A 55,542-nucleotide genomic window follows, 5' to 3' on the forward strand; every position below is an offset into this window, starting at 1 on the left:
ACCGCTGCCGGCAGATCGGCGCGCGGAACCATGTCGCCGACCGAAGCCTGCCAAGAGGGGTTGTTCAAGGCCGTGCCGCAGCCGATGAGGAAGGTGAAGGCAAGCAGCAGCCATGGGGTGATGAGGCCAAGATAGGCAGCGACCGTGAGCAGGATCGACACGGTTACCATGAAGCATTGCGCCACCAGCATGACCTGGCGTCGCCCGAAGCTATCGGCGATTGCACCGGAAACGAGCGAGAAAAGCATGATGGGCAAGGCTGTCGACGCCTGCACAAGTGCAACCATGTCGGACGACGTGGTGATCGACGTCATCAGCCAAGCCGCACCGACGCCCTGGATCAGGCCGCCGAAGTTCGATGCCAGGCTGGCAGTCCACACGGCACGGAAAGTGCTATGCCGGAATGGCGCAAGGGTCGATCTTTTTTCAACGTCCGCTTCGTCGTCGATCACGCGTCTTGCTTCACCAGTATGCGGGTTAGCTCTTATTGGTCTCAGGCTCGATCAGACTTTTCCACTGTAGCCGCCACGAAGAATATAGCGAAGGCTGTTTCTGTATAGGACGCGCCCTGTCAACAGGGCAATGGCGGACCGGCCTGGATCGCCGTGCATCCTGACGGATGCATGGTGGCGAACTCTTCTCGTTTGAGCATCGGATTGTCCGAAAACCGGTTTCCACTTTCGGCCCGACGGCTCTAGAATCCCGTTTCAATCCGTTCGAATATGACATTGGTGAAGGCGGAAATCTGGCTGCCGACAAATGGGCCGGTGAGTGCGACCACCAGCATGATCGCCACGATCTTCGGCACGAATGTCAGGGTGATTTCCTGAACCTGGGTCAACGCCTGAACCAGAGCGATGCCGATGCCGACTACCATGGCCACCAAAACGACGGGCGCGGATGCGACGAGGACCGTCCATACCGCGTACTGCATGATGTCGAGTGCGTCGGCTTCGTTCATGGTTCCAAGTCTACGCCCTTATCGAACGCAAGCACATGGGACCGCTGGGCCGGCCCGCGCCATTTGTTTTGGCTAGCTGGCGTTCTTCACTGTGACGCCGGGGCCGACAGCAACCTCCGCGCCACCCTCGAGAATGGCGACCAAGCCACTCGCTGCGAGGCGGACCTCTTTCACGATGCCGCTGGTCACTCCATCGGCAGAGGTGAGCGCGTGGCCGATCAGGCTGTCGGCTTGAGCGAGCGCAGAAGCTTGCAGGATCTGGTCGAGCTTGGTGTTGGTCTGAACCGTTTGCTCGACCTGGGAGAAGGTCGCGAGTTGCGACACATACTGGGTCGAGTCCATCGGCTGGGTCGGGTCCTGGTTCTTCATCTGTGCGATCAGGAGCCGGAGGAAGGAATTGTAGTCGACCGTCGCCTTCGACTTGGCCGATGCCGGATTCGCGGTCGGGGGCAGGGCGGTTGTCATATCCACGTTCATGATCAGCGGGCTCCTACTGCCAGCGGACGGGCCTCGTCCATCTCATCGTCGTCGTTTTCCTGCAGCACTTGGCGCTCGAACGCATAGAGGGAGCGGATCGTCTTCAGCGCTTCGTAGACGTTGTCTTCGCCTACCATGCGATCGACCTGCTTGAGGGCGTTGCAGATGCGTTCGTCCTTGAAACTGGCCAGCAGAAGCGGCAGCGAGCGGCGGAACATGGCGCGTGCCTCCGGCGCGCCTTCCGGGTTCATCAGCATGATCTGCAAGATGAAATAGAGCTGCCTGAGGGGGGTTGAGGCATCTTCCGGTTGCAGGACATGGCTCTCCAGAAGGAATTGGACGTCATTCAACAACTCGAGCGTGACTTTGCGGTCGACGCGGATGACGGCGCCGTTCAGATAGATCTTCTCGTTCGGTTTCAAGGAAAGCTTGAACGTGGTGCTCATTGGATGCCGTCCCGTATGATCTGAGAAACCTCGATGACGCCTTCGAAATTGCTGGTCCGGCCCTGGCGGATATCCTCCGTTTCGCGAAGCACCCACAGGCCGATCGAAATGAGGTTGGCCCGCAATTCCTTCGGCAACGCGTTCTCGCTGGAGCCGAGATCTTCAACGAACGTCGTCCAGACGCGGTTGGTGAAGTGCAGTGCCTCGATCGCTTCCATCGAATCGGGACCGATGGAAGCGGCCGCCGTGAGAAGATCGATCGAGCGGCTTAAAAGTTGACGCTCGCGGTCCCTCGCGTCGGCAACGGAGTCTGTCTGAATGTCGGCATAGGAGAATTGATACATCGCTTGTCCGTCCGATCAGGTCAGGTAGTTCAACAGGCTGAGTTGCTGGATGCGCGCCGTCAGCGCGAAGGAGGTCTGGATATGGGACATGAGGTCGTTGACGCGGTTGGCGGCTTCATAAGGGTCCACGCCTTCCAGATCGATGATGTGCCGTTCGAACAGGTCCACCTGGGTGTTGATGCGTTCGCTGGCGTCCGACACGCGGTTCTGGATGATGCCGGTCTGCGACTGCAACTGGCCAAGGTCGGAGATCGCCTCGCCAGCCAGCGCGAGCGCCTTTGCCGCGGCGGCATTCTTTGCGGCGGCGCTGAGATTGCCGGAAAATGCCTCGGCAACGATGGTGGCGGCCATGGCGATCTTGCGCAGGCCTTCCTGGTTGGCACTGACCGACGTCGCTGTCGTCTCGTTCAGGGCGATCCGGCTGACGATCTGCTGATCGGTCGCGTTCGACCAGTTTGCTTGCCAGCCGGCGCCAAAAAACTGCGGTTCGACGCTGTTGGTCAGGAAATCGTCCATGTCGGCAGTTGAGATGCCGGCAGCGGCGGGGTCGTCCTGATTGAAGCCGAAGCGGGTGAAAAAGGCGGTGTCGAAAGCCGCCTTCGCCGGCGATGGAGCCGCCGAATAGTCATTGATCGGCCTGAAATCCGTATTCGTGCCGGCGAACAGATACTCCCCGTTCAAGCTGGAATTCAGCATCGAGGTCAGCGATTGCAGGGCGGCGCGACCGCTTTCGGCAGCGACGCTGTCCGGCATGTCGCCGGATGCAGCTACCGTCATGCTGGACAGCAGGGATTGTGTGGCGCCAAGAATTTGTCCCAGTGCGTCCTGCGTCGATTTCAGGCGCGCTGCCACCAGGGCGTTTGAAGCGACGATGCTGTTCAGCCTGTCCAGGTCGCGATGAAAATTCACCGATTGGGAGGCGTTGGCTCCCAAGGTCAGCCCGATATCGGCGACTTTGCCAGAGTCCAGTTCCTTCTGCGCCTTGACCAGATCGACCTGCATGCGCGTCTGCGAGTAGCGCATTGCATTCGATACGGCTGCGGAGGAAACGGAGACGGCTTTCATGGTCAGACAGCCTCAAGCAGTGCGTTGAGCATCTGGTCGATCGTACTCATCAGCCGTGCCGACGCTTGATAGGTGTGCTCCAGGTCGAGCATCAGCGACATTTCCATGTCGACATTGACGCCGGTCTCGTTGGACAACGCTTCGGCGGTGCGGCTTGCCAATGCTTCCTTGGTGTCGGCGAGGGCGGTAGCTTGCTGGCGGATACCCTCGAACCAACCGATGGCATTGGCCGAAAATTCCGTCACGCTGGAAGAAGCGGAAATGCCGGCGGCAGGGCTGAAGATCATCGGCGCGTCGAGACGGTCGCCATACTGGATCAGCATTTCGGAAAACGATGCGCCACCGGTGGCGTTCTTGACATAGGCGGCACCATTAATGCCACCGTCGCGCAGCAGATTGATATTGCCGCCGGGTTGAGACGGATCGACCGCGGCGTTGATGGAGATCGTTCCCGCCAGACCGGGCTCCAGTGTCGTCGGTACTGCTGGTCCACCCTGCCAGGTGAAAAGGCCGGCCATGTCGGCCAGCGGCGGGGCCTTTTCGGCAAAGGCATCGATGAGACCTCGGGCGATCTCATCGAGTTGGCTCTGCATGGTGGAAGCGACACCGTCACGGAGTTGCAGGAAACCGGCGAGCTTTCCGGCTGCCTCGCCAAGCCCTCCCATGCCGGGCGATAACGGCACGTTGTCGATATAGACGGTAGCGCCCGTGGTTGTCGGAGAATAACCCGAAGATGGCGTGAAACTTACCGAGCGCGGAATGGTCTCGAACAGCGTCGTGCCGTCGGTGGTCGTGATGACCATGTCGTTGTCGCCGCGCGTGTAGGTCGAGACCGGCACATATTCGGCGATTTTCTTCAGCAGCGCGTCGCGCTTGTCCAATGCGTCGGAAACGTCGGTCCCTGAACGAGTGCCTGAGATGATGGCCTTGTTGGCGCCTTCGAACTGCACAAGCAGGTCGTTCAACTGGCCGACTGCGTTGGCAATCTGGCTGTCCATGTCGGTGCGGAAAGCCTGTATGGCATTCGTTCCCTCCGTCAGGGAACGCACGACCTGCCGAGAGGCATCGATGACGCTTGCGCCGAGGTTCTGGTTGGAGGGCGATGTGGCGTAGAGTTGCAACGCATTCTGAAGATTGCCGATCGCCGTCGAGGCGGAAGCTGCATTGTCTACGCCGTTGACCGCGAGTTGCAGCCTGTCCAATCCATTGGACAGGGTGGCTTGGCCGCTCCAGGCCGAGAGTGCGAACAGGTTCTGGCGAAAAAGCTGCGCGTTGGTGGCGCGCTGGATATCGACCGAGCGCGCGCCGGGCGCCATGCTGACAACCGTGGCAGTACGGCGCGAATAGTCGGGATTGGAGGCATCCGACACGTTGCGCGTGACGACGCTGGTCTGGCGCGACGTCGTCAGAAGCGCAGACTGGGCGATGCTCAATGCGGATGACAGCGACATTCTATGCTTTCACGGCCTTCGTGCCGGTTGCTATCTCTTCAGGTTGACGAGGACATCCATCAGGTCGGAACCGGTCTGGAATACTTTGGAGTTTGCGGTGTAGCTGCGCTGGGCTGCGATCATGTCGGTCAATTCCTCGGCGATGTCGACGTTGGAGCTTTCCAGTGCGCCGGAAACGATCGAGCCGAGCTTGCCTTCGTTGGCAAAGCCTAATCGGACCGCGCCCGAGTCCGTGCCCTGCGCGTAGACGTTGCCGGGCAGCGAGGTCAGCCGGTCGGGACTTTGCACGTCGGCCAGCGGGATCTTGTAGAGTGCACGGGAGGAGCCATCGCCATACATGGCGTAGATGGTTCCGTCCTTGCTGATCTGCACCTTGTCGATCGTGCTGGGTGCGTTGCCATTGGTCGCGCCGCCGGAAACTGTGAAGCCCGCGCCAAGCTGGCTGAGTTCCGACAGGTCGAGATTGAAGGCAGCACCATTGGGAATGGTCAGAGAAACGCTATCAACCGCCCCCGTCAGTTGTCCGGTCGTTGTGTCGAATGTCAGGTTCGCGCTGCCCAGCGCGCCACCTGTGTAGGGGAACGAGGTTCCGGGCGTCGCAGCAGATTGGTCGAATACCGAGACCTGCCAGGTGCCAGTGCCGGTGTTGGTGAAATAGACGTCCATCAGCATGCGATTGCCGAGATTGTCATAGGCAACGAGCGAGGATTTCGAGGTGTATGCGGCAGTCGGGCTGTTGGTAGAAGGCAGATCGCCTGCCGCTACGGCAGTAGCACCGGCAGGCAGGTTGCCTCTGTAGTAGCCATCGGTGCTGGGTGACGCCGTCATCTGACCGTCGGTGATGCGCACTGGCTCCAACCCGTCGAAGCCGTTGACGGTTGCTGCCGGCAAGCCGTTTTCATAGCTGTATGCCATCAACTGGAAGCCGGCGGCGTTGACCAACCTACCTTCACCATCCGGCACGAATGCGCCGGCGCGGGTGAGAAACGGCGTGCCGCTCGGGTCCTGCACCACGAAGAAGCCATTTCCGTCCACGGCAAGGTCGGAGACTGAAGTGGTGTATTGAAGGACGCCCTGGGCGCTGATCGAATTAATGACCGTCGTTGTCACGCCGCCGGAATTGTAACTGCCGCCTGTGCTGGGCATGACAAGCGTCGAGAATTCCGTCGAAGCTCGCTTGTATCCGGTGGTATCGGAGTTGGCGATGTTGTCGGCCGTCGTTGCCAGTCGGTTCGCTTGCGCGGCCATGCCGGAAACGCCGGTTCGCATCATCCCATACAAGCTCATCGAAACGTCTCCTCAGTTCCACCGGGTGTGGCGAAAAGAATACGCTTGTTGTCTTGCGCGAGGCTGGCGCGGAGAAGCGGGCGCAGGCCTGTGGCCCGATCCATCAGAAGACCAGCCGATAGCCGAGGAAGCGTTTTGAATCGATCGGATCGTGGCCGAGCTTCTCGCGCAGTTTCTTGCGCAGCTTGGAGATGTGGCTTTCCACGACGTTTTCTTCGACCTCTTCGTCGAAGATGCCGTAAATGGAGTTGAAGACCTGGGTCTTGGTGACGCGCCGTCCGCGATTTGCGGCGAGAAATTCCAGAATGCGGCGTTCGCGACGCGGCAGTGGCAGCGATTGGCCGTTGATCTCGGGATCGCGGCCATCCATGAAGATGCGCATCGGGCCGATTTCGGTGAAGTTCGCGCTTTCCTCGGCCCGCCTGCGGATCGCCGTGATGCGGGCGAGGATTTCGCGGATGTGGACCGGCTTGCGCACCACGTCGTCGACGCCAGACTCGAAAAGCTTCAGCGTGTTCTCGAGAGAATGATGTTCGCTCAGCGCGATGACCGGAGCACCGGTACGTCCGCGTATCTGGCGCGGCGAAATGCTGCCTTCGCGGCAATCGCCGATCAGGAACGCACTTACCGATTTGAGGTCGTCATCGGCGGCGCTTGCCACCCACTCGTCGAATTCACTTGGCGCGAAACCGGCGCACGCAACGCCTTCCCTGTCGAAAAGTGAATTATAGCCCTCGGTTACGAGTTCGCGCTCGTCAACGACTACGATCATCGGCCCGCCCCCCGAATCATTTCATTTGCCCCGGGGACAAGGGGTAGTCGCTGGCTGGAATCCTGAACAACCGTCAATTCTTGTAACTATTTTCTTGGGAGTCGGGAATCGCTCAGGTTGTATCACCCGTCAAAGTCGGGAAAGCTGGCCGGAGCGGCTGCCTGGCACGGATGCCAAGCCTGCGGCATTGGTCTTTGCAGCGAATTTATAAACTCACTGGTTGCAGAAGGTCCGCGCGTTGCTTGTCCATTTGCCGAAGCCGACCGCCACCATGTTGGCTATGACGCGGCAGACGTAGATCTTCTGCGCCGGGTCGTTATCGGGGCCGGCATGATAGCGTGCGACCGCCATCGACCAGGTTGCGTGACGGGCGTGCAGGTTGGCGAGGAAACGGGCTGCGTAGTCGACGTTCTGGTGCGGGTCCAGCATGTCGCCGATGCTGCGGAAGTGCTGGGCGTGATAGTGATGGTTTACCTGCATGCAGCCGAGATCGATCAACTTCTTGCCCTGTGTGCGAGCATTTTCGACCGTCCGGATTGCTTCTGAACGATTGCGCGGGTAAACAGCTTTTCCTTCTATATTCAATGCGTTGGGCTGAAGGCTGCCTTTCCTTCCCGTTTCAGTGAGACCGACTGCATAGAGGATGCCTGGCGGAATGCCGTAGCGGTCGGCGGCGTGCAGAATTTCGGCTTCGCAAGCATTGGTGGAAGCGCTGGCGCCTGCCGGGGAAAGACTAGATAAACAGCCCGCTGCCAGAGCGGCCGCGAGCAGCCGAGGAAGAGCGCCCGGAATTGTGAGCGTCATTGTCGCGGCTCCTTCCTGAATGATGGTCACCGGGAGCATTGCCATTCCCGCCAGACTGCCCGGATTGAAACGACGACGAATCCCGGTTCGGAGCCGCCGTCGTGGAGCTTGTGGCGTCGGGGCGGGCTGTTGGCATTGCCGCTATCGAGGGTTGCAGGACAGTAACCTTGCCGACATCGAAGCCGAGGTCGCGAAGTGCCCGGGCGATGGTATCGCTATCCGATGACAAGCGATGATAGGCCTCCTGGGTGTCGGGCAGCAACTCAATCGAAAGTTGCTCTCCCGTGAGGCGCAGATGTGCATTGACGACGCCAAGCTCGGCGGGATGAAGCTCGATCTTCAAAATGTGCGCCGCGACCGGTGCCTGATGAGCCGCTCCGGGTGCAAATACGGCGCTGGACGACGGGTGCGGTGAGCCGACGTCGGACGCAATTGCGCTGACCAGCCTGGAAGTGGTCGGATCGAGGGTCGGCATGGCCGGTGCCGGGAAGCTTTGTGCCGAAACGATGGTGACGCGCTCCTGCACTGACGGTCGCGCGGCATGGTCGCCGGGCGTCGTCGTGGACCCCGCGCGCCGCGCTTCGGCGGCGATGCCGAATGGGGACGGCTTGCCGGTATCGCCGTTGGCCGATGTGTCCGGTTCGGCTGCCTGGTCGAGGGACCCTGCGGTCGGCATGAGGGCCTTGGTCGTGGCGTGCTGCGTTTCGATACTGCGCGCGGTGCCGGTTTTCGCTGATTCATCGTCCACTCCCTGTGAGCCGACATCTGCAAGAACGTGCTCCGCCGCGCGGCGGAAGCCGGTCGTTTTGCCTTGGTCACCGGCATCGTTGCCAGAGTCGTTCCCTGCGGCGAGTGCCGCCGCGCGGTTGATCTCCTGCAGGCTCATGAGCAGCGGCAAACTTTCATGAACGGGGTTGCCGGAGGTTGCCTCGACCGGTTTTTCCCTGGTCGCATCTGTGGTGTCGTCATCCGCAAGGATCTCTCTGGCGGGCGCCGACGGGAAGCGACGGACCCTGGAGCCACCGGTCTCCTCAACCGTCTCGTCTTTTCCATCCGGCGCGTCGTGATCGGATTTATTGTCTGCCGCCATGCGATGCGTGGCGTTGTCACGCGAACGATGGGGGTGAGGCGCGGCATGTTTGGAGCCGGCATGCCGGATGTCGTCTCCCAGCACATCCTGGAAAGTGGTGTCGCCATTGTCGGTGGCCGCTTGCGCAACGGTTTTAGTTCCAATCGGGCCGGGCAATGTGGTGCCGATACTGACGGTCATTCGGGCGCTGCTCCAAGCAACTGGTCGATCTTGTCGAGGGTGCGATGGGTGTTTGCGATGGCTTCATCGGTCGGATCGGCCTTGGCCGCGGAAGATGGCGCGGCCTTGGGCGCATCGCTGGAAATGGCGGCTTCGGCCACCGCCGCGGCTGGTTCGGCGGGCGCGAATGCAGGTTGCTCGGGCATGATCCCTTCGACCAGTGGCAGATCGCTATCTGCTTCGGATGCGGCATCCAAGGCTGGAGCTTCCCGGTGTGCTGCGCTCCTCGTTGGAATGTCGGCTTCGGGGTTGCCCGGCACCTTGACGTGAGGGAGCGGCAACGCCTTTGCCGGCGGCGCCACCACCTCGCTGGTGATGGTGCGCGCTGCATCGAGCAGGAAGCGGTCGCTTTCCGACAAGCGGTTGCGATCGATGCTGTGCAACCTGTCGCGCACATCCTCGATGGTTTCCGAAGTCATCGTGGAAAGGCTGGCATAGAGTTCGGCGCGCGGATCGTCGATGTTGTGGATGCCGTTGTGGCCCTGCTCGGCCCTTGCCGACGCGAATGTGGAGAGGTCTATCAACCCCTCGATCGCGGCGCTGCGGGCGATGCGCAGGTAGATGACCTTCTCGCGCTCGGGATCCATCATGGCGGCGATGTCGTCGAGCTTGTCGTGGGCTATCGCCATGTTAAACGATACGACGCCCTCTACGAAAGCGTCCGCGAACTGGCTGGCGTAGGGGGAACGCAGGTAGCGCGCCACGTACTGGGTGGAAGCGCGGGCAAAGCGTGCTGCGTCGCCAGTCGTGGCAGCAATGGCGACCGAACGGCGAAGGGCTGCCTCCTCCACCAGTGTGCCGGGGCTTAGCAAACGCGCCTGGTCGAGCAGGGTGAGCGCACCGGCCGGGTCTTCCCTGACCAGAAGCGATCCCTTGATCAGAGCTACAAATGGACCGAGATCGCGTGGCAGCGACATCGGATCAACCGACCTCAGGGCTTGTAGCGCGCCCCCGGGATCGCCCTGCAGATAGGCGATCACGCCGCTGGCTATTGCCTTGTCCTGCTTGCTCAGTTCAAGGCGCGATGTCGCAACCTCCAGCGTGGCGGGGTTGCCGCCGCTCATGCCGTAGACCAGCAGCGCGCGAAAATTCTTGGCGTCCTTGAGATCTTGCGCGTTTGCGCTGCGCAGGCGTTGATCGGTGATTTCAAGCAATTTGCCCTGCATGGGCAGGGCCGCATGATCGCCGGACGCGATGTGGTCCTGGACGAGTTGCAGCGATCTGACGAGTTGATAGGGCTGCAATCCTTCCTGGCCGCTCGCAGCGGAACCGAAAGCCGCGATGCAAAGTCCCGCGCCGACAAACCGCCAGAAGCCGGCACGGTTCCTCATCCATCCGTCTCCAGAAGGATCGCGATGCGGCGGTTGACGGCGGAAAGCGGATCAGCCTTGTCCTTGGGATCGCGGTCGGCAAATCCGGCGACCTCCCTGATCCGGCCTTCATCGACGCCGCCGCGCACCAGCATGTAGTAGGCAGCATGCGCTCGTGCCGAAGACAGGCGCCAGTTGTCGTAGGTGTCGCTTCGGAATGGGCGGGCGTCCGTATGCCCCTGGATGGAAAGGTTGCCTTTCTGGCCATTAATGACACGGCCGATCTTCTCCATTGCCAGGACCAGGTCGCGGCGTGGCACGGCCGAGCCGATCTCGAACATGCCGAAATCGAGTTGATCGGTGATCGAGATGACGACGCCCTTGTCGGTGGCCTCCACTGTCAGGCCTTCAGCCACCTTGTCGCCGGACAAAGCTGTCGCCAACTCCGTCTTGATACGTTCAGATGCTTCCACGGTCGCGGCGCTGGGATCTCGATTGGCCGGGCTTCGTTCAACAGGTTCCAGCTTGGGCGCCTCGATTTTCGCCAGTTCTCTTTGCAGGTCGCTGTCGCCTTGTTTCGCGGATGGCGCGCCAACGGGTTGCGGCAGTGACTCTGGTGCGGGCTTCGATTCGGCGGCCGTCTCAGCCTTGGTTTTCGGCGCTGCAAATTCTGCAACCTTGTCGTCGGGCTTTGCCGGATCACCTTCGATTTTCGCCCGCGCGGCACTGGCTTCCGCACCCGGCGTGGTCATTTGCTGCGACCAGAAATCAGGTGCGAACGGATCGCGGTAGGACTGGCCACCCGAAGCGCCTGTCGCCGGTCCGGCGGCTTGCGCACCGCCATCGCCTTTTTCACTGATGTTCTGCAGCTTGCCGCTGTTGGCGACGATTTCCGCCAGCACCGCATAAGGGTCGGCAAATAATTTTTCATCGGAGGGGAAGGTCTGCGCAGCCGCCTCTTCTTCCTTGTTCTGCTCCTTGACGGAACCGGCGTTGCCCTCTCCGTCCTGTCCTGTCTTGGTGGCGGCATTTTGCGGGCTGTCCGCGGCCATGCCGGACGAAGCGGACTCGTTGCCGAGATCCTCAAGGCCCTTGCGGTTGGCGTTGCGGTCGACCAACCTGATGGGATTGAAATAGCTGGCGACGGCCGCCCTGGTCTGTTCGTTGGCGGCATTGATCAGCCACATAACCAGGAAAAAGCACATCATCGCCGTCATGAAATCGGCGAAGGCGATTTTCCAGACGCCGCCGTGATGGCCTTCCTCTTCATCGCTATGTCCGCGGCGCACGATGATGATCTCGTGCTTGTCGTTGGCGTTTTCGGCCATGGTCATGACAGTATCTCGGACAGCGCCGTCGACCATTCCGACATGCGGGTTTCAACCACCACATCGTCGACGGTGACGGTAAGATCGAAGCCGGGAGCTTCGGTGAAAACAAGATCGGCCGCCCGCTCCCCCAGCGAGGCGCTCAGCGTTTCGAAAAGGGAAGCCGGTCCCTGAACGCGGACGCGGATGGCTTCATCATCCTTCATGGCGTTCTTGATTGTCTCGGTGAGCGCTTCCAGGGAGCGTTTCTGCAGATGCTCGCTCAATAAGCCGCCGATGATCCGGGCCGCCGTTGTGCTGACCAACCCGGCCATCCGGGCCTGCATGCCATCCATACGAGCGGCAATGGTGGCGCCAACGTCTGCGCCAAGCGTTTCCAGAAATGCCTTGGCTTCATCCGCGTTGGCCTGCCTTATCTCGGCCAGTTCCTTTTGATGGGCTTCGGTCAGACGGGCTTTCAGCGCCGCCTCTGCCTCGGAGACCGCCTCGGCGATGAGCCGGCCGATGTCGGCCTGAGGCGCGCTGGCAGTCGGGCGCGGCGCATCAGCCGGTGCCGGGTTGCTCCGTTCCTTGATCGGTCCGAAGTCCGGCAACAGTTGAAGAAGCGCTGCTGCCGACATCAACCCACCGCCTCGGGAGCGGCCCATTTGCGCAGGATCTGGGCGGTGCGCTCCTCGTTGAGATCAACCATGCGGGCCAGCCGCTCCTGTGGCGCGGGTCGCAACTTGCGGCGCAGATCGTCCAGAGGTGCTGGCGCGGTAAACGAGCCATCGGCCAGGGCGGCTTGTGCCGCGCCCGCCACGCTGGCCGCGTCCGGCGTCGGCAGGGAACGCTGCACCTCGTCGAAGCTGGGTCCGCCGATCGCGGCAACCGCGTTGGTCTGTGCGGTAAGCGCCGCCGCCATCGGCCTCAGGCCGAAGAAGGCGACGAGGAAAACCACGATGATGAAGGCGCCGGCATTGATGAGCGTGCCGGTGTAGTGGCCTATCGATTCCAGGATGCCAGGCTGTTCGATCGCCTGTCCGTCGAGACCGTCGATGAACTCGACCGCCGAGACGTCGATGACGTCGCCGCGCTTTTCGTCGAAACCGGTGGCGGATGCGACCATCTTGCGGATATCGGCCACCCTGGAAGCGATCTGCTCGGGCGTCGCATCCTTGCCGAGAATGGTCGCCAACCGCTGCTGGTTGACGACAACCGCCACCGACATCCTGTTGACCGTGTAGCCGTTCGATACGGTCGCGATGCGCTTGGAGTTTATTTCGTAGTTGGTGATTTCTTCCTTGCGGTCGTTCTGCGAGGTCGATTGCGGGCCATCTGTCGTCACCGGCTGTGTTTCCGGCAGGTTCTGCTCGACGCTCGCTGGCGAGGAAGCCTGCTTCTGGCTGCTCGCTTCGTTGTTGCGAACGGTCTGGACAGAGCGTTCGACGCGGGAGTTGGGATCGAAGATGGTTTCCTCGGTCTGGCGCGAATCCGTATTGACGTCGGTCTTGACGCTGGCGCGGAAGTTGTCCGACCCGAGATAAGGGCTGAGGGCGCGCCGGATATTGTCTTCGATCTGGGCTTCCACCGTCTGCTCGACACCGAGCGTGCGTGCGGCACTTGTATTGGAAGAATCGTCTCCGGCGGCCAGCAGATTGCCGGCGGAATCAAGAACCGTGACCTTTTCCGCTCCCAGTCCGGGTACAGCTGCTGCCACCAGATGGCGGACGGACATTGCCGTTTTTTCCCCGTCGATCCCAGCAAAGCGGATAACGACGGAGGCCGAGGGCTGCTGTTCGTCGCGGCGGAAGTTGGCGCGCTCGGACATGACGATATGGACGCGCGCGGCCTTGATGCCTGAAAGCGACTGGATGGTGCGGGCGATCTCGCCTTCCAGCGCACGTACGCGGGTGATCTGCTGCATGAACGAAGTCAGGCCGAGCGAGCCGACGTTGTCGAACAATTCGTAGCCGGCGTTGGCACTGGTCGGCAGGCCTTTTTCCGCCAGCAGCATACGCGCTTGCGCGGTGGTGCCGGCAGCGACCAGAACGCTGCTGCCATCCGATCCGACATCGAAATTGATACCGGCTTCGCCGAGGACCATGCCGATCTGGTTCACGTCCGACCGCTCCAGCCCGACGTAAAGCGTCTCGTAGGCAGGACGGTTGAGGTAGACGGATGCCACTGCGATGGTCGCCATCACCAGCGCCGCGATACCGGCAAGGATCGCCAGACGTTTGGCGCCGAAGCCCTTGAGGTTGTGGATGATACCCTGGATCTGTTCCGGCACTGCCCTACGGCCCTCGCATAGTTGCCCGCCGCAACACTAGGCTCCGAAGCTTGTGCGAAAATGAAATCGGGCCGCGTGATGGAGCGGCCCGACTGGAAAGTCGATGGCGTCAGACGGGCTCGATCAACCCTTGAACAGCGCCAGGATGTTTTGCGAGTTGGCATTGGCGATCGACAGCGACTGGATGCCGAGCTGTTGTTGAACCTGTAGCGCCTGGAGGCGGGTCGATTCCTTGTTCATGTCGGCATCGACGAGTTGGCCAACACCCTTGTCGATCGAATCCATCAGCTTGGAGACAAAGTCCTTCTGCAGGTCGATCTGCTTCTTGGCCGAGCCAAGAACGGTAGCTGCATCGGTCAGTTCCTTCATGACATCGTCGACCTTGGAGATCATCTGGGTGATGATGTCATTGGTGACGCCCGCCGCCGTGATGTCGAGGTTGTAGACGGAAATACTGTCGATCTTGGCGGGAGCAGGTGCGGTGACAGCCCCTTGGGCGTTTGTGTTGGCGAGGATATCGGTGGCTCCGCCCGCGATGGCTGCCGCGTAGGCCGCATCATACTCCGCCTGCGCCACCGCTGTTGCGTAGACCGAGGTCTGCCGGTCGAGAAGGCCTTGGTTCTTGACATCCGCAGCCAGGCCCCAATCGAAAAGCTTGACGCTTTCGACGTTGATGTCGATCGTGCTCAAGACGACCGAACCGTCGGAGCTGCGGTTGAAGGATGAGACGATCTTGACGTCGGCCTGCACGCCGTCGTTGGCGGCGGCGACCTGGGTGGAGATGGCGGAGAGGAAATTGGAGCCGGAGAAGGTCGCCGCGTCGGCATAGGACTTCATCTGGCCCTGGAGAGCCTTGATCTCGGTCTGGATCTTGGCCTTGTCGGCGTCGCTGGCACCGTAAGCGGCAACAAGCTTCTGCTTGATCTGATCGACTGTTTCCAGCGCCTTGTTCATGCCGGTGTAGGCGGTGTCGACCTTCGAGGCACCGAGGCCCAGCGCGTCCTGCACCGTGGACAGGGATTGGTTGTCGGAGCGCATCGTCGTGGCGATCGACCAATAGGCGGCATTGTCGACGGCTTCGGCGACCCGGTAGCCGGTTGAAATCCTGCTTTGCGTCTGCTCGAGCGCCTTGGTGGTTGCGCTCAGACTTTGAAGTGCGGTCAACGCCGAAGCGTTTGTCATGATGCTGGCCAACGAACTCACCCCTCTTAATCCCGGCTTATGCAGGCCGGATCGACCCTCTTGAATGGCGGTGACGCGGCACCAGCCAAACCTGCCCTAAAGCTATGGTTAACCATAACTAGAGCGATATGGTTAATGGCCGATTAAAGAAGTGTGTTGGTTCGTCAGGCTGGCAGATCAGATGAGCCGCCAGGCAGGTGTTCTTGGAACAAGCAAAAGGGCCGCGCTTTTGGCGCGGCCCTTTCCAGAGGAAGTACTGTTCGTTTAGCGGAACAGCGAGAGAATGCTCTGTGTGTTGGAATTGGCGATGGTCAACGCCTGGATACCGAGCTGCTGCTGGACCTGCAGGGCCTGCAAGCGGGTCGATTCCTTGTTCATGTCGGCATCGACGAGCTGGCCGACGCCGCGATCGATCGAGTCCACCAGGCTCTGCGTGAATTCCTTCTGCAGATCGATGCGGTTCTTGGCAGCACCAAGCTTGGTCGCCGAGTCGGTCATTTCCTTGAGGGCCGTATCGACAGCAGTCATCATGCTCTGGATATCGGTATCGGCAGCGCCATCAGTGCCGTCGTGAACAGCCAGGTCCATGATGCCGAAAGCACCGCCGGTGGCAATAGCGCCGGTGTCGTCACGAGCAGATTCAAGGATGCCGGCGTCTGTGTCGCCGGTGGCACCTGCGTCGAAGAGCTTCATGCCGTCAACATCAACGTCAATGGTCTCGATGCTGACGCTGCCGGCTGCCGAGCGCGTGAAGGAGGAGACGATTTTTACGGTATCGAAGGTGCCCGCCGCAGTGTGGTCGGTTGAGTCGACCGAAAGCCAATTCGCGCCGGAGAAGGTCGCGCCCTTGGTGCTGCTCGTCAAGTGATCCTGGATCGCCTTGATTTCGGTCTGAATCTTGGCCTTGTCGGCACCGCTGGCGCCGTAGGCAGCGACCAGCTTTTCCTTGATCTGGTTGACCGATTCGATGGCTTTGTTCATGCCGGCATAGGCGGTGTCGACTTTCGAGGCGCCGAGGCCGAGGGCGTCGTTGACGACCGAGTTCGCCTTGTTGTCGGAACGCATCGTGGTCGCGATCGACCAATAGGCAGCATTGTCGGAGGCCTCGGCGACGCGGAAGCCGGTGGAAATCCGAGACTGCGTGATCGACAGGTTCTTGTTGGTAGCAGAAAGGCTCTGCAGCGCCGTCATTGCTGACGCGTTGGTATTGATACTGGACATGGATACACGTACCCGTTTTTACACGTACACTTTGGGGAACATACCGGCTCGACCGGTAAGACGGTGCGGCATCATGCCAATGATCTTTGAAACGCGATCACCCGCCATTGCCGTGACAATGACAGGCAGTTCCTGCAAATTGGATAAGCGGTATGGTTAGCGAACCATGAATTTCGCGGTGGCGCGAAGATGCTCAGGTGAAGGAGCGCACCAGCGAGCCGACAAGCAGGTTCCAGCCGTCGATCAGCACGAAGAACATGATCTTGAACGGTAGCGACACGACGGTCGGAGGCAACATCATCATGCCCATCGCCATGGTGATGGTGGCGACGATCAGGTCGATGACCAGAAATGGCAGAACGATCAGGAAGCCGATCTCGAAACCGCGCCTGATCTCCGAGATCATAAAGGCCGGAACGAGGATGCGCAGATCGACCGTCTCTTGCGACACCGTCTGGCCGCGTTCGCGCGCGAGATCGGCGAACAGGTCGAAATCCTTGTCACGCACGTTGCGCAACATGAAGGTGCGGAATGGGTCGGCGATCTTTTCCAACGCCTCGGTCTGGCTGATCTGATTGTCCATCAGCGGCTTGACGCCGCTGTTCCAAGCCTGATCGAAGGTCGGCGCCATGACGTAGAAGGTCATGAAAAGCGAAAGCGAAATAAGGATCAGGTTAGCAGGCGTCGTTTGCAGGCCGATGCCGGCGCGCAGAATCGAGAAGGCGATGATGAAGCGGGTGAAGCTCGTCACCATGATGAGCAGGCCGGGCGCGACCGAAAGCACAGTGAGCAGGCCGAACATCTGGATGATGTAGCCAACGGTCGTGTTGTTCATTTGACCGATGCCGCCAAGGTCGATCTGCTGGGCGGTTGCGGCGGTGGCAGTCGCTACGACGATGGCGAGTGCAGCAAGGAGTGCTTTCATTCGAACAGCAAGGTCCTGATCAGCACGTCCTTGACGTGGCCGTCGCCGCGCATTGCGGCGCGTTCCTGAAGATCGGCCTTCAGGTGAAGGAAGCCGCTGGCGCCTTCGACCTGATGCATCTTCACGGTGCGCATGAAGGTCAGCAGATCCTGATGGATGGCCTGTATCGTTTCATTCGGCAGCGCTGCATCGAGCAGCAACGAGACATCCATGCGCACCCAGGTTTCCACGGGCGCGGCAAGATTGGTCGTGATCGAGGGGAGTTCCGTCACGGTCAATGCGGCTCCGGGGGCCGCCGACGGCGCTGCTGCCTGTTCTCCACCCTCGGCGGCAGGGGCCTTTACCGGCGCTTCCGAGCCTTTCAGGTAGGAGCCCGACATCCAGCCGATGCCGAGCGCGGCCACCGTCATGCCAAGCAGCATGGCGGCCTGGATGATCATGGACGGTCCCTTGGCGACTGGGATCTGCTCGGCGTTCGCCATTCATGCGGTCCTTTCAGTCGTGCCTAGAACGGCAGGACCTGGTCGAGGATTTGCTGGCCATAGGCCGGCTGCTGGATTTCCGTGATACGGCCGCGCCCGCCGTAAGAGATGCGGGCTTCGGCAATGCGCTCGTAGGAAATGGTATTTTCAGCTCCGATATCGGATGGGCGCACGATGCCTGCGATATTCAGCACCCTCAGTTCGGCGTTGACGCGAACTTCCTGCGAGCCCTTGATCATCAGGTTTCCGTTGGGCAACACGTCGGTGACAACGGCTGCGACATTGAGAGCGATGGTCTCCGAACGTTCGGTCGCGCCGTCCGCGGCAGTCTCGGTTTTCGACCGCAAGCTGCCATCGCCCGAACCGCCGGTGGACGCGCTCTCCCAACCAATATCGGCGTCGAAGCCCAGCGATCTGCTGGCGGTGCGGCTGCGGTCGTTCTGGTTCTTGAAGCGGGCCTTGTCGTTGATCTTTATGTTGACGGTAAGGATGTCGCCGGCGCGCAGCGCACGCGGATCGGTGAACAGGCGGCTTTGGCGGTCGTCCCAAAGCGAGAAGCGCTTCACCGGCTTGGCTGGTGCTTCCGGGTACTGGTAGACGGAGGCGCTGCCACCCGCGATGCCTGAGCCGACAGGCGACAAAGCCGGTTCCTTGCCGACTTCCCTCAAATCGCTGGCGCAACCGGCGAGCAAGGTGAAAGCAAGAAGTGTTACAAGCTTGCGGGTCATGACGGGTCCGTTCTGCGGGCTGCGCTCGCCATGATGCCGGTCAATTTGGCGGCGGCCTTCTGATCCATCTCGTTAAGGATGACGCTGGCCTTGCGTGAGTCGATCTTCATCAGGATCGCCGCCGCCAGATTGACATCGACGATGGCCAACCGCTCGGCGGCGGCATCGGGCTTCATGCCGGCATAGATGCCGACCACGCCTTCTTCGGCGCGGGCGAGAAAGACTTCACGGCGTTTCAGCCATGTCTCATATTCACTACGCTTGGCCTCGAGCGCTTTTATTCGGCTGTCGACCTCGGCCTGCAACTGCTTCAATTCGGCTGCCTGCAAGGCGTAGCGGCGGTCGCGGGCGGCGTCAGCGATGTTGGAACAGAAGCGCTCGACCTCGCTCTCGCCACCGGCAATTACTGGCGCTGTTTCACGCGCCAGTTTCTGTGGCTCGGCTGCTGCCGGTGCGCCTGGCAAGACCTGGCGGATGGTCTCGGCCTGTGCAGGGGAAAGGACATCAAAGCCCCCAGCACTCCCGCATCCGATCAGGACGGCGGCAGCGGCAGATAAGGCAAATTGGCGGGGCTTCGACATCGGCATGACCTATTGCAGAACCAGATCGGCCTGAAGGGCTCCGGCCGACTTGATGCCCTGGAGGATGGCGATGATCCCGTCCGGCTTTACGCCGAGCCGATTGAGGCCTGCGACCAGTGTTTCGAGATCGGGACCGTCGAGCACGGCGACACGGGCATCCGGCTGCTGTACGTCGATTGCGGTGTTGGGTTCGACGGCCGTCACGCCTTTTGAGAAAGGCTCGGGCTGGATGACGCGTGGCGCTTCGGTGATGCGCACGGTCAGCGTGCCGTGACTGATCGCCACCCGCGAGATTTTTACCTGATTGCCGATAACGATGGTCCCCGTGCGCTCGTCGATGACGACCTTGGCGGGCGTATCCGATTGGATAACGAGGTTCTCGATTTCGGCGTAGAAGCGGGCGGCCGAGATGTTTTTCGGTCTCTTGATCGAAACAGTGCGAGCGTCGCGCTCGGCGGCAACGCGCACGCCGAAGCGCTGGCGGGTGTAGTCGTTGACGGCATCGGCAATGCGCACGGCGGTGGAGAAGTCCGGGTTGCGCAACTGCAGGGTGAGTATCGACTGGTCGCCGAACTCGGCTTCGACGGCGCGTTCGACGATAGCGCCGTTCGGCACGCGCCCGGATGTAGGCACGCCCTGGGAGACCTGCTCGGCTTGCCCTTGCGCATTGAAGCCGGAGACGATCACCGCACCTTGGCCCACGGCATAGATTTCGCCGTTCGCCGCTTTCAGCGGCGTCATGACAAGGGTGCCGCCAGCCAGCGATGTCGCATCGCCCATCGAAGATACCGTGATGTCGATGCGCGAGCCGGACTGGACAAAGGGCGGCATGTTGGCGGTGACAATGACCGCAGCCACGTTTTTGGCGCGGGCGCTGCCGCCCTCCGTCGCGATGCCGAGGTTTTCCAGCATGGCGCGGATAGACTGCTCGGTGAACGGCGAATTGCGCAAGCTGTCGCCCGAGCCCGAAAGCCCGATCACCAGGCCGTAACCGACGAGCTGGTTGTCGCGCGCGCTTTGCAACTGGGCAACGTCCTTGATGCGTGCGGCGACCTGGCCGGGCGGCAATGAACTCGGTGCAGAGGCCACCTCGAACATGCGCTCGGTCGTGGCCGGATCGTAGTCGATATCGGTAACGCCGCCATTTTTGGCGGCAAGCTCGCGCTTGGCCTTGGCGCTCAGACCATCGGCCAGAGCAGGCTGCAGTGCAACCGCTGTCGTCAACAGCAGGAACAACAGCCGCCTCATGCGCCGACCCTGACGGTGCCGTCCGCCATGACTGTACCGGAGAAAATCTTGCCGCTGTCGATGTTGCGGACCTTGACCAGGTCGCCGGCCGCCCCCGACTGAAGCGTAACGGCGGTCGCCGAGATGGTCAGGCCGCCGGCGGCGAAATAGACCTGAACCGCCGCGCCCTGCTCGACCAGCCAGGTGTCCCTGATTGCGTTGACGGGAATGTAGCGGCCCGGCAGCAACGTGCGCTTGGCAACCTTGCCGTCGAGTTCGCCAAGCTTGGTCGCGACCGCGTCGGGGCTGTGCTTGCCGGGAACGAGCGTGACTTGCCGCAGTGCTCCGGGCACGATGGTCTCGCCCGGATAGATGACGCGGTCGGGAATAAGCACGACTTCCTGGGCGAGCGCCGGCGCGCCGCCTGCAAGCAGCCCCAAGGCAAGGACTGCGTGGCGCCAACCGATGCGGGAAGTCGAAGCAAGCATCCGTGCTACCTGAGGTTCTTCGAGACGACGGCGGCCATCTCGTCTGCCGCCTGAATCACTTTCGAGTTCATCTCATAGGCGCGTTGAGCCGAGATCAGCTCCGTGATTTCCTTGACGGGATCGACGTTGGAGCTTTCGAGGTAGCCCTGCTCGAGAGTAGCGAAGCCCGGATCGCCGGGAACGCCGACAGTCGCCGGACCCGACGCCGCCGTCTCCTGGAACAGATTGTCGCCCAGCGGGGCAAGGCCGGCCTCGTTGGCGAAATTGGCGAGCGTCAACTGGCCGAGATCCTGAAGGTCGACCTGACCGTCGATGCGGGCAAAGACCTGTCCTGATTTGTTGACGATGACTTCCACCGCATCGGGTGGGACGTTGATTGCCGGAATGACGTTGGCGCCATCCACGGTGACGAGCTGGCCCGTCGCATTGGTATTGAAGGCGCCGGCGCGGCTGTAGAGAGTGCCGCCATCGGCGCTTTCGATCTGGAACCAGCCCTTGCCGGTCAAGGCGAGATCAAAGGCGTTGCCGGTGTTGGTGAGAGAACCTTGCGTGTGAACATTGCGCACCGCCGTCGTCTTGACGCCGAGACCGACGGAAATGCCTTCCGGCACGATCGAGGCGTTGGAACGGTTGGGAACACCCTGGGCGCGGTCGACCTGATAGAGGAGGTCGGAGAACTCGGCGCGCGCACGCTTGTAGCCTGTGGTGTTGATGTTGGCGATGTTGTTGGCAATGACTTCCAGGTTGGTCTGCTGGGCGTTCATTCCGGTTGCGGCGATTGCGAGTGCTTTCACGATGCGGCTCCTCAGATACTCATACGGCTGACTTCGAGATAGGCGCTGACGATCTTGTCGCGAATGGCGACGGCAGCCTGAAGGGTTTGCTGCGCGCTCATCACCGCATCCACCACCTGGCGTGTGTCGGCGTTGCCCTTGAGTGCCTCGACCGACAGCATCTCGGCGTTTTCGAGATTGCCCACGGTCTTCGTTGCGGCCTGGGACAGCGCCTCGGAAAATGAGGTGGTGCCCACGTCCTTCGTGCCGGAGGTTGCGCCGCCCTGAAACAGCTCGGTTCCGGGTCCGGCCGTGCCGATCGATGGCTTGAGATGGATTGAACCGATGCCGCCGATCATCGCTAGTTCCTCATCAGGTCGATGGTCATCGAGATCAGGTCGCGAGCCTGCTTGATGACCTGCAGATTGGCTTCGTAGGAACGGTTCGCCTCGGTCATGTCGGCCATTTCGATCAGCACATTGACGTTGGGCGTCTTGACGTAGCCGTTTTCATCGGCCGCCACGTTGCCCGGCTGGAATTCCAGCGGGAAGGCGGTCGGGTCACGGTCGATCGAACTCACCTCGACGAGATTGACGCCGGCGGCGCGGTCGAGTTCGGAAGCAAAGCTTATCGTCTTGCGCTGGTATGGATCGGCGCCTGAAGTGTTGCCGGTGGACTGGGCATTGGCGAGGTTCTCGGAGACGACACGCAGTCGCTCCGACTGGGCGCCGAGGCCCGATGCTGCGACCTTGAGGGCGGCTGTCAGGGCGTCCATCGCGCGTCAGGCCTTCGTCACGGTCATCAGCATTGAATGGAATGCCTTGACGATTGCGGTGTTGAGTTCGAACGAACGCCTGACTTCGCCGGTCTTCATCAACTCGTTTTCCATCACCACCGTGTTCTTCGATGGGAGCGGCGCGCCGTCGTACTCCTGCGGCTTGGTGGCGAAGCCGGCATTGGTGGCTCCGAAGCCGAGGTGGCCCTCCTGAGTGGCGCTCAGCGAAACCGATGTGCGGTCCAGAACCTTCTCGAACGGCTCGACATCACTGGCTGTGTAACCGGGTGTATTGGCGTTGGCGATGTTGCCGGCAATGGCGGTCTGGCGCACGGCCAGCCATTGTGACTGTCGCGTTGCGAGATCGAATAGATTGACGGGCTCCATGAGACTTCTCCGGGCTGGTTTCCAGAGAATAGGCGGCCAGTCTTGCGCGGGCCTTGCGCGAGACGAGGAGCTGGCGGTGCTGGAAAAGTTGGACAGGGCGCGGCGGTTGTCTCCGGCGCGCCCACCCAACTGTCAGTCGATGTCGAAGCTCACGCCCTGAGCGAGGGGCAGGGCCTTGGAATAGTTGATGGTGTTGGTGGCGCGGCGCATATAGGCCTTCCAGGCGTCCGAACCGCTCTCGCGTCCGCCGCCTGTCTCCTTCTCGCCGCCGAACGCGCCGCCGATTTCCGCGCCCGAAGTGCCGATGTTGACATTGGCGATGCCGCAATCGGATCCGTCTGCGGAAAGGAAGCGCTCCGATTCCTGCAGATCGCGCGTGAAGATCGATGACGACAGGCCCGCGCCCACCGCGTTGTGTAGTTCAAGTGCTGTATCGAAGTCGGTGTACTTCATCACGTAGAGGATCGGCGCGAAGGTCTCTTCGGTCACCGGTGCCACCTGCTCAGGCATCTCGATCAGAGCCGGATGGACGTAGTAGGCGTCCGGATGGCCGTTCTCGACCCGCTTGCCGCCGGTCACCTTGCCGCCATGGCTTGCGGCCTGGCTGAGCGCCTTTTGCATGTGGTCGTAGGCGGCCTTGTCGATCAGTGGCCCGACCAGTGCCTTGCCCTCCAGCGGGTTGCCGACCGACACGCTCTCATAAGCCTTTTTGAGACGCGGCACGATCTGGTCGTAGACGCTTTCATGCACGAACAGGCGGCGCAATGTCGTGCAGCGCTGGCCGGCGGTGCCCATCGCGCCGAAGGCAATGGCCCTGAGTGCCATATCGAGGTCGGCCGAGGGGCAAACGATGCCGGCATTGTTGCCGCCAAGCTCCAGTACGGCACGGGCGAAGCGCTTGGCCAGACGCGGACCGACTTCGCGGCCCATGCGGGTAGAGCCGGTGGCCGACACCAGCGCCACCTTGGGATGGTCGACCAGAACCTCGCCGACCGCGCGGTCGCCGATCAGCACCGGGCAGAGCCCGGCCGGCGCGTCGGGGCCGAAGCGCTTGACGGCGCGGGCGAAAATCGCCTCGCAGGCAAGGGCGGTCAGAGGCGTCTTTTCGGAAGGCTTCCACACCACGGAATCGCCGCACACCAGCGCAAGGGCGGCGTTCCACGACCACACGGCAACGGGGAAATTGAAGGCCGAGATGACGCCGACGACGCCCAGCGGATGCCAAGTTTCCATCATGCGGTGGCCGGGCCGCTCGGTGGCGATGGTCAGGCCGTACAGCTGCCGCGAAAGGCCGACGGCGAAGTCGCAGATGTCGATCATCTCCTGCACTTCGCCCAACCCCTCGGACGGGATCTTGCCGACCTCGATCGACACCAGCCGGCCAAGCTCGCTCTTGTGAGCGCGCAGTTCCTCGCCAAGCAGCCGCACCAGTTCGCCGCGGCGCGGCCCCGGCACCAGACGCCAGGCCTGGAATGCGGTATGCGCGGCCTCGATCGCCTTGCCGGCGTCGGCGGGCGAAATCTGCTTCAGCGCGGCGATCTGCTCACCTGTCACCGGGCTGCGAACCGCCAGATCGCCACCCGACAGGGCACCCTTTGCAACGCCAAGCTTCGACAGAAGCTCGACCGTCTCATTCGATATAGACATCAATGTTCCCTTTCGGAATCGAGGCCCACCGGCGGCAGCCTGCGCCGCGCCACGGTCTCGTGCGAGGTTTGCCGATGCCTTATCCTTTTCGGCAGCCGACCGCCACCCCGGCATCGTCCCAGCGAGCCCGAGTCGATTGAACCAGATCTGGTGCTGCGGATAGTGAAATCAGTGTGGAGCCGCTGAGTGCTGGACACGGTGCGCGCCCGCTTCCCTGGTCAGCCGGTCGATGTGCTGGCGAATGTGCGCTGCTTCGGCGGCGGTGTTCGCAAGCGCGATCGCCTGGTCGAATGCGGTGCGGGCCTCTTCGTTACGGCCCAGTTGCATCAGCAGCCCGCCCTTGAGTCCGAAGAAATGGAAATAGCCGCACAGGCGCTCTTCCAGCGGTTCGATCAAGGCAAGGGCCGCTTCCGGTCCCCGCACCTTGGCCACGGCGACGGCCTTGTTCAGCGTCACCACCGGCGAGGGCTGCATCCGTTCGAGCATGCCGTATAGGAGTTCGATTTCCTGCCAGTCCGTGTCTTCTGCTCGTGCCGCGCGGGCGTGCAGGGCGGCGATGGCGGCCTGCACCTGGTAGGGGCCGGGCGTGCGATGCCTCAGCGCCTTGTCGACAAGCGCCAGCCCTTCGTCGATCATCTTGCGGCTCCACAGGTGGCGATCCTGATCGTCCAAAAGGACGATCTCGCCATCGGCGTCGAAGCGGGCCGGAGCCCGGGCATGCTGCAACAACATCAGGGCCGTCAGTCCCATGATCTCCGGTTCGGTCTGGAACAGCCTCAGCAACAGCCTCGCCAACCGTATCGCTTCTTCGCACAGCGGGGCGCGTGCGGCGGCATCGCCGCTAGAGGTCGAGTAGCCCTCGTTGAAGACGAGGTAGAGCATGGCGGCGACCGACGCGAGCCGCTCCGGACGCTCGGTCGGACCGGGCGTTTCGAACGGCATGCCTGAACTGGCGATACGTGCCTTGGCGCGCGTAATGCGCTGTTCCATGGCACTTTCACCGACCAGAAAGGCGCGCGCAATCTGTTTGACGCTGAGGCCTGACACGATGCGCAAGGCGAGCGCTATCTGTTGCGTTGCAGGCAGGTCGGGATGACAGCATACGAACAATAGCCGCAGGATATCATCGCGATAGTGAGCGCCATCAAGCCTGTCGGCGATATCTCTCTCGGCATCTTCGAGGTCGGAGATCTGATCCTCGTCCGGCATCGCCGTCTGGCGGCTGCGCTTGCGCACGGCATCGATGCCACTGTTGCGGCCAACGAGGATCAGCCAGGCTGCCGGATCGCGTGGCGGTCCGTTCTGCGGCCAGCTTTTCAGCGCTCTCAGGCAAGCATCCTGAAATGCCTCCTCGGCGGTGTCGAGGTCGCGGAAATAGCGCAGCATCGCACCCATCGCCTGCGGGCGAGCAGCACTCAGCGCGGAACTGATCCAGGAAGGATCGGTCATATAGTCGCCTTTACTGGGTTGAGGGCACCCACCGGGCGGATTTCATATGAGCCGCCGCTCGGGTTCACATCGGAAAGTTCGCGCGCGAACTGGACGGCCTCCTCCAGATTGGCGCAGTCGACCGTATAGAAGCCGAGGAACTGTTCCTTCGTCTCGGCGAACGGCCCGTCGATGACCAGCGACTCACCCTTGACCCTGCGCAAGGTCGTTGCGGCCGTCGTCGGCAACAGCCGCGCCACCGGGCCGAGCTTGCCCGCCTTGGCGTATTTTTCCTGCACGGCGGCGAGTTTGCCCATTACGGCATCGTCCTGTTCCTTGCTCCAGGACGAGACGACGTCTTCCGAAGCGTAGCAAAGGATAGCGTAGAGCATGGGTACCCTTTCTTGTCTCTTCAAAGGACGAAAAGGGTAGGGCGGCGCCGACAACGCGTCGACAAAATTCTTTGGAGGCCAGCACGACCGAACGGTTGCCCCGAACCTGCCGCCAACGTGCGCGATCCCTGAGTTGCCGGCAGCCGAGAAATAGCCTCGTCCGAGTCGCCGATGGACTCCAAAAGCCGATTTTGTCAATTCGTGTTTGATGTCGGATTCGACTGGGGTTAGATTGTACCCGAATCAGCCGATCCCTTGGGGGGCGAGGCGGGCAATCTTAAAGTCTGACGTTCCGGACCCGTCCGGTGCAGACGCGATGGCTTTCGCGTTCCCCCGGTGGATTCGTCCGATCCGGCGCTTGTCTGCGCTGTGTGAGTTTCAACGTGAAAGTGATGCGTGTCGAACCAGCCGCTGGCCGTGCCAGCGATGGAACGTAGATCGATTCTGACCAAAAAGAACCAAATGACCGCTTCTGCAGCGCTTCTCAAGACCGATACGATCAGCACCAGGCTTGCGTCGCGAGGCGATCTGACCAGCTTTCTGATGGAACTGACGGCCGAGATCGGCGCCGATAGCTATATGCTTGTCGCGATCGTTCATGGCGAAGTGAAGAACGACGCACGCATCGTGGCGTCGAACTGGATATTCGATGCCATCGAACTCACCGGCAGATGCCTTATCGCCGCGCTGGCGCAAGGTCCGCTCACTTCTATCCTCGGTAGCCGCCCGTCGGCGCTGGTTACGGGCCAGGCCCCTTGCGCACGCGACTTGGTCAGTGGCGAAGAAGCCGTGCTGCTCGATGTGCTTGGCCATGCCGAAATCTATTCGCTGGCTTTGAATGTCGGACGGCAACGCTTTTTCCTGTTGGTGTCGGCGGGCCAGGCAGGGCAAATCGACCAATCGGCGCTGATGAAGGCCCAGTTGAAGTGTTGTTATGCCCTTTGTCAGGTCCCGCAACTGCTGGCCGACGCCGCCACGCAGGATCCATTGTCGGATCGGGAGCGCGAATGCTTGTTCTGGGTTTCGGAAGGCAAGACGACCGATGAAGTCGCCGTGATCCTGGGCGTCTCGTCCAACACGGTCAACAGCTACATCACCCATGCGATCCAGAAATTCTCGGCCAGCAATCGCGCCATGGCGATTGCGACCGCGATCAGGAGCGGCATCATTTGACAAGCGCAGCCGCCAGACAAAGCACTGAAACGCCCTTCAACGATCAACGCAATCCGTTCGGACCGTCCACGCCTGCTTTGGAGGCGCATCAGACAGTTTCGATCGCCGATGCCGTGCGTCGCTGTCGATGGATCGCCATCGATGTCAATGCGACATCGTTCGGACTGTTCATGGTCGGGCCGTCATTGGAGCGGGCGCGCCTCGTCCCATGCTTCGATTCCGACTATCCCAATTTCGGCATCGCCAAGACGGTATCGGCACTCGATTGCGAAGAGATCGTCCGCCACGTTCGCGTGTCGACCCAGCCCCGCTGGTGGTCGGACGGGAACAACGCCATCATGCAGGAACGGCTCGCGGATCTTTCCTGGGCATCATCCACGCAACCGCTTGTGCGGGGGACGGCCGGCGTTGCATTCCCGGTCCATGCCGAGCGCGGGCGCTGCGGGCTGGTCGTGTTCACCGGCGACGACATGAGCGTTGAGCAGGGCATGCTTTACGACATCCATGCCCGCTGCTTCTCCCTGTTTTCCGCAGTTTCGCGCATTCGCCCGGGAGACACGGGTCTGTCGCGGGCGATGTCACGGCGCGAACTGGAGTGCCTGAAGCTGACCGCCAACGGCTATACGAGCGAAGAGATCGCCCGATTGCTGAAACTTTCCGTCCACACCGCCAACCAGTATCTCACCCAGTCGGCTCAAAAGCTCAACGCCGTCAGCCGCACGCAAGCCGTTGCCAAGGCTCTGAGGCTGGGGCTTATCGAGTAGCCGCGATTGTCACGGTCCGGCGTATTCTCGCCCGATCGATCGCCACTTGCAGCAAGTCGGTGTTGTGTTGCGGATCATCGTTCGGCTTTTCGAACGAGACGTAGTTCACGACGACCGAGGCTTTATCCTCAACGAGGGTAAGCTGGAAATAGACCGTAACGCCGCGCGGCCTGAGTTCGAGGTCGAGCACGATGCGAGGACTGCCAGCCCAGTCGACGTGCGCTTCCCCGCCGTGGCCGAGCCGCAGCGTGCCCGGCAGAAAATACAACTCAGCCGCTGAATCCACCAGATCGGACAGGCAGGCGAAATGTTCCAGCCGGATGAAGGCGATGTAGTCGGCGACGTCGACAAGCCTCAGTTCGCCGACCACCTCTCCAATGGCATTGGCGACGATGCTTTCGCGTGTATCTGCATGCGGTTGCCTGTTCATGACACCTGCCGGCGCGAGGCCTTGTTGGAGTAGACGATCCGCACCAGTTCGGCGACGGCCTGGTAGAATTGCGATGGGATCACGCTATCGACTGAAACTTGCTTGTACATGGAGCGGGCAAGCGCAATGTCTTCGAAAACGGGAATGTTGTGCTCGCGCGCGATCTCGCGAATCTTGAGCGCGACCAGATCCTGACCCTTGGCCAGCACGACAGGGGCGGAATCCTCGTTGCGCACATATTTGAGCGCGATCGAAAAGTGCGTTGGGTTGGCGATGATCAGTGTCGCGCGCGGAACCGCGGCCATCATGCGGCGGCGCGCCCGGTCGCGCGCCACCGACCGGATGCGGGACTTCACGATCGGGTCGCCTTCCGACTGCTTCATCTCGTCCTTCACCTCCTGCTTGCTCATCCGCAGATCCTGCTTCCAGTGGAAGCGGGACCAGACGATGTCCGCCGCAGCGATGGCACCCATGACGAAGACGATGACGACGAGGATGTCGACGGTGAAGCCGCGAATGACCAGTCCGAACTCCACCGGGCTGGTGATCATGCCTTCGAGGAGTCTTTGGACGCTGTCGGACAGGGCGAGGATGAGGACCAGGATGGCGAACCCGACCTTGGCCACCGATTTGAGGAATTCCACGAAGCCCTGTACGCCGAACAGCCGCTTCCAGCCCTGGCTGAGTGAAATCCGCGACAACTGCGGCCTGATCCGTTCGCCGACGAACTGGGGCATGTTCTGGATGACCGACGTTCCTACCCCGGCAACCACCAGAAGCACCAGCAGGCTGACGACGGCCCGGCTTATCTCCATCATCACGTCCTTGTAGAGCGAAATGACGTCGGCCTCTGTGTTCATCGGCCAGGATTCCGGCTTTTCCAGAAACATCGACAGGAACACGCCCAGATCGACTGCCGCGTCCTTCGCATAGAAGACGGCATAGGCGAGGATGGCGACGAAGGAGCCGAAGATCGCTGTTTCCCTCGAATGAGGCAGTTTGCCTTTCTCGACGGTGTCGCGGATCTTCTTCTCGGTCGCTTCCTCTGTTTTGGATTCCTTGTCGGGGGGATCGGCCATGGTGGCTCAAACGGTCAGGCGGCTTCGGCCGTCTGCGCCCCGGGGAGTTCGAAGGCGCCCTCGCGCGACAGGCGCACCGTCGCCGATGAAATCGACTTGCGCGCCTCGAGGATGTCGGCCAGCGCGATGCCTTCCGAGCCCTGCGAAAGTTCCGACTCGATCATGCGGCGCGCGCGCGCGCCAATGGAAGACAGGATGGATTCGGTGATTTCGGCTGGTGTGCCGCGCAGTGCCAGGGTGATCAATTCGGTCGAAAGGCCATCGAAAACGAGAACGCGAGCCTTTTGTGTCAAAAGCGGAATGTCGTCGAAGGAGAAGACCCGCGCCTTGACGCCGGCGAGGTCCGGCGTGCCGACCTCCTCCAGGTCCTGCATCACTTCGTCGAGCTGGCTCTTGTCCATTTCATTCAGGACGCTGGCGACGCGGGCCTGTCCGGCCGACGTGTCTTTTGTCGACGAACTGTCGAGCAGCCGGTTGCGAAGCTGGGTTTCGATGATCCTTGTCGCGGTTGGCGGCGCATTCGACATGGTCACCATGCGTTTCATGATCTCGCTGCGCTGGGGTTTTTCCAAGGTCAGCAGCACATTTGCCGCCACTTGCGGCGATAGCTTGGCCAATACCATGGCCGATGTCTGGGGATGCTCGCCCGAAAGGAAGGCACCAAGCCGCAACGGCTCCAGTTTCTCAAGCTCTGGCCAGATCGGGGGAGGCGCGTCGTCCGCAACATCCTCCTGCTTGCCGTTCATGATGGCGCTGACTTCTTCCGGCGACAGGGATTCGTTCAGGATAGTGTCCATCTTGTCGGCGGAATCCAGAAGGCCGGCACCCTCGGTGAATTCGGCTTCGAATTCGGCGACGATGTGCTCGAGGTCCGATTGCGGAATGGTGCGCAGAAGGCGCGCGGCCTCGATAAGGGCCTTGAGTTCTTCCTGCTTGAAGAATTTGAGCAGCCGGCTGGCCGACGGCTTGCCCATGGCGACGAGGATCGCGGCTGCCTTCTGCGGGCGCGTCAGCGTCAATGCTGTCATCATGGCCTATCTCCCTTGCCGCAAATCGTGCCGGCGCACGGCTGTAGCCGTCAGGCGCTCTTGGTGGTTGCGATGATTTCGGTGAGACGGATGCCGAAACGCGAAGAATCGCTTTCCAGGACGGTGATTTCGCCCCGCGCGATCTTGCGCCCGTTGACGACCACGTCGACCGGTTCACCGATGCGCCGGTCCAGCGCCACCGTGGAGCCTTTCTGCAGGGCCATGAGCTCGGACACAGGCATCTCCGTCGTGCCGAGCACGATCTGAACGTCCACGGGAATATCCATGATGATGCTGGTGTTGGCGCTACCCGTGTGTGCAGCACCGCCCGGCCGCTCCTCTTCCTGCTGGAGAACGCCGCGCAACTCCTCGATGGCCCGATCGAGTTGCTCGTCCGGCTGATCCGCCTCAACTTCCGCGTTTGCCTGGCTCATTGCTTCGTCTCCCATAGGTCTTGCCGAGTGCCGATGGCGATCAGCCCGGCAAAAGCCCGTCGATGAAATCCTGCCCGGCATCGTAAGCATGATCGATGCGGACCGTGTAGTTGTTGCCCAGCTTGCCGAACTCGCAGACAAACAGCGTCTTGTCGCGCGCCGAAAGGCGCGCGTGTGTTTGCGCAGTTTCCTCGATCTCGAGAACCTCGCCTTCGCGCAGGCCCGTGAGTTGGCCAAGGGTCAGCCGGGCCAAAGGCATCGTTGCCTCCAGGGCGATGGTTGAGCGCATCACCTCGTCGGAGAAATGGGCGTGCCACTCCGAGACATCGCTGGCTTCGGCATCGGCGCCGTTGCGCGCCAGAAGCACGCGCTGCGGAATGACCACGGTCACGTTGCCGGTATCGGTCGGGGTCGACAGGCCAAACACGATCTTGACGGCGGGACCATCGCGCAGCACCCGTCGCTTGGCCTCCGCGCCCGAAATCGCCCGGGGCACGGGAAGCCGCAAATCGAGCGAGCGCCTGCCGGTGCCGTTGAGGATCTGGGCGATTTCCTGGAACACCAGCGTCGCCACGTCTATCTCGACCTGCGAGAGATCCCGTTCGATGGGCGAAACGGATTGGTCGGGGTCCGCTCCGAACAGGGCGCAGACCATGACGGTTACCGCGGAGCCGTCGATGACCATGGTCATCGCGTCGGATGAGATCGACGAGGCGACCACGGTCATGGCGAAAGTTTCCCCGGCGCGGGCGCGCGCCTCGGCTACGCGAGCCACTTCCACTGCCTGAAGGTCCGCGGTGACGTTAACCCCGATCTCGCCGGCCAGTCGCTTGTTGATGAGCGGAAGGGCGCGTTCTGCCATCGAGCGGCCGGCGCCAATGACCTGCGAATTGTCGCCGCTGTCGCCGACAAGGCGTTCGATGATCAGGGAGCGGGCTTCCGCCGGGCTGCCCGGGCTGGTCATGACGCCACCTTGCTCATCGTCATGCCTTGCATCGCTCAGGCTGCCTTCTTGTCCGCCGTACCGGCGTTCATGGTGCTTTGCTCGACTGCATCGATGGAGGGCCGGTCATGCGAGGAGATCGTCTTGCGGCCGAATTCGATGGCCACCTGCGGCAACGAGCCGTTCATGTAGGCCAAAAGCGTCTGCTTGACGATGACGTAGAGGCGGTTCTTCTTGTCGCGCACCGTCTTGATCTTGGTCGCGATCGGCCCGACCACGGCATAGGAAAGAAAGATGCCGAGGAAGGTCCCGACCAGTGCGGCGCCGATGAGGCCGCCGAGAATTTCCGGCGACTGGTCGAGCGCGCCCATCGCCTTGACGACGCCCAGCACCGCCGCCACGATGCCCAGTGCCGGCAGGCCGTCGCCTACCGCCACCAAGGCATGATAGGCCTTCAGCTTGTCGGTGCGGATCGTGTGGATTTCCTCGTCCATCAGCGCCTCGATCTCGTGCGAGCGCGCATTGCCGATGATGATGATGCGGCAGTAGTCGCAGATGAAGTTGGTCAGGTCCTTGTTCTTCAGCACGGACGGGAAGGCCTGGAAGATCGCCGACTCGCCCGGATTGTCGATGTGGGCTTCAACCTCGCTGCGTGACTTCGAGCGCAGCTCGCGCATCAGGCTGTGCAGCACGCCCAGCGTTTCGAGGTAGTCGCGCTCCTTCGGCACGGCCTGCTTGAAAGCTTCGACGATGCCCCTGCCGGTATCCTTGACCGTCTTCATCGGATTGGCGACGAGGAAGGTGCCGAGCGCAGCGCCACCGATGATGACCAGTTCCCAGGGCTGCATCAGGACATGCAGGTGACCGCCCATGGCCATGAAGCCGCCGAGAACGCAGCCCAGCGTGACCACCAATCCGATCAGAATTCCCACGGTCAACCCTTCCGCACGTCACATCAGGCACACCGAATAGCGCGCGTGGCTTGTGTGAGGCTTGAAGCGTGCCGTGTGCTGAAAAAAGCGATTCAGTTTCGCGCAAGGAAGTGCGTCTATCTTGTGGGCTAGCTTCGGCCGGAGGCCTGTCGTGTTAAGCACCTTTGTCAGCTATCAGCTGATTGCGCGAGATCTTCCCAGGGCGATCGATCAGATCGAGCGTCAGCCCGTGGTGGATCGCGAAACCAAGTACTATCTCGACAACATCACCAAGGTGAAATCGATCGACGAGTTCGTGAAAAACGACCGTCTGTTCAAATATGCCATGAAAGCCTTCGGCTTGAAGGACATGGACTACGCCAAGGCCTTCATGGTCAAGGCGCTGAAAGAGGGCGTCACCGACCCGGACAGCTTTGCCAACAAACTGACCGACAAGCGCTACGCCGAATTCGTCAGCGCCTTCAACTTCGCCAAGCTCGGCGATACCGCCACGATCTACAACAAGGCGCAGCAGGCCACTACCGGCAACTACGTGCTTCAAGTCCAGATAGGCCCGGCGCAGGCTGGGTTCAGCCACTACAATGCCGAAACGTCCTACTACCTCGCCAATATTTCGAACGTGAAGTCGGTCGATGACCTGATGGGTGATCAGCGACTGCTGACCTATGCCATGGCCGCTTTCGGGCTCGATGCTAAGACCGAGCCGCCTGAACGCGTGCGTCAAATGCTTGAAGGTGGCGCCGGTGACCCAAACAGCCCTGCCAACCAGTTTCCCAACAAGAAGTATGCCGCCTTCGTGTCGGCGTTCGATTTCGTCGCGCATGGCGACCAGGCAACCGCACGCGATGTGGTCCAGAAAGCCGTGCCGAAACAATATATGGCAGGTACCGGCCTGGCGCTGATCAAACCCAACGCCCAGTACATCGATGCGGAAGTCAAGTATTACGACGCCAACATCTCGAAAGTGAAGTCGATTGACGACCTGTTGGCGAACAAGCGGCTTTTAACTGTCGCCCTCGCCGCATACGGCCTCGACGCCGCTACAGAAAAACCTGCCCGCGTCAGGGAGATGCTGGCAGGCGGGATCAGCGATCCGAACAGTCCTGCAAACAAGCTGACGGATAAAAGCTACGCCGCCTTCGTCTCGGCATTCAATTTTGCCGAATATGGCGACCTCGCCACTTCACGCGTGGAGGCCAAGCAGCAAACGCCGAATTTCTATGCCGCCAAATCGGGGCTGGGGCTCATCCCGCCCACGATCGACTACGTGCGGGGTGAAACCGACTACTATCTCGCCAATATCGGCTCCATCCGCTCCATCGACGATCTGATGGCCAACGCCCGGCTCTACGATTATGCGCTTGCTTCCTACGGGCTCGATCCCTCGACCCAGGACAAGGCCGTGATCCGCAAAGTGCTTGAGAGCGGCGTCAGCGACCCGAAAAGCCTTGCCAACACCATGGAAGACAAGCGCTACGCGGCTTTCGCCACGGCCTTCGATTTCGCGGCCCACGGCGAGAATGCAACGACCTACAACCCGACCCAACAGCCCGTCATCGACAAATACATGCGCCAGTCGCTGGAGGAAGATGCCGGCCGCAGCAATGAAGGCGTGCGGCTGGCGCTCTATTTCCAGCGCAAGGCGCCGACGCTGACCAACTGGTATGAGGTGCTTGCCGACAAGGCCATGGCCAGTGTGGTGCGCACGGCCTTTGCCCTTCCGGATTCATTTGCGTCGGCAGACATCGACAAACAGGTGAAGTTGTTTGAATCCAAATTCGATATCGCGGACTTCGCCGATCCAGCCAAGCTGACCAAGTTCATCACCCGCTTCACAAGCCTTTACGAAATCTCCCATCCGACATCGAGCGCGCAGACTTCGATCGGCGTGCTTTTTGCGCAACCGACCACCATCGGCGTTTCCACCGATCTGCTGATGGCCATGCAAAAGCTGAGGTACTAAAGGCCGTGCAGGACAGCCTCTACGTCGCCCTTTCGTCACAGATTGCGCTCGAGCGGCGCCTAGCCACCATTGCCGACAATGTCGCCAATGCTTCGACCGTGGGCTTTCGGGCCACAGGCGTGAAGTTCGAGGACGTGGTTTCGGGAGCGGGAGCCAAGTCGGTGTCCTTCACCTCGTCGGGCGACACATTTCTGTCGCGCGCTAGCGGTGCGGTGCAACAGACCGGCAATCCGTTCGACTTCGCCGTGCAGGGGGATGCCTGGTTCGGTATCGAAACACCTGCCGGAACGGTGATGACCCGCGATGGCCGTTTCTCGATGAACGATCTGGGCGAATTGGTATCCGTGGAAGGCTATCCGGTTCTGGATGCCGGCGGTGCGCCAATCCAACTCGATCCTCGCGGTGGCCCACCCAAGGCTGGCGCCGACGGTTCGCTGCGCCAGGGTGAACAGCTTGCCGGCGCTATTGGCCTGTTCAGTTTCGACCCGGGTCCCAATTTCGTCCGCTACGGCAATTCCGGCGTGGTACCGCCCGCACCGCCGCAACCGGTGACCGACCGCCGCGATATCGGCGTCGCGCAAGGCTATCTGGAACAGTCCAACGTCAATCCGGTGTTGGAAATGACCCGATTGATCCAGGTCCAGCGCGCTTTCGAGAACATTTCGGCCATGATGCGCCAGACAAGCTCATCGGTCGACGAAGCGATCAAGACGCTCGGCTCGAAATAGCAGGCCCGTGAATGTCGCTTGAGCAAAACGTGATCAGGGTCTCGGATCAACTGCCGGGACCGACCCACGAAACCCCGCTGGTCATGCTCGATCGCATCTGGCAGCGCTTCAGCGACGCGCAGTCGATGCTGAAGCGCGGAGGACGAATCGTCGAGGTTTCCGCGACCCACTACAAGGTACGCGGCCTTTCCGAAACCGCCCGGCTGGGCGATCTCGTGGAACATCGTGGCAGGTCAGGCAACAGTCGTGGCGAGATCGTGCATATCGCACACGAGGAAGTGGTGGTTGCCCCGTTCGACCGCAACGCGGATGCCGGCATCGGCGATGCCGTTTTCCGGCGGGGTCCGCTGACGGTCGTTCCGCATCCATCCTGGCGGGGCAGGGCAATCGATGCGCTGGCGCGGCCGATCGACGGAGGACCTTTTCTCCCGCGCGGCAGCGACGATGCTGCGCGGCAGGACAAGACGCCGGGCGCGATGGCCCGGCAGCGTGTGGGCACCAGCTTTACCACCGGCGTCAAGGTCATCGACATCTTCACCCCGCTCTGCTTCGGCCAGCGCCTCGGCGTCTTTGCCGGATCGGGCGTCGGCAAGTCGACGCTGCTTGCCATGCTGGCCGGTGCCGCCGCGTTCGATACCGTCGTGGTTGCCCTTGTCGGCGAGCGCGGCCGTGAGGTCCGCGAATTCCTCGAAGACACCATCGGTGCGAGCATGGCCAAGACGGTTGCGGTCGTGTCAACCAGCGACGAGAGCGCGATGATGCGCCGCCGAGCCCCCGATACAGCCATGCGGGTCGCCGAGCATTTCCGGGATCAGGGCGACCGGGTCCTGCTCATCCTCGATTCCATAACCCGTTTCGCCCACGCCTTGCGCGAGGTTGCGACGGGAACTGGCGAGCCGCCGGTTGCGCGGGGTTATCCGGCTTCGGTGTTCACCGACCTACCGAAGCTTCTCGAGCGCGCCGGACCGGGGCTGGAAGGCGCGGGATCGATCACCGCCGTCATTTCCGTATTGGTCGATGGAGACGACCACAACGATCCCGTCGCGGATTCGGTGCGCGGTATCCTCGATGGCCATGTCGTGCTCGACCGCACCATTGCCGAGCAAGGGCGTTATCCGCCCGTCAATCCGCTTGCGTCCATCTCACGCCTTGCCGGCAAGGCCTGGAGTTCAGAACAGCGCGCGTTGGTGACGCAACTGAAAGCGATGATTTCGCGCTTCGAGGACACACGCGACATTCGCTTGCTGGGTGCCTACCAGGGCGGAGCCGACGCCGAACTCGACATGGCCGTGCGGCAGGTGCCGCTCATCTATCAGGCGTTGACACAATCGCCGGCAGACCGCGCGTCAGCCGATGCGTTCGCCGATCTCGCCCGCCACCTGAAGGCCAGCCAGAATGCAGAACCAGTCAACTGAGCGGCAGCGAACCGAGGCGATGCTGAACGGCCTCCTGGCCAAGGCGCGCACCGAGGAAGAAGCAGAAGCGACACGCAATTCTTTGCTGTCGGGGCTGTTCAGCAGAGCGCCGGCAAAGCAGGACAAGCGCTCGTCGTCAGGCAGTGTAGAGTGGCCTGTGCCGCGGCAGGCGCCGTTCCCGAAGATCGAAAAGGCGGACCGGCGTAGCGATTTTGTCGTGGCGGCTCTCGGTATCACGCTCAGTCTCATCTGCGCGCTGTTTCCCTGGTACATCTTCTTCAATCAGGAACAGTTCGGCGTGCAGGCGATCAAATTTGGCGGCAAGGGCAACAATGCCGGGCGCATCGTGGTGGAATCACGTCCCGGCACCGACGCAGCGCCGCTTGGGGTTCAGGAGATGTCCAGGAACCTGGACCTTTTCACGACTGGCAATGTTGCGGATGAAAAACAGAACGACGCCCTCGGTGTCCAGCCTTTCCCCGGCGATGCGGTCGCCTTCAGGCTGGTTCATATCGCCAATGGCAGGGCGATGATCGAGGACGACGCCGGCCTCTGGATTGTCCAGAATGGATCGAAACTGCCCGATTCCAGCCGCGTTGCGAAGATCGAGCAGCGCAGCGGCAAGTGGGTTCTGGTGACCAGCACCAACAAGGTCCTCGAGATAGTCAACTAGAAGGAAGCCAGGTCGGCTTCCCCGGATTTGCTGCAGTGCACGCGACGGCTCCTGCCGAGCGTGCCGCGCATTCGGCATGAGAACACCTTCGCCTTGAGGACCAGCGTCAACTGATGTCAGTTCGCACGCCGATGGGTAAGCCCTCGGCCCCCGGCGGTCAAAAAGAACTTGACAGCACCCTGATTTCAATTTGAACTGAACCAATCATTGATTGGTTCGAACCATTATAGGCGATCCAGCGTCATGCCGATGGATGAATCGCGCGGGAATTCCAACTACGCCCTGGAGAAGTTGCGGGAGCTTCTGCACTCGGGCGAGGTCGGCGTGGACGGCAAGTTACCGACCGAGCGGATGCTGTCGGAGCGGCTTGGCATCGGTCGACGCGCCATCCGGCGCGCATTGGAGGTGCTGGAGGCCGAAGGCCGTGTCTGGCGGCGGCAGGGGTCTGGCACCTATGCGGGCCTGCGGCCTGACGGCTGGAGCGAGCATCTCGGCTCGATCGTGGCCGGTACGGACTTCATGGAAATCATGGAGGTTCGCCTGCGCATCGAACCGCAGCTCGCACAACTGGCGGCGCTGCGGGCAAAGGCATCCGACATCGAGCGCATGTACGATCTCGTCGGAAAGACGCATCAGAGTACTGACGCCGATGGTCATGAGCTTTGGGATGGAGCCCTGCACCGTCTGGTTGCGCAATGCGCCGGCAATGCATTCTTCCTGGCACTGTTCGACGTGATCAACCGGGTTCGTCAGGACGCTGCGTGGCAAACGATCCGCGAACGTGCCCGCAATGCAACAAGGAGCAAGCCGCTCAGCCATCGCCAGCACATGGCGATTGTCAATGCCATTGCCGCGCGCGATCCGGCAAAGGCCGGAGAAGCCATGCGCAAGCATCTGCTTACGCTACAGGAAAGTCTTATTCGCATCACTTCGCTCGACCGCCAAGAAACGGAGACCGAACGGGAGCTTACCTAGGTAAGGAACTTCGACACGTCTGACGGGCCGGAGTGAAATTGGGAGGAGAATGAAATGAAAATATCCAAATTTCTGCCATTGCTGGTGGCAGGGGCGCTGTACGCGCTTCCTGCTTCCGCCGTTGAACTGAAAATCGGTCTGCAGGACGATGCGGACATGCTCGACCCGGCACAATCCCAGACTTTCGTCGGCCGCATCGTCTACACGGCGCTATGCGACAAACTCGTCGATCTCTCGCCGGATCTGCAGATCGTTCCGCAGCTTGCCACGGAATGGAGCTGGTCGGATGACGGCAAGGAATTGACGATGAAGCTGCGCGAGGGCGTCAAGTTCCATGATGGGACGCCCTTCAACGCCGATGCTGTGGTGTACGACATCACACGTTCGATGACCTTGCCGGAATCAAAGCGGAAAAGTGAGCTGAAATCCGTCGAAAAGGTCGAGGCGGCGGGAGAATACGAGGTCAAGTTCATCTTGAAGAGCCCGGACGTGACGCTTCTCGCGACGCTCTCCGACCGTGCCGGCATGATGATTTCACCGACGGCAGCCAAGGAAGCCGGCGTGGACTTCGGCAACAAGCCCGTCTGCTCTGGACCCTTCAAGTTCGTCGAGCGGGTCCAGCAGAGCCGCATCGTGCTGGAGAAGTTCCAGGACTACTGGAACAAGGACAACATCTTCATCGACAAACTCACCTATCTGCCGATCCCCGATACCACGGTGCGGCTCGCCAACCTGCGCGCCGGCGATCTCGACATGATCGAGCGACTGGCGGCGAGCGACGCGGCGGCGGTGAAGGCCGACCCCAACCTTACCTATCAGAGCGTCGTCAACCTCGGCTGGCTAGCCATCTATTTCAATGTCGGCGACAACGCCACCACCCCGATCGGCAAGGACAAGCGCCTGCGCCAGGCCTTCTCGCTGGCGATTGACCGTGAGGCCGCTAACCAGATCGTCTACGAGGGCACATCGGTGGCCGGAAACCAGCCGTTCAGTCCGCAAAACCCGTGGTACGACAAAGATATTCCCGTTCCGGCCCGCGATATCGAAAAGGCCAAGGCGCTCGTCAAGGAAGCCGGCTTCGACCGCGTGCCCGTCGAGTTGATCGTCACCAACAATCCCGTCTCGATGCAGATGATGCAGGTCGTCCAGTCGATGGTGGCGGACGCCGGTTTCGACGTTTCGCTGAAGGCCACCGAGTTCACCACGCTGCTCGACGAAATGGAGGCGGGCAACTATCAGGTCGGCCGCTCCGACTGGTCGGGCCGCGCCGACCCGGACGGCAATATCCATCAGTTCCTGACCTGCAAGGCAGCACTCAACCAGTCGAAGTACTGCAACCCGGAAGTCGACAAGCTTCTCAACGAAGCGCGCCAGGCGCCCGACAATGCCGTCCGCAAGCAAAAATACGATGCCGCGGCGGCAATCCTGCAGGACGACCTGCCGATGACCTATATCGGCCATCAGTCGTGGATCTGGGCACTGAACAAGAAGGTGACGGGTTTCGCTGCTTATCCTGACGGCATGATCCGCCTTGTCGGCGTCAAGAAGGCCGACTGAGCATGTGTAGAGGCCGGGCAGGGCTTGCCCTGTCCGGCACTTCTTTTGCACATCGCAGACGCAGGAAGCGCCCATGTATACCTACATAGCAAAGCGGCTCCTGGTCGCCATTCCGACGCTGCTGATCATTTCGATCTTCGTCTTCTCGCTGCAGAAGCTTCTGCCGGGCGATCCGGTGCTGGCCATGGCGGGCGAGGAGCGCGATCCCGAGGTGATCGAGTATCTGCGCGAGAAATACCGTCTTAACGATCCGGTGCCGCTTCAATACGTCCACTGGCTGGGGAATGCTGTTCAAGGGGATCTCGGCATATCGCTGCGCACCAATCTGCCGGTGCTGACGCTTGTGGGGCAAAAACTGCCCGTCACCATCCAGCTTGCCATCATGTCGATGATCTTCGCCTTCGCCATCGGCATCCCGATGGGCATACTGGCTGCCGTCAAGAAGAACACTGCTCTCGACTACATCGCCAACGTGGTTGCGCTGTCCGGGCTGTCGATCCCGAACTTCTGGCTCGGTATCATGCTGATCCTGCTGATCTCGGTGAATCTCGGCTGGCTGCCGGCCTCCGGTTACAGGCCCTTCTTCGAGGATCCGCTCAATTCCATCAAGACCATGCTGATGCCAGCCTTTGTTCTTGGCAATGCGCTTGCGGCCACGCTGATGCGCCACACGCGCTCGGCGATGTTGAGTGTGCTCAGCGCCGACTATATCCGTACCGCCCGCGCCAAGGGTCTTTCGGAGCGATCCGTCGTGCTCGAGCACAGCTTCCGCAACGCCGTGCTGCCGATCGTGACGCTCAGTGCGCTGCTGTTCGGCGAACTTCTCGCCGGGGCGGTGCTTACCGAGCAGATCTTCACCATTCCCGGTTTTGGCAAGCTGATCGTCGATGCCGTCTTCACCCGCGACTATGCCGTCGTGCAGGGGGTGGTTCTGTGCACGGCGTTCGGCTTCATCCTGATGAACCTTCTTGCGGATATCCTCTATGTCGTCCTCAACCCGCGCATGAGGGCCAGCCTATGAGCGCCCTCGAACAGGTCGAGGTTTCGGCACCCTCTGCGCAACGCTCGCAAAGCCGTGCCTGGCGCAAGCTCAAGGCCAACAAGGGTGCGTTGGTCGGACTTGTGATCATCGTCTTTTTCACTGTCCTTGCGGTCACCGCGCCGCTGCTTCCCATCGCCGATCCGAACGGGACAAACTGGTCGGCGATCCGCAAGGCGCCATCGGCGGCCTATTGGCTGGGTACCGACGATATCGGCCGCGATATCCTGGCGCGCATGATCTGGGGCGCGCAGGCCTCGCTGCTGGCTGGCGTGATTTCGGTCGCCATCGCCGTCGTCATCGGTGTGCCGTTCGGGCTGATCTCCGGGTATTTCGGCGGCTGGATCGACCAGGTCATATCGCGCATCACCGAAGCATTCCTCGCGATGCCGTTTCTCATCACCGCTATTGCGCTCGCCGCCTTTCTTGGCCCGAGTTTGATGAATGCGATGATCGCGATCGGCCTGTCGGCAATGCCCGTTTTCATCCGGTTGACCCGTGGCCAAGTACTCGCGGTCAAGACGGAAGACTATGTCGAAGGCGCGCGCTCGATCGGCCTCAGGCACTACAGCATCATCAAGCGCTACATATTGCCGAACGTTTTTGCACCGATCCTCGTGCAGGCAACGCTGACGATCGCTACGGCGATCATTGCCGAAGCCAGCCTCTCCTTTCTCGGGCTCGGCCAGCAGCCGCCGGCCCCAAGCTGGGGGTCGATGCTGAACGTCGCCAAGAATTATCTCTCGCAAGCGCCCTGGATGGCGATGTGGCCGGGCGCCGCAATCTTCCTCGTGGTTATCGGTTTCAATCTTCTGGGCGATGGCCTGCGCGATGCGCTCGATCCGCGCGAAGCATGATTTTCTGAAAGGACATTTCAAAATGAACGCATTCACGACCCGCCCCGAAATTCTGGGAACGTTCGGCGTCGTCACCTCCACGCACTGGATCGCCTCGGCGGTCGGCATGAGCATCCTCGAAAAGGGCGGCAATGCCTTCGACGCCGCCGTCGCGACTGGCTTCATGTTGCAGATCGTAGAGCCACACCTCGTCGGCCCGGGCGGTGATATGCCGGCGCTGGTCTATTCGAAAAAGAAAGGCAAGGTGGAAGTCATCTGCGCGCAGGGGCCGGCACCTGCCGGAGCCACCATCGGGCATTACACGTCGGAGGGATTGAAGATGATCCCTGGCGACGGCCTGCTCGCTACCGTCATCCCTGGATCCTTTGACGGCTGGATGCTGATGCTGCGCGACTATGGCAGCATGAGCGTGCGTGATGTACTGGAGCCGGCGATCTACTACGCCGAGCATGGGCACCCGGTGCTGCCGCGCGTGGCGGCGACCATTGAAGGGATGGTCGATTTCTTTCAAAAGGAGTGGCCGACGTCCTACCGGACGTGGGTGCCAGCCGGCGCGGCGCCAAGCCCGCACTCGAACGTAAAGAACCCGGACCTTGCCGCGACGTGGAAGCGCATCATCGCCGAGGCAGAGGCAAAGAGAGGGCGCGAAGAGCAGGTCGACGCCGCCCGCGACGCCTTCTATCGAGGCTTCGTCGCCGAGGCCATCGGCGCCTATTTCGAGACGGCTGAAGTCATGGACGCCAGCGGCAGCCGCCACAAAGGGGTGCTGAGCGCCGACGACATGGGGGGGTGGTCGGCCACTGTCGAAGAACCGCTGACCTATGACTATCATGGCTGGACCGTTGCCAAGACGGGACCCTGGGGGCAAGGCCCGGTGTTGCTGCAAATGCTGTCGATCCTCAAGGGCTTCGACATCTCTTCACTGGACCCGGTCGGCGCCGATTTCGTCCACATAGTCACTGAGGCGATGAAACTCGCCTTCGCCGACCGCGATGTCTATTACGGTGATCCGAACTTCTCAGACGTGCCGATGGCCCATCTTTTATCGGATACCTATGCGGCCGGGCGCCGGAAACTCATTTCCTCGCAAGCCTCGTTCGACCTTCGCCCGGGCGTGGTCCCGGGTTTAGAGAGTCAACACGACCTGACGATGGCCATGCTGGGCGAAGATTCGGGCACGGGCGCGGTCTACGAGCCGACCATGGCGCATCTTTCCGAAAAGCGCGGCGACACCGTGCATATCGATGTCATCGATCGTGAAGGCAACATGGTCTCGGTGACGCCATCGGGCGGCTGGCTACAATCTTCGCCGACCGTGCCGGGGTTGGGCTTCTGCCTGAATACGCGCGGCCAGATGTTCTGGCTCAAGCCCGGCCTGCCCACCTCGCTGGTGCCTGGCAAGCGGCCGCGCACCACACTCACGCCGTCCATCGCCCTTTATCAAGGTCGCCCAACGCTGGCCTTTGGCACGCCGGGCGGCGACCAGCAGGAGCAGTGGCAACTCTCGTTCTTCCTGCGCCATGTGCACCATGGGCTGAACCTGCAGGCTGCTATCGATCAGCCTCTATTCCATACCGCCCATTTCCCTGCATCCTTCTACCCGCGCACGCGCGATCCCGGCAGCCTGATTGCTGAAGCGAGTTTCGGCACCGATGTCCTCGACGCTCTGCGTGGCAGGGGTCATCGGCTGACCGTCGCCGACGAGTGGACGGTCGGGCGCCTGACCGCGGCGAAGCGCGACGCTGACGGGTTGCTGCGTGCAGCCGCGACGCCGCGCCTGATGCAGGCCTACGCAGTAGGGAGATAGCCATGACCTGGTCCATCGTCGCAAGAGATCCTGAGACTGGCCATCTCGGAGTTGCAGTCGCCAGCCGGTTCTTCGCTGTCGGCGGCGTGGTTCCGCATATTCGCGGTAACATCGGAGCGGTCGCGACACAGGCCTTCGTCAACCCTCTCAACGGTGTCGACGGGCTGGCGCTGCTTGGAGAGGGCAATGCTCCGCAGGATATCGTCGCCGAACTTGCCGGTCGTGATGCCGGGCGCGACCAGCGGCAGTTCCATCTTATTGACGCGCGCGGCCGCAACGCGGCATACACCGGCGCCAAATGCATCGACTGGGCCGGGCATCTCGTTGACGACAACGTTTCAGTCGCCGGCAACATGCTGGCCGGACCGCAGGTTCTCAAGAAAACCCTCGAAACCTACCGCAAGGCTGCAGCGAAGCCGTTTGCCGAACGCCTGCTTGAAGCCATGCAGGCGGGTGAAGATGCCGGCGGCGACAAACGCGGCAAACAGTCCGCCGCCCTCGTCATCTATCGCGACCAGGACTACCCATGGCTCAGCCTGCGCGCGGACGATCACGGTGACCCGCTGGCCGAATTGCGCCGTCTCTACGCTGTCGCGCAGGAACGCTACCTGCCTGTGGCCGAGACCATGGCCACCCGGCAAAATCCGAGCGGCATGATCGACCGGCGCGAGATCGACGAGAAGATCGCCGCGCTGGAGGCGCAACGCATTGCAGCCGGACGCAAGTCGGCCTCCCTCGCCACCCCAATGAAAACGTGAGCGGGGCGGATAGCATGGCACAGGAGCCAAAATCGGGCGCTGCGGCAAGCGGGAACCCAGCGGGCGCAGCGCCTTCGGGCGCGGCTGCGGCCGGCAACCCGCCAGTGCTTTCGGTTTCCGGCCTGACCACGTCCTTTCTCACCGATGGCGTCTGGAAGTCGGTTGTGCAGGACGTTTCCTTCCACGTTGCGCCCGGCGAGACTGTTGCCATTGTCGGTGAGAGCGGTTCCGGCAAGAGCGTCACCTCGCTGTCGATCATGCGCCTGCTTGCCAAGGGTTCGAGCCGCATCGATGGCCGGATCATTCTCAACGGCAAGGACGTGCTTTCGTTGCCGGAAAAGGAGATGCGCCAGGTGCGCGGCAACGATGCCGCCATGATCTTTCAGGAACCGATGACCAGCCTGAACCCGATCTTCACCATAGGGCGGCAGATTTCCGAAGCACTGACCTGCCACGGCGACATCAGCAAGGCCGACGCGCGGGCGCAAACCATCCGGTTGCTTGAAAAGGTCCGCATCCCGAACGCCGCGTCCCGTTTCGAAGATTATCCGCACCAGTTTTCGGGCGGCATGCGTCAGCGCGTGATGATCGCGATGGCCTTGGCGAGCCGCCCCAAGCTTCTCATCGCCGACGAGCCGACGACTGCGCTGGACGTGACCATCCAGGGGCAGATCCTCGACTTGATCAAACTGCTGCAGGAAGAGGAGGGCATGTCCGTCCTCTTCATCACCCATGACATGGGTGTCGTCGCTGAAATCGCCGACCGGACGATCGTCATGTATCAGGGCAGGGCGATCGAAACCGGCTCCACAGCCGACATTTTCCACAACGGGCAGCATCCTTATACCCGTGCGCTGCTTTCTGCCGTACCTCGCCTTGGGTCGATGACCGAACATAAATGGCCGCTGAGATTTCCCGTGGTCGATGTCGTGACCGGAGAGCGCAGCGAACCCATGGAGGTCGCCGACACAGTCGATCGAAAAGCGGCGCCGATCCTCAAGGTGGAAAACCTCACCACGCGCTTCGACATCCGTGGCGGGCTGTTCGGTCGCAAGGTCGGCGCGGTTCACGCGGTCGAGAACATCTCCTTCGATCTCTTCCAGGGTGAGACGCTTGCCCTGGTCGGAGAATCCGGTTGCGGCAAGTCGACCACCGGCCGTTCCGTCACACGTCTTGTCCAGCCGAATGCCGGTAAGGTGAATCTCGACGGCCGCGACGTCCTGCGCCTGGAAACGGAGGAACTTCGGGAGATGCGACGCAGCATCCAGATGATTTTCCAGGATCCTTTCGCAAGCCTGAACCCGCGCATGACGATTGGCGGGACGATTGCCGAGCCGATCATCGAGCATGGCCTTGGCACGCCGGCACAAGCGCGGGAAAAGGCGGCGGACCTGCTCGAACGCGTCGGCTTGAGCGCGGATATGATGACGCGCTATCCGCATGAATTTTCCGGTGGCCAGCGTCAGCGCATCTGTATCGCCAGGGCCTTGACGCTCGACCCGAAAGTCATCGTCGCCGACGAAAGCGTGTCGGCCCTCGACGTCTCGATCAAGGCTCAAGTGTGCAATCTGCTGATGGACCTGCAGCAGAGCCTGCGCCTAGCCTTTCTTTTCATCTCGCACGACATGGCAGTCGTGGAGCGCGTCAGTCATCGCGTCGCGGTCATGTATCTTGGCGAGATCGTCGAAATCGGCCCTCGTGAGCTGGTTTTCAGCAACCCGCAGCATCCCTATACCCGCAAGCTGATGGCCGCTGTTCCCGTTCCCGATCCGTCGCGGCGCGGCATCAAGCGCAACCTCGGCGTGGATGAACTTATGAGCCCCGTCAGGCCGGTCGGCTATGTTCCGCCTTTGCGACGCTACCGAGAGATTGCAGCCGGCCACATGGTGCGCATTGAGGAAGCCGCGTGACCTGGGTGGACGTCACCTTTGGGTCATTGGCAGTAGACAAAGCGGCCGCGGATAAATCCAAAAACAACACCCAGCACCACGAGAATGCGGCAACTGCCCGACGCTCCCAAACATAACCGACTTAAATTGTACGATCATTGTGGTAGCGGAGGAGGGATTTGAACCCCCGACCCCAGGATTATGATTCCCGTGCTCTAACCAACTGAGCTACTCCGCCCCAATGCATAGGTGCAAAATCTGCGGCAATGCCACGTGATTTCGAACCTTCGCCGAGGTCGCGCGGATATAAGGTTGCCATGGTGACCGTGTCAAGCGCGCAAGCGCCGGGTTTCGCAGAAGTGGGCAACTGGATGAAACGTGTCCGCAGGGCAACACTTCGTCGGGGTTGAGTTCGTGAAGGCGCACCGCTATGTGTCAGCCACGAAATTCTTGAGTCCACAATTGATGAAACCGCGTATTGCCGTCCTTGGATGCGGATACTGGGGCAGTAACCATATCCGCACCCTCAAGGCCCTTGGCGCGCTGCATGCAGTCTCCGATGCCAACGGCGCTCGCGCCGAAGGCTTTGCCAGCGAGCAGGAATGCCTGGCCATCGAACCGGAGGCGCTGCTGAAGCGCGACGATGTCGATGCCATCGTCATGGCGCTGCCGCCGCAGTTTCACGCCGAGACGGCCATCCGCGCCGTCCAGGCCGGCAAGGACGTTCTGGTCGAGAAGCCGGTAGCCCTGACTGTTGCCGATGCCGAGCGTTCCGTGCAAGCGGCAAAAGACAACAAACGCATTTTCATGGTCGGCCATGTGCTGCGTTTTCACCCTGCCTTCGAAAAGCTGAAGACGCTTGTCGACGAAGGCGAACTGGGCGAGGTGCGCTATATCCATTCTCATCGTCTCGGTCTCGGCAAGTTCCATACCGAGAACGATGCGCTTTGGGACCTGGCCCCGCACGACCTGTCGATGATCCTGGCCATCACCGGCGCTGAACCGGTGGAGGTCCACGGCGAAGGCGCTGCAACGCTCGATCACCTCAGCGACTTTGCCCATCTGCACATGCGCTTTCCGGGAAATCTGCGCGGCCACCTGTTCGCTTCGCGCCTCAATCCCTATCGGGAGCGGCGACTGACGGTGGTGGGAACCAAGGCAATGGCGGTGTTCGACGATGTCGAGCCGTGGGAACGCAAGCTAGCCGTTTACCACCACGCGGTTTGGCAAGACAGCGGCCACTGGGCTTTCACTGCCGACGAACCGTCCTATGTGCCGGTCGGGCAGGGCATGCCGCTGACGCGTGAACTGGAGCATTTCATTCAGTGCATCGAGACGCGCGCCGAACCGCGCACGGACGGCGAGGAGGCGATCAGGGTGCTGCGCGTCCTGACCGCCGGCACCGTCACACATGGCCTAAAAGTAGTTTAACCTGCGGTGATCGGCGCGGTGCGTGCGCCGAGACGCGACAGCATGGCCTCGGCTTCGGCGCCGCGCTCCGAGCGGCCGATGAAGCCGCCGCCGAACACGCGCGCTTCGTTGCCTTCGTCGGAATAGAGCACGCAGGCTTGGCCAGGCGCCACGCCGGATTCGCCGTCGACCAGTTCGACGAAGGTCGCGCCGTCCTTGTGGTGGAGCACAGCGGGGCGGGGTGGGCGCGTCGAGCGCACCTTGGCAAACAATTCCAGGCCTTCCGGCGGAATGTCGGCGAGGTTGCCGTCGCCCAGCCAGTTCATGTTGCGAAGGTAGATCTTGTGCGTTTCGAGCGCTTCGCGCGGCCCGACGATGACGCGCGCGCGCTCCGCATCGAGATAGACGACATAGAGCGGCTCGCCGGAGGCGATGCCGATGCCGCGGCGCTGGCCGATGGTGTAGCGCAATATGCCGTCGTGGCGGCCGAGAATGCGGCCGTCGATATGGACGATATCGCCGGGATTGGCCGCTGCCGGCTTCAGCTTGGCGATGATGTCCGAATACTTGCCCTGCGGCACGAAGCAGATGTCCTGGCTATCGTGCTTGGCAGCCACCGTGAGGCCCATCTCCTCGGCGATCGCGCGCACCGCCGGTTTCGGCAGGCCGCCCAGCGGAAAGCGCAGGTAGTCGATCTGCGCCTGCGTGGTGGCGAACAGGAAATAGCTCTGGTCGCGGTCCGCATCGACCGGGCGGTAGAGGGCCCGGTGCCCGTTACCATTGGCGCGGGAGCGGATATAGTGGCCGGTGGCGAGCGCATCGGCGCCAAGTTCCTGCGCCGTCGCCAACAGATCGGCGAACTTCACTGTCTGATTGCACGACACGCAAGGGATCGGGGTCTCGCCGTGAACGTAACTTTCCGCAAAGGGATCGATCACCGCCTTGCGGAAACGCTCCTCGTAGTCGAGCACGTAATGGGGAATTCCCAGCGTTTCGGAAACGCGGCGGGCATCGTCGATATCCTGGCCGGCGCAACAGGAGCCGGCGCGATGGGTGGCCGCACCGTGGTCGTAAAGCTGCAGGGTCACGCCGACGACGTCATAGCCTTCCCGTTTGAGCAGCCCGGCCACGACTGAGGAATCGACGCCACCCGACATGGCGACGACGACGCGCGTATCCTGCGGGCGTCCGGGGAGGTCCAGGCTGTTCATGTCGTTCATTCCAAATCCATCCCGCCCCCGATGTCCGGGCCGGGCCAATGCTGACAATATAGGTCAAGCTTTCGAGCAGCGCCAGATTGGGTTTCAGCATGCAAATGAGGCTGGAAACCGGCTCTGCGGCATTTGAAACAAATGCCGGCGCAAAGCCTAACGCGACGTTCATGAACCTTACCTATCCATTAGGGACCGCTTAGGCAATTTTTAAAGCTGTGGCGGTAGTGTGGCGGGGATTGGTTCTTTTGTGTTTTTTGTAGAGAGTATGATGACCGATCTAGTAAGACCGCGAGTCAAGTATGTTATCGGGCCGGACGGCAGCCCGCTTACAATTGCCGATTTGCCGCCGACGAACACGCGTCGCTGGGTTATCCGGCGTAAGGCGGAAGTGGTTGCAGCCGTTCGCGGCGGGCTTCTCAGCCTTGATGAGGCGTGCCAGCGTTACAAGCTGACCACCGAGGAATTCCTTTCGTGGCAAGCTTCGATCGATGAGTACGGGCTTGCCGGACTGCGCACCACGCGCATCCAGCAATACCGCCACTAGGGCCGATGTCCTGCGGGGCGCTGCCTTGCGGCAGTGTCCATCCCGCTCGGTGGCGTGCGCGTTTCATCATCGCCACGCCCGGCTGTTGTCGTCTGGGTGTCTTTGCCCCGCCGGTTCCCTTCGTGCCGCTTGGGGAGCGATGAGGGACACATAGCGTTTTCCTTTCGTCATCCTCGGGCAAGCATGAGCGCAGCGAAAGGCGCGACCCGAGGATCCATGCCGTAATGGCCGGGAGTTGTACTGCGGAACAGAACGAGGGATGTTCTACACCGTACCACGCTGCCGCTCCGTCACGGCATGGATCCCAGGGTCTGCGCGACGGCCTTCGGCCTGCTTCGCCCTAGGATGACGAAGTTATGTCTATTCATCGCCACGCCCGGCTTCGCCGTCTGGCTATTGTCAAAGAACTGACCTCTGCTTGTAGCGCGAAAGGTCGGGAAGACGGGCGACCGATCGGACGCTCGTTTAGTAAGTAGTGCGACCTCGCGGCCGCCCGTCCGGTGGCTTCCCTCAACCGGCACACCGGCCATGCGGTTGCCCACCGGCACACGGTGCCCGGTTCGAGGGCCGAACTTGGGGGCTCATCACCCAGTCGCACACCGTCATGCGACCAGCCCGGCACCGACGCTTCCCCTCGATACCCGGTGCGCACCGAGTTTCCCGCAGAAGCGATGGGCAGATTATCGGCGCGGTGGTCAGGGTGTGGACAGGCGCTGTGCGAGATTCTGCGAGAGATGAGCAGGATCAACGGGTTGACGGGAGAGATGGGCGGCGGGCGGATGGATCGATCCACGCTTTGCTTCCAACGCCGCCTGTCGACGTTGTGCTGGTTGGCTCGCCCCAGGTTTCCTTGGTCCAGTCGATAAGAGGAGAGTGGCGGAACTCAATGTCGACAGTTCCTGCTGTTGTTCGATGCCTGCCGTTCGACCCGACGCCATCGAGGAGAGCTTCGTGCGTATTCTGATTTTTCAGCATCTTGCCGTCGAGCATGCCGGTTGCTTTGGTGATTTCTGGCGCCAGGACGGTCATGAAATGAAGGTCGTTGAACTCGACGAAGGCGAATCCATCCCGAATCTCGATGATTTCGACCTGCTTGCCGTCATGGGTGGCCCGATGGACACCTGGCAAGAGGATGTCCATCCCTGGCTGGTTGCCGAAAAAGCCGCGATCCGGCGCTGGGTCAAGGATATGGGACGGCCATATCTCGGCATTTGCCTTGGACATCAGCTTCTTGCCGACGCGCTCGGCGGCAAGGTCTCATTGATGGCGCGGCCGGAAGTTGGCTTGGCCAGGGTGAAACTTACAAGATCCGGTCGGGACGACAGGCTTTTCCTTGGCGTGAACAATGTCGTCGAGACCCTGCAGTGGCATGGCGCTGAGGTTTCCGAGTTGCCGGAGCATGGCGAAATCCTTGCCGCCAATGCTGCCTGCCCGGTACAGGCCATGAAATGGGGCCGCCACGCCTATGGATTTCAATATCATATGGAAATCACGGACCGTACCGTGGGCGACTGGAAGCTTATTCCCGAATACCGCGCCAGTCTCGAAAAGGCCCTGGGGATTGAGCGGGCGGAAGGTTTGGCTGCGGAAGTCGCGCCGCGCCTAGGCGCTCTCAAAAGCGCGGCACGCCAGATCAACGACAATTTTTGGGCTTTGGTGCGGAGCCCGACGACCTGACCAATGTAGCCCGCCTACGAAGATGGCGGCCAAGGACGTCGCGATCTTTCAGAGTCGCTGGCGCGCTTCGTTATCCCGAAACCGGTTCTCCTTTTCGGGCGACATGCATTAGCCAATCATGACATTGCGGATACCGACCTCGGTGTCCCTGGTCTTGGTGTCGCGCATTTCCAGCATTTCCGCCTTGGAAAGCTCCGCTTCAGCTTCGCTGAGTAATGATTCGGCAGCGCTTCGCTGTTGAGCGAGGTCAGACTGGGAATCCCGGAGATTGTCGCGGCGCAGACGAGCCGCCTTGGCGAATGTCGGATAGGCGAAATGATTGATATCGGTGATCCCGGCCTTCTTTTCCTCGGCGGTGATCTGCAACTCCAGTTCACCGGCCATGCGCTCGAATTCCGCGATCATCATGTCGAGTTGCATCAGCTGCCGCCGCTTTTCGTTCACCTGAAACTGCTTCAGACGAACGAGGTTCTCACGTGACTTCATGACTCGATACTCCCGCAATCACTCATACGCACATACAGACCCGTCGACCTTGCGAGGCTCAACCGCACCCGTATCCCCCGGATTTCCCGAACCTATGGGAAACAAAGTCCTAAAGTTTTTTTCGCCCGGTAACCATTCGTTTACGGGCATTGTTAATCATACGGCTCAGGACTTAAGGCCGGGTAAAAATTCCAGCGGTGAAACCGTCCCCGGAGAATGAGTCGATTGAGTCGGTTACGTCAGTTTCCTGATGTGCCGGGTGAAGAGCTTCACTTCATGATTCACCTTTGGATTCAATAGAGTGTGGAAATAGGTTAAAAAATCTGATATCGGTTTCGATAGAAAATTAGGATTTGTTAACCATTCGATGGCAGTTTTCGGTTCAGGCAATCGCTGCTCCGGGCCAGGACGGGTCGCAAAGCGGGTTCGGCGGCAGAAAAGGGGAATGAGATGCGCGTTCTGCTGATAGAAGATGACAGTGCAACAGCACAGAGCATCGAACTCATGCTGAAGTCTGAAAGCTTCAATGTCTACACCACCGATCTGGGTGAGGAAGGCGTCGATCTCGGCAAGCTTTACGACTACGATATTATTCTTCTCGATCTTAACCTGCCCGATATGTCGGGTTATGAGGTCTTGAGAACGCTTCGCCTCTCGAAGGTGAAGACCCCAATTCTCATTCTCTCCGGGATGGCCGGTATTGAAGACAAGGTGCGCGGCCTCGGCTTCGGCGCCGACGATTATATGACCAAGCCGTTCCACAAGGACGAACTGGTCGCCCGCATCCACGCCATCGTGCGCCGTTCGAAGGGACATGCCCAATCGGTGATCACCACGGGCGACCTGGTGGTCAATCTGGATGCCAAGACGGTGGAGGTCGCCGGCCAGCGCGTTCACCTCACCGGCAAGGAATACCAGATGCTGGAGCTGCTCTCGCTGCGCAAGGGCACGACGCTCACCAAGGAAATGTTCCTCAACCACCTTTATGGCGGCATGGACGAGCCGGAACTGAAGATCATCGACGTGTTCATCTGCAAGCTCAGGAAGAAGCTCGATGCTTCGTCGGGCGGCCAGAATTATATCGAGACCGTCTGGGGTCGCGGCTATGTGCTGCGCGAGCCGGAAGATATCCGCGAAAGCGCCTGATCAGGTGTCGTTCAACGAAAAAGCCCGGCTCAAGCCGGGCTTTTTCGTTATTGCTGTCAAGCCGTTACGGATCAGGCGGCAATCTGCAAGGTGCGGAACCGCTCGATCAGTTGGGAGCGATTGAACGGCTTCAATAGATAGCCCTGGGCGCCCGCCCGCTTGGCGCGCATGATGGCGCCGATATCGACCTCCACGAGGGATATCAGTATTTGCGGAACGACCGGGGCGGCAATAGCGCGGATCTGGCGGATGAGGTCGGGCGCCTGCATGTCGGGCAGGGTTCCGTCGATGACGATGATATCTGGCATCTCGGTCGCGCAGATTTCGAGCGCACCGCCCCCAGTACCGCTTTCGACCACGATCATGTCGGCGCTGCTCAAGATACGCCTGGCAACCTTGCGGATGACGCTTGATCCGTCGACGAACATGCAGCGCTTCATTTTCACGTCCCTTTCGGCCCGTTGCCCGGCTACGAGCCACGGGACAATCGAAACCATTGTAGGTCGAGCCGGTAAAAAAGCGGGAAATGCGTTAGGTAAAATATTCCCAAAGATCGGGCGTCAAAAACAGGCGAAGGGCGCGGGCGCAGCTGTTTGTCAGGTCCCCTGCGGGCTCGCCACCGCACACTGACCGGGCGCGGCAAGCGCCCAGTCAAGCGGGGTCTTGTCAGCCAGCGCCTTTGTCAGGCCGCAGTCAGGGTGATTTCTTCGGAGGTGGCGTGGATGGAGATCGTCATGCCGGCCTCGCGCGCTAGAAGCAGCGTGTAGTAAGGCTGCACGGCATGGGCATCGATCGCTTCCTCGGGCTTATGGCCAGAGTGCAGTTCGAGGAATTTGGGCGGCACGCGCAGCATCGTGCCACTGGAGGCCAGCGTGAAGCGCGGCTCGGTCTCGAGGTTCTCGAGCGTCACCACGATGCGGCCGCCGCGCGGAATGGCGGCGTTGGCGACGAGAACCAGGTTGAGCAACAGCTTCACCTTGTTCTTCGGCAGCAGCGCGCGCGGGCCGGTCCATACCAGTTCCGGCTTTTCGTTCTTCAGGAACGCCGTGGCGACGGCTTCCGCATCGCCGGTATCGATCTGCATGCCGGCGGAACCGGCCGCACCGAAGGCGATGCGCGCGAACTGGAGGCGGGCGGAGGCATTGCGGGCGCTCTGCCGGATCAGGTTCATGGCGTCTTCATCGGCGCCGCCCTCGTCCAGCAGTTCGAGGCCGTTGTTGATGGCGCCGACCGGGGAAATGATGTCGTGGCAGACGCGGCTGCACAGGAGGGCCGCGAGGTCGGGGGCGGAAAGGGTAAACAAGTCAGTCATGAACGGTGGTCCCTGGAAAATCGGAAGCTGTCAAAATGGATATCGTCCACGCGCCACGCACACCGAATCACGTTGTCCTCCCCGGCCATGAATATCGTGCGCATCGTCGCGCGCCAATTCAAAACCGTACTTTGTCTTCGGTACACTGGTGCAGAACGCCGATAAAATGTCCCCAAAACGGCGCCGGCCCTCGAAAGGCCATCATCTTCATGTGAAAGCTTAATGGTTGAAAAAGGATTACGGCATAGTTTGCCGTGATGACCGAAAGCAGCCGCTCAAGAGCTGCGGGGTTCGAGGCGCAGGCACAGTGCTCCGTTACGGAGATTGACTGCATGTTTTCCCGATTCTGCGACCGGGGTCTATTCCGGGTCATCGCACTGACGATCGTCTTTGCGAGTGCATTCGCCCTTTCGATTTCGGCTTCCCGAGCCCAGGAGTACACCGCCCAGGAAATCGTCGATTCGGGCCACAAATTCTTCGGCGCGACTTCCGGCGGTCTGGCCAGCGTCGTCGAGAAGGTTTTCTCCTCATACGGCCTGCCGAACGGCTACGTGTTGGGCGAGGAAGGGTCCGGCGCCTTCATCGGCGGCCTGACCTATGGCGAAGGCACGCTCTACACCAAGAATGCCGGCGACCATAAGGTGTTCTGGCAGGGGCCGTCGCTTGGCTGGGATTTTGGCGGCGTTGGCTCGCGGGTCATGGTGCTGGTCTACAACCTTGATGACGTTAACAACCTTTACACCCGCTTTGGCGGTGTTGCCGGCTCGGCCTATATTGTCGCCGGCGTCGGCTTCAACGTGCTCAAGAGCAACCAGATGCTGCTTGTGCCGATCCGCACCGGCGTCGGTGCCAGGCTCGGCATCAATATGGGCTATCTGAAGCTGACCAACCAGGCGACCTGGAACCCGTTTTAGGGCGGGTCGCCCGAAAATGGGAAAAAAGCGCGTTGCCTGAATTCGTTTGAAAGTGGCGCGTTTTAGTCAGCCGCCCGCTTCAAAAACGCCTTGACCGGAGCGATCGGCTCTTGCCGTCGCTCCGGATTTGCGTCATGCGATGGTGACTGCCGCCGCAGATGGCTCAACCGCAACGGGTAAATGGTCGTGGTCCAGTCGATCCTGTTTTTCGTGCTCGGTTTCCTGTGCGCCGCATTCCTGGCGCTGCTGGTCGCGCCGGCCATCTGGCGCCGGGCGGTGACGCTGACGCGGCGGCGCATCGAAGGCTCGATGCCGCTCACCCAGTCCGAGATC

Annotated in this window: 60 protein-coding genes and 1 tRNA gene (2 of these 61 running past the window's edge); 19 read left to right on the plus strand and 42 right to left on the minus strand. The window is 61.3% G+C overall.

Features of this window, described 5'->3' with window-relative positions; translation table 11 throughout:
• From ASD64_RS12505 to ASD64_RS12650, 30 genes are all read right to left on the minus strand, one after another.
• On the minus strand, nt 1-452 hold the 5' portion of the coding sequence (locus tag ASD64_RS12505; protein ID WP_056105534.1) for an MFS transporter. It extends 1,195 nt beyond the left edge of the window; 452 of the gene's 1,647 nt are visible here — the first part of the coding sequence; it begins with the start codon at nt 450-452; the stop codon falls past the left edge of the window.
• Nucleotides 453-694: 242 nt separating this feature from the next.
• On the minus strand, nt 695-961 hold the full coding sequence (gene fliQ / locus ASD64_RS12510) for a flagellar biosynthesis protein FliQ (protein WP_056105535.1): 267 nt from the start codon (nt 959-961) through the stop codon (nt 695-697).
• Between the two features lie 72 nt (nt 962-1,033).
• On the minus strand, nt 1,034-1,438 hold the full coding sequence (gene flgD / locus ASD64_RS12515; protein WP_056105536.1) for a flagellar hook assembly protein FlgD: 405 nt from the start codon (nt 1,436-1,438) through the stop codon (nt 1,034-1,036).
• 2 nt (nt 1,439-1,440) lie between these two features.
• A complete protein-coding gene (gene flbT / locus ASD64_RS12520; RefSeq protein ID WP_056105537.1) occupies nt 1,441-1,884 on the minus strand; it encodes a flagellar biosynthesis repressor FlbT in 444 nt (147 codons plus the stop codon).
• Nucleotides 1,881-2,228, minus strand: a complete 348-nt coding sequence (flaF, locus tag ASD64_RS12525; RefSeq protein ID WP_056105538.1) for a flagellar biosynthesis regulator FlaF — start codon at nt 2,226-2,228, stop codon at nt 1,881-1,883. Before flaF ends, flbT begins: the two co-directional genes overlap by 4 nt.
• Nucleotides 2,229-2,243: 15 nt before the next feature.
• Nucleotides 2,244-3,293 (minus strand): flagellar hook-associated family protein, encoded by a 1,050-nt coding sequence (locus tag ASD64_RS12530; RefSeq protein ID WP_056105539.1) that lies wholly within the window; start codon nt 3,291-3,293, stop codon nt 2,244-2,246.
• A gap of 2 nt (nt 3,294-3,295) precedes the next feature.
• Nucleotides 3,296-4,744: a flagellar hook-associated protein FlgK gene (gene flgK / locus ASD64_RS12535; protein ID WP_056105540.1), complete on the minus strand. Its 1,449-nt coding sequence runs from the start codon at nt 4,742-4,744 to the stop codon at nt 3,296-3,298.
• 30 nt (nt 4,745-4,774) lie between these two features.
• A complete protein-coding gene (locus tag ASD64_RS12540) occupies nt 4,775-6,031 on the minus strand; it encodes a flagellar hook protein FlgE (protein ID WP_056105541.1) in 1,257 nt (418 codons plus the stop codon).
• Between the two features lie 103 nt (nt 6,032-6,134).
• On the minus strand, nt 6,135-6,803 hold the full coding sequence (locus ASD64_RS12545; protein ID WP_056105542.1) for a response regulator transcription factor: 669 nt from the start codon (nt 6,801-6,803) through the stop codon (nt 6,135-6,137).
• Between the two features lie 213 nt (nt 6,804-7,016).
• Entirely contained in the window at nt 7,017-7,607 is a 591-nt protein-coding gene (locus ASD64_RS12550) for a transglycosylase SLT domain-containing protein (RefSeq protein WP_056105543.1), read from the minus strand.
• Nucleotides 7,537-8,877, minus strand: coding sequence for a flagellar hook-length control protein FliK (locus ASD64_RS12555; protein WP_056105544.1), 1,341 nt, complete (start codon nt 8,875-8,877; stop codon nt 7,537-7,539). Before ASD64_RS12555 ends, ASD64_RS12550 begins: the two co-directional genes overlap by 71 nt.
• Nucleotides 8,874-10,247, minus strand: a complete 1,374-nt coding sequence (locus ASD64_RS12560; protein ID WP_056105545.1) for a hypothetical protein — start codon at nt 10,245-10,247, stop codon at nt 8,874-8,876. The genes ASD64_RS12555 and ASD64_RS12560 overlap by 4 nt, the downstream gene beginning before the upstream one ends.
• Complete coding sequence (locus tag ASD64_RS12565) at nt 10,244-11,560, minus strand: MotB family protein (protein ID WP_056105546.1); 1,317 nt, start codon at nt 11,558-11,560, stop codon at nt 10,244-10,246. Before ASD64_RS12565 ends, ASD64_RS12560 begins: the two co-directional genes overlap by 4 nt.
• Complete coding sequence (locus ASD64_RS12570; protein WP_056105547.1) at nt 11,557-12,174, minus strand: hypothetical protein; 618 nt, start codon at nt 12,172-12,174, stop codon at nt 11,557-11,559. Before ASD64_RS12570 ends, ASD64_RS12565 begins: the two co-directional genes overlap by 4 nt.
• Nucleotides 12,174-13,826 (minus strand): flagellar basal-body MS-ring/collar protein FliF, encoded by a 1,653-nt coding sequence (fliF, locus tag ASD64_RS12575; protein WP_056105548.1) that lies wholly within the window; start codon nt 13,824-13,826, stop codon nt 12,174-12,176. The genes ASD64_RS12570 and fliF overlap by 1 nt, the downstream gene beginning before the upstream one ends.
• 123 nt (nt 13,827-13,949) lie before the next feature.
• Nucleotides 13,950-15,020, minus strand: coding sequence for a flagellin (locus ASD64_RS12580; protein ID WP_056105549.1), 1,071 nt, complete (start codon nt 15,018-15,020; stop codon nt 13,950-13,952).
• Between the two features lie 252 nt (nt 15,021-15,272).
• On the minus strand, nt 15,273-16,229 hold the full coding sequence (locus tag ASD64_RS12585; RefSeq protein WP_056105550.1) for a flagellin: 957 nt from the start codon (nt 16,227-16,229) through the stop codon (nt 15,273-15,275).
• Nucleotides 16,230-16,422: 193 nt separating this feature from the next.
• On the minus strand, nt 16,423-17,154 hold the full coding sequence (fliP, locus tag ASD64_RS12590) for a flagellar type III secretion system pore protein FliP (RefSeq protein WP_056105551.1): 732 nt from the start codon (nt 17,152-17,154) through the stop codon (nt 16,423-16,425).
• A complete protein-coding gene (locus ASD64_RS12595) occupies nt 17,151-17,636 on the minus strand; it encodes a flagellar basal body-associated FliL family protein (RefSeq protein ID WP_056105552.1) in 486 nt (161 codons plus the stop codon). Before ASD64_RS12595 ends, fliP begins: the two co-directional genes overlap by 4 nt.
• A 23-nt stretch (nt 17,637-17,659) precedes the next feature.
• Nucleotides 17,660-18,364 (minus strand): flagellar basal body L-ring protein FlgH, encoded by a 705-nt coding sequence (gene flgH / locus ASD64_RS12600; RefSeq protein ID WP_056105553.1) that lies wholly within the window; start codon nt 18,362-18,364, stop codon nt 17,660-17,662.
• Entirely contained in the window at nt 18,361-18,951 is a 591-nt protein-coding gene (locus tag ASD64_RS12605; RefSeq protein ID WP_056105554.1) for a MotE family protein, read from the minus strand. The genes flgH and ASD64_RS12605 overlap by 4 nt, the downstream gene beginning before the upstream one ends.
• 3 nt (nt 18,952-18,954) lie before the next feature.
• Nucleotides 18,955-20,193 carry a flagellar basal body P-ring protein FlgI gene (locus ASD64_RS12610; RefSeq protein WP_056105555.1) on the minus strand — a complete coding sequence of 413 codons (1,239 nt, stop codon included), beginning with the start codon at nt 20,191-20,193 and terminating at the stop codon, nt 18,955-18,957.
• Nucleotides 20,190-20,660 carry a flagellar basal body P-ring formation chaperone FlgA gene (flgA, locus tag ASD64_RS12615; RefSeq protein WP_056105556.1) on the minus strand — a complete coding sequence of 157 codons (471 nt, stop codon included), beginning with the start codon at nt 20,658-20,660 and terminating at the stop codon, nt 20,190-20,192. Before flgA ends, ASD64_RS12610 begins: the two co-directional genes overlap by 4 nt.
• A 5-nt stretch (nt 20,661-20,665) precedes the next feature.
• Nucleotides 20,666-21,454: a flagellar basal-body rod protein FlgG gene (flgG, locus tag ASD64_RS12620; RefSeq protein WP_056105557.1), complete on the minus strand. Its 789-nt coding sequence runs from the start codon at nt 21,452-21,454 to the stop codon at nt 20,666-20,668.
• Between the two features lie 11 nt (nt 21,455-21,465).
• On the minus strand, nt 21,466-21,792 hold the full coding sequence (locus ASD64_RS12625) for a flagellar hook-basal body complex protein FliE (protein WP_056105558.1): 327 nt from the start codon (nt 21,790-21,792) through the stop codon (nt 21,466-21,468).
• A gap of 2 nt (nt 21,793-21,794) precedes the next feature.
• The gene (flgC, locus tag ASD64_RS12630) at nt 21,795-22,208 is read right to left on the minus strand and encodes a flagellar basal body rod protein FlgC (RefSeq protein ID WP_056105559.1); all 414 of its coding nucleotides are present in this window, start codon (nt 22,206-22,208) and stop codon (nt 21,795-21,797) included.
• A gap of 6 nt (nt 22,209-22,214) precedes the next feature.
• Nucleotides 22,215-22,595 carry a flagellar basal body rod protein FlgB gene (flgB, locus tag ASD64_RS12635; RefSeq protein ID WP_056105560.1) on the minus strand — a complete coding sequence of 127 codons (381 nt, stop codon included), beginning with the start codon at nt 22,593-22,595 and terminating at the stop codon, nt 22,215-22,217.
• 132 nt (nt 22,596-22,727) lie between these two features.
• Nucleotides 22,728-24,242 (minus strand): aldehyde dehydrogenase family protein, encoded by a 1,515-nt coding sequence (locus tag ASD64_RS12640; protein WP_056105561.1) that lies wholly within the window; start codon nt 24,240-24,242, stop codon nt 22,728-22,730.
• Nucleotides 24,243-24,410: 168 nt separating this feature from the next.
• On the minus strand, nt 24,411-25,691 hold the full coding sequence (locus ASD64_RS12645) for an RNA polymerase sigma factor (RefSeq protein ID WP_056105562.1): 1,281 nt from the start codon (nt 25,689-25,691) through the stop codon (nt 24,411-24,413).
• Entirely contained in the window at nt 25,688-26,062 is a 375-nt protein-coding gene (locus tag ASD64_RS12650) for a YciI family protein (RefSeq protein WP_056105563.1), read from the minus strand. Before ASD64_RS12650 ends, ASD64_RS12645 begins: the two co-directional genes overlap by 4 nt.
• Before the next feature lie 462 nt (nt 26,063-26,524).
• On the opposite strand from ASD64_RS12650, the gene ASD64_RS12655 reads away from it, so the two are divergent.
• Entirely contained in the window at nt 26,525-27,235 is a 711-nt protein-coding gene (locus ASD64_RS12655; protein ID WP_056105940.1) for a helix-turn-helix transcriptional regulator, read from the plus strand.
• A complete protein-coding gene (locus ASD64_RS12660; RefSeq protein WP_056105564.1) occupies nt 27,232-27,999 on the plus strand; it encodes a helix-turn-helix transcriptional regulator in 768 nt (255 codons plus the stop codon). The genes ASD64_RS12655 and ASD64_RS12660 overlap by 4 nt, the downstream gene beginning before the upstream one ends.
• Here the strand turns inward: ASD64_RS12660 and ASD64_RS12665 are convergent.
• The 6 genes from ASD64_RS12665 to motA are packed head-to-tail and all read right to left on the minus strand — an operon-like array spanning nt 27,989 to nt 32,845.
• Entirely contained in the window at nt 27,989-28,429 is a 441-nt protein-coding gene (locus tag ASD64_RS12665) for a hypothetical protein (RefSeq protein ID WP_056105565.1), read from the minus strand. The genes ASD64_RS12660 and ASD64_RS12665 overlap by 11 nt on opposite strands.
• Nucleotides 28,426-29,508: a flagellar biosynthesis protein FlhB gene (gene flhB / locus ASD64_RS12670; protein WP_056105566.1), complete on the minus strand. Its 1,083-nt coding sequence runs from the start codon at nt 29,506-29,508 to the stop codon at nt 28,426-28,428. Before flhB ends, ASD64_RS12665 begins: the two co-directional genes overlap by 4 nt.
• Before the next feature lie 14 nt (nt 29,509-29,522).
• Nucleotides 29,523-30,536 carry a flagellar motor switch protein FliG gene (locus ASD64_RS12675; RefSeq protein WP_413813604.1) on the minus strand — a complete coding sequence of 338 codons (1,014 nt, stop codon included), beginning with the start codon at nt 30,534-30,536 and terminating at the stop codon, nt 29,523-29,525.
• Nucleotides 30,537-30,586: 50 nt separating this feature from the next.
• On the minus strand, nt 30,587-30,970 hold the full coding sequence (gene fliN / locus ASD64_RS12680; protein ID WP_056105941.1) for a flagellar motor switch protein FliN: 384 nt from the start codon (nt 30,968-30,970) through the stop codon (nt 30,587-30,589).
• A 40-nt stretch (nt 30,971-31,010) separates the two neighbouring features.
• Complete coding sequence (locus ASD64_RS12685) at nt 31,011-31,934, minus strand: FliM/FliN family flagellar motor switch protein (protein ID WP_056105568.1); 924 nt, start codon at nt 31,932-31,934, stop codon at nt 31,011-31,013.
• A 35-nt stretch (nt 31,935-31,969) separates the two neighbouring features.
• Entirely contained in the window at nt 31,970-32,845 is an 876-nt protein-coding gene (gene motA / locus ASD64_RS12690) for a flagellar motor stator protein MotA (RefSeq protein WP_056105943.1), read from the minus strand.
• A gap of 151 nt (nt 32,846-32,996) precedes the next feature.
• Between motA and ASD64_RS12695 the strand changes: the two genes are divergently transcribed.
• The 11 genes from ASD64_RS12695 to ASD64_RS12745 all read left to right on the plus strand — a co-directional run bounded on the left by ASD64_RS12695 (nt 32,997) and on the right by ASD64_RS12745 (nt 46,527).
• Entirely contained in the window at nt 32,997-34,808 is a 1,812-nt protein-coding gene (locus ASD64_RS12695; RefSeq protein ID WP_056105569.1) for a DUF1217 domain-containing protein, read from the plus strand.
• A 5-nt stretch (nt 34,809-34,813) separates the two neighbouring features.
• Nucleotides 34,814-35,536 carry a flagellar basal-body rod protein FlgF gene (gene flgF / locus ASD64_RS12700; protein ID WP_056105570.1) on the plus strand — a complete coding sequence of 241 codons (723 nt, stop codon included), beginning with the start codon at nt 34,814-34,816 and terminating at the stop codon, nt 35,534-35,536.
• 11 nt (nt 35,537-35,547) lie between these two features.
• Nucleotides 35,548-36,951, plus strand: coding sequence for a flagellar protein export ATPase FliI (gene fliI / locus ASD64_RS12705; protein ID WP_056105571.1), 1,404 nt, complete (start codon nt 35,548-35,550; stop codon nt 36,949-36,951).
• Nucleotides 36,932-37,624, plus strand: coding sequence for a hypothetical protein (locus ASD64_RS12710; RefSeq protein ID WP_056105572.1), 693 nt, complete (start codon nt 36,932-36,934; stop codon nt 37,622-37,624). Before fliI ends, ASD64_RS12710 begins: the two co-directional genes overlap by 20 nt.
• A gap of 243 nt (nt 37,625-37,867) precedes the next feature.
• The gene (locus ASD64_RS12715) at nt 37,868-38,599 is read left to right on the plus strand and encodes a FadR/GntR family transcriptional regulator (RefSeq protein WP_056105573.1); all 732 of its coding nucleotides are present in this window, start codon (nt 37,868-37,870) and stop codon (nt 38,597-38,599) included.
• Between the two features lie 54 nt (nt 38,600-38,653).
• Nucleotides 38,654-40,156, plus strand: coding sequence for an ABC transporter substrate-binding protein (locus ASD64_RS12720; RefSeq protein WP_056105574.1), 1,503 nt, complete (start codon nt 38,654-38,656; stop codon nt 40,154-40,156).
• Between the two features lie 73 nt (nt 40,157-40,229).
• The gene (locus ASD64_RS12725; RefSeq protein WP_056105575.1) at nt 40,230-41,177 is read left to right on the plus strand and encodes an ABC transporter permease; all 948 of its coding nucleotides are present in this window, start codon (nt 40,230-40,232) and stop codon (nt 41,175-41,177) included.
• On the plus strand, nt 41,174-42,052 hold the full coding sequence (locus tag ASD64_RS12730; protein WP_056105576.1) for an ABC transporter permease: 879 nt from the start codon (nt 41,174-41,176) through the stop codon (nt 42,050-42,052). Before ASD64_RS12725 ends, ASD64_RS12730 begins: the two co-directional genes overlap by 4 nt.
• Before the next feature lie 22 nt (nt 42,053-42,074).
• Nucleotides 42,075-43,859: a gamma-glutamyltransferase family protein gene (locus ASD64_RS12735; protein WP_056105944.1), complete on the plus strand. Its 1,785-nt coding sequence runs from the start codon at nt 42,075-42,077 to the stop codon at nt 43,857-43,859.
• A gap of 2 nt (nt 43,860-43,861) precedes the next feature.
• Nucleotides 43,862-44,617, plus strand: a complete 756-nt coding sequence (locus ASD64_RS12740) for a DUF1028 domain-containing protein (RefSeq protein WP_056105577.1) — start codon at nt 43,862-43,864, stop codon at nt 44,615-44,617.
• Between the two features lie 14 nt (nt 44,618-44,631).
• Nucleotides 44,632-46,527: an ABC transporter ATP-binding protein gene (locus ASD64_RS12745; RefSeq protein WP_056105578.1), complete on the plus strand. Its 1,896-nt coding sequence runs from the start codon at nt 44,632-44,634 to the stop codon at nt 46,525-46,527.
• A 140-nt stretch (nt 46,528-46,667) separates the two neighbouring features.
• Here the strand turns inward: ASD64_RS12745 and ASD64_RS12750 are convergent.
• Nucleotides 46,668-46,744: transfer RNA gene (locus ASD64_RS12750), tRNA-Met, on the minus strand.
• A gap of 227 nt (nt 46,745-46,971) precedes the next feature.
• On the opposite strand from ASD64_RS12750, the gene ASD64_RS12755 reads away from it, so the two are divergent.
• Nucleotides 46,972-47,937: a Gfo/Idh/MocA family protein gene (locus ASD64_RS12755; RefSeq protein ID WP_056105579.1), complete on the plus strand. Its 966-nt coding sequence runs from the start codon at nt 46,972-46,974 to the stop codon at nt 47,935-47,937.
• Here the strand turns inward: ASD64_RS12755 and mnmA are convergent.
• Entirely contained in the window at nt 47,934-49,127 is a 1,194-nt protein-coding gene (gene mnmA, locus ASD64_RS12760; RefSeq protein ID WP_056105947.1) for a tRNA 2-thiouridine(34) synthase MnmA, read from the minus strand. The two genes, ASD64_RS12755 and mnmA, sit on opposite strands and share 4 nt — an antisense overlap.
• Before the next feature lie 271 nt (nt 49,128-49,398).
• Between mnmA and ASD64_RS12765 the strand changes: the two genes are divergently transcribed.
• The gene (locus ASD64_RS12765) at nt 49,399-49,674 is read left to right on the plus strand and encodes a DUF1153 domain-containing protein (RefSeq protein ID WP_013529904.1); all 276 of its coding nucleotides are present in this window, start codon (nt 49,399-49,401) and stop codon (nt 49,672-49,674) included.
• 744 nt (nt 49,675-50,418) lie between these two features.
• Here the strand turns inward: ASD64_RS12765 and ASD64_RS21275 are convergent.
• Complete coding sequence (locus tag ASD64_RS21275; protein ID WP_162249074.1) at nt 50,419-50,703, minus strand: hypothetical protein; 285 nt, start codon at nt 50,701-50,703, stop codon at nt 50,419-50,421.
• On the opposite strand from ASD64_RS21275, the gene ASD64_RS12770 reads away from it, so the two are divergent.
• Nucleotides 50,626-51,351 (plus strand): type 1 glutamine amidotransferase, encoded by a 726-nt coding sequence (locus ASD64_RS12770; RefSeq protein ID WP_200957831.1) that lies wholly within the window; start codon nt 50,626-50,628, stop codon nt 51,349-51,351. The genes ASD64_RS21275 and ASD64_RS12770 overlap by 78 nt on opposite strands.
• A 108-nt stretch (nt 51,352-51,459) precedes the next feature.
• Here ASD64_RS12770 and ASD64_RS12775 read toward each other — a convergent pair whose 3' ends face one another.
• Nucleotides 51,460-51,837 carry a hypothetical protein gene (locus ASD64_RS12775; RefSeq protein WP_056105581.1) on the minus strand — a complete coding sequence of 126 codons (378 nt, stop codon included), beginning with the start codon at nt 51,835-51,837 and terminating at the stop codon, nt 51,460-51,462.
• A gap of 450 nt (nt 51,838-52,287) precedes the next feature.
• On the opposite strand from ASD64_RS12775, the gene ctrA reads away from it, so the two are divergent.
• Nucleotides 52,288-52,983, plus strand: a complete 696-nt coding sequence (gene ctrA / locus ASD64_RS12780; RefSeq protein ID WP_056105582.1) for a response regulator transcription factor CtrA — start codon at nt 52,288-52,290, stop codon at nt 52,981-52,983.
• Between the two features lie 71 nt (nt 52,984-53,054).
• Here the strand turns inward: ctrA and ASD64_RS12785 are convergent, their stop codons facing one another.
• Nucleotides 53,055-53,423 (minus strand): response regulator, encoded by a 369-nt coding sequence (locus tag ASD64_RS12785; protein ID WP_056105949.1) that lies wholly within the window; start codon nt 53,421-53,423, stop codon nt 53,055-53,057.
• A gap of 242 nt (nt 53,424-53,665) precedes the next feature.
• Nucleotides 53,666-54,295 (minus strand): histidine phosphotransferase ChpT, encoded by a 630-nt coding sequence (chpT, locus tag ASD64_RS12790; RefSeq protein ID WP_056105583.1) that lies wholly within the window; start codon nt 54,293-54,295, stop codon nt 53,666-53,668.
• A gap of 332 nt (nt 54,296-54,627) precedes the next feature.
• On the opposite strand from chpT, the gene ASD64_RS12795 reads away from it, so the two are divergent.
• Both ASD64_RS12795 and ASD64_RS12800 read left to right on the plus strand, forming a co-directional pair.
• Complete coding sequence (locus ASD64_RS12795) at nt 54,628-55,209, plus strand: DUF1134 domain-containing protein (protein ID WP_056105584.1); 582 nt, start codon at nt 54,628-54,630, stop codon at nt 55,207-55,209.
• A gap of 180 nt (nt 55,210-55,389) precedes the next feature.
• Nucleotides 55,390-55,542, plus strand: the beginning of a protein-coding gene (locus tag ASD64_RS12800) for a hypothetical protein (protein WP_413813601.1). It continues 1,077 nt past the right edge of the window; only the first 153 of its 1,230 coding nucleotides appear in the window; it begins with the start codon at nt 55,390-55,392; its stop codon lies beyond the right edge, outside the window.

This window comes from Mesorhizobium sp. Root157 (assembly GCF_001427385.1).
Lineage (GTDB): Bacteria > Pseudomonadota > Alphaproteobacteria > Rhizobiales > Rhizobiaceae > Mesorhizobium.

Bases quoted from the DNA above. Each gene is read 5' to 3' on its own strand.
- fliQ (WP_056105535.1), bottom strand. From the start codon at position 961: ATGAACGAAGCCGACGCACTCGACATCATGCAGTACGCGGTATGGACG.
- flgD (WP_056105536.1), bottom strand. From the start codon at position 1,438: ATGAACGTGGATATGACAACCGCCCTGCCCCCGACCGCGAATCCGGCA.
- flbT (WP_056105537.1), bottom strand. From the start codon at position 1,884: ATGAGCACCACGTTCAAGCTTTCCTTGAAACCGAACGAGAAGATCTAT.
- flaF (WP_056105538.1), bottom strand. From the start codon at position 2,228: ATGTATCAATTCTCCTATGCCGACATTCAGACAGACTCCGTTGCCGAC.
- ASD64_RS12530 (WP_056105539.1), bottom strand. From the start codon at position 3,293: ATGAAAGCCGTCTCCGTTTCCTCCGCAGCCGTATCGAATGCAATGCGC.
- flgK (WP_056105540.1), bottom strand. From the start codon at position 4,744: ATGTCGCTGTCATCCGCATTGAGCATCGCCCAGTCTGCGCTTCTGACG.
- ASD64_RS12540 (WP_056105541.1), bottom strand. From the start codon at position 6,031: ATGAGCTTGTATGGGATGATGCGAACCGGCGTTTCCGGCATGGCCGCG.
- ASD64_RS12545 (WP_056105542.1), bottom strand. From the start codon at position 6,803: ATGATCGTAGTCGTTGACGAGCGCGAACTCGTAACCGAGGGCTATAAT.
- ASD64_RS12550 (WP_056105543.1), bottom strand. From the start codon at position 7,607: ATGACGCTCACAATTCCGGGCGCTCTTCCTCGGCTGCTCGCGGCCGCT.
- ASD64_RS12555 (WP_056105544.1), bottom strand. From the start codon at position 8,877: ATGACCGTCAGTATCGGCACCACATTGCCCGGCCCGATTGGAACTAAA.
- ASD64_RS12560 (WP_056105545.1), bottom strand. From the start codon at position 10,247: ATGAGGAACCGTGCCGGCTTCTGGCGGTTTGTCGGCGCGGGACTTTGC.
- ASD64_RS12565 (WP_056105546.1), bottom strand. From the start codon at position 11,560: ATGACCATGGCCGAAAACGCCAACGACAAGCACGAGATCATCATCGTG.
- ASD64_RS12570 (WP_056105547.1), bottom strand. From the start codon at position 12,174: ATGTCGGCAGCAGCGCTTCTTCAACTGTTGCCGGACTTCGGACCGATC.
- ASD64_RS12585 (WP_056105550.1), bottom strand. From the start codon at position 16,229: ATGTCCAGTATCAATACCAACGCGTCAGCAATGACGGCGCTGCAGAGC.
- fliP (WP_056105551.1), bottom strand. From the start codon at position 17,154: ATGAAAGCACTCCTTGCTGCACTCGCCATCGTCGTAGCGACTGCCACC.
- ASD64_RS12595 (WP_056105552.1), bottom strand. From the start codon at position 17,636: ATGGCGAACGCCGAGCAGATCCCAGTCGCCAAGGGACCGTCCATGATC.
- flgH (WP_056105553.1), bottom strand. From the start codon at position 18,364: ATGACCCGCAAGCTTGTAACACTTCTTGCTTTCACCTTGCTCGCCGGT.
- ASD64_RS12605 (WP_056105554.1), bottom strand. From the start codon at position 18,951: ATGCCGATGTCGAAGCCCCGCCAATTTGCCTTATCTGCCGCTGCCGCC.
- ASD64_RS12610 (WP_056105555.1), bottom strand. From the start codon at position 20,193: ATGAGGCGGCTGTTGTTCCTGCTGTTGACGACAGCGGTTGCACTGCAG.
- flgA (WP_056105556.1), bottom strand. From the start codon at position 20,660: ATGCTTGCTTCGACTTCCCGCATCGGTTGGCGCCACGCAGTCCTTGCC.
- ASD64_RS12625 (WP_056105558.1), bottom strand. From the start codon at position 21,792: ATGATCGGCGGCATCGGTTCAATCCATCTCAAGCCATCGATCGGCACG.
- flgC (WP_056105559.1), bottom strand. From the start codon at position 22,208: ATGGACGCCCTGACAGCCGCCCTCAAGGTCGCAGCATCGGGCCTCGGC.
- flgB (WP_056105560.1), bottom strand. From the start codon at position 22,595: ATGGAGCCCGTCAATCTATTCGATCTCGCAACGCGACAGTCACAATGG.
- ASD64_RS12640 (WP_056105561.1), bottom strand. From the start codon at position 24,242: ATGTCTATATCGAATGAGACGGTCGAGCTTCTGTCGAAGCTTGGCGTT.
- ASD64_RS12645 (WP_056105562.1), bottom strand. From the start codon at position 25,691: ATGACCGATCCTTCCTGGATCAGTTCCGCGCTGAGTGCTGCTCGCCCG.
- ASD64_RS12650 (WP_056105563.1), bottom strand. From the start codon at position 26,062: ATGCTCTACGCTATCCTTTGCTACGCTTCGGAAGACGTCGTCTCGTCC.
- ASD64_RS12655 (WP_056105940.1), top strand. From the start codon at position 26,525: ATGACCGCTTCTGCAGCGCTTCTCAAGACCGATACGATCAGCACCAGG.
- ASD64_RS12665 (WP_056105565.1), bottom strand. From the start codon at position 28,429: ATGAACAGGCAACCGCATGCAGATACACGCGAAAGCATCGTCGCCAAT.
- flhB (WP_056105566.1), bottom strand. From the start codon at position 29,508: ATGGCCGATCCCCCCGACAAGGAATCCAAAACAGAGGAAGCGACCGAG.
- ASD64_RS12675 (WP_413813604.1), bottom strand. From the start codon at position 30,536: ATGACAGCATTGACGCTGACGCGCCCGCAGAAGGCAGCCGCGATCCTC.
- fliN (WP_056105941.1), bottom strand. From the start codon at position 30,970: ATGAGCCAGGCAAACGCGGAAGTTGAGGCGGATCAGCCGGACGAGCAA.
- ASD64_RS12685 (WP_056105568.1), bottom strand. From the start codon at position 31,934: ATGACCAGCCCGGGCAGCCCGGCGGAAGCCCGCTCCCTGATCATCGAA.
- fliI (WP_056105571.1), top strand. From the start codon at position 35,548: ATGTCGCTTGAGCAAAACGTGATCAGGGTCTCGGATCAACTGCCGGGA.
- ASD64_RS12710 (WP_056105572.1), top strand. From the start codon at position 36,932: ATGCAGAACCAGTCAACTGAGCGGCAGCGAACCGAGGCGATGCTGAAC.
- ASD64_RS12715 (WP_056105573.1), top strand. From the start codon at position 37,868: ATGCCGATGGATGAATCGCGCGGGAATTCCAACTACGCCCTGGAGAAG.
- ASD64_RS12720 (WP_056105574.1), top strand. From the start codon at position 38,654: ATGAAAATATCCAAATTTCTGCCATTGCTGGTGGCAGGGGCGCTGTAC.
- ASD64_RS12725 (WP_056105575.1), top strand. From the start codon at position 40,230: ATGTATACCTACATAGCAAAGCGGCTCCTGGTCGCCATTCCGACGCTG.
- ASD64_RS12730 (WP_056105576.1), top strand. From the start codon at position 41,174: ATGAGCGCCCTCGAACAGGTCGAGGTTTCGGCACCCTCTGCGCAACGC.
- ASD64_RS12735 (WP_056105944.1), top strand. From the start codon at position 42,075: ATGAACGCATTCACGACCCGCCCCGAAATTCTGGGAACGTTCGGCGTC.
- ASD64_RS12740 (WP_056105577.1), top strand. From the start codon at position 43,862: ATGACCTGGTCCATCGTCGCAAGAGATCCTGAGACTGGCCATCTCGGA.
- ASD64_RS12745 (WP_056105578.1), top strand. From the start codon at position 44,632: ATGGCACAGGAGCCAAAATCGGGCGCTGCGGCAAGCGGGAACCCAGCG.
- ASD64_RS12755 (WP_056105579.1), top strand. From the start codon at position 46,972: ATGAAACCGCGTATTGCCGTCCTTGGATGCGGATACTGGGGCAGTAAC.
- mnmA (WP_056105947.1), bottom strand. From the start codon at position 49,127: ATGAACAGCCTGGACCTCCCCGGACGCCCGCAGGATACGCGCGTCGTC.
- ASD64_RS12765 (WP_013529904.1), top strand. From the start codon at position 49,399: ATGACCGATCTAGTAAGACCGCGAGTCAAGTATGTTATCGGGCCGGAC.
- ASD64_RS21275 (WP_162249074.1), bottom strand. From the start codon at position 50,703: ATGACCGTCCTGGCGCCAGAAATCACCAAAGCAACCGGCATGCTCGAC.
- ASD64_RS12775 (WP_056105581.1), bottom strand. From the start codon at position 51,837: ATGAAGTCACGTGAGAACCTCGTTCGTCTGAAGCAGTTTCAGGTGAAC.
- ctrA (WP_056105582.1), top strand. From the start codon at position 52,288: ATGCGCGTTCTGCTGATAGAAGATGACAGTGCAACAGCACAGAGCATC.
- ASD64_RS12785 (WP_056105949.1), bottom strand. From the start codon at position 53,423: ATGAAGCGCTGCATGTTCGTCGACGGATCAAGCGTCATCCGCAAGGTT.
- chpT (WP_056105583.1), bottom strand. From the start codon at position 54,295: ATGACTGACTTGTTTACCCTTTCCGCCCCCGACCTCGCGGCCCTCCTG.
- ASD64_RS12795 (WP_056105584.1), top strand. From the start codon at position 54,628: ATGTTTTCCCGATTCTGCGACCGGGGTCTATTCCGGGTCATCGCACTG.